The organism is Halococcus agarilyticus, from assembly GCF_000334895.1.
Taxonomy (GTDB): domain Archaea; phylum Halobacteriota; class Halobacteria; order Halobacteriales; family Halococcaceae; genus Halococcus; species Halococcus agarilyticus.
This window is the reverse complement of record NZ_BAFM01000023.1, coordinates 1-42,948: the sequence shown is the minus strand read 5'-3', so window position 1 is coordinate 42,948 and position 42,948 is coordinate 1. Positions and strand designations below refer to the sequence as shown.

The window sequence follows — 42,948 nt, the reverse complement described above, 5'->3', positions numbered from 1 at the left end:
GATTGATTCAGTATAGCATATGAGAAGTTTTATTTGTCAAAATTCGATAGGATGCATAGATGACGAAGACAGATAAAGGGAAGGATACCTGTAGGAGAAAAATTCTGAACTGCGATTTTCTATCATTACTGAGAAGAGTTTGAAATCAAACCATACCATCTCCCCATCTTCGCCCAAAACTCAAATCTCTGGAGTGCAAATACATACCATGTCCGATCAATCGCACCTGGAGTCGGTTGTAGAGGGTAGTAACCAGCCGGACTACTCAGCAGTAGATCTCCCCTCGAAAGACCGGAGGGAGTACAGTTATCTCGAGCGCCGCGCGGAGCTGTTACAACTCATTGAAGAGGCAGGCGAACCAGCGGCGTTGAACCAGACACAGCTCGCCGACGACTACGGTGTCTCCCAACAGCAGATCAGCAAGGACCTCGACCGACTGGCAGGCCACATCCATAACAGAATGATCGATCGCGATCGGCGGGCGTTCATCGTCGAAAGTGTGGTCCGCCGGTCGATCCGAGGACTACTGGATGAAGAGAAGTACCGGAAGGCGGCGCAGACCGCCACCGAGTACGACGAGTGGATCACGGAATTCCACGATATCGATGAGCTACACGCCCGACTCGATCGACTCGAGACAGAAGAGGAGCTTCCGGAGGGAACAGAATGACCCGGAGATCGAAGCGTGAAATAGAACGCCGACTCGAGTCTCTCGAAACTCAACCACAGGATCCCAACGGGTGGCGCGCACAGTTCGGCCTCCCATCGGACGCAGGTTACGTAGAGGGGTGGAGGGCGTACATGCAGGGCAGAGGTGACCGGGAAGCACGTCTTGTCTTCTTCACAGAATTCAATGACGAGGATAGATAGTTGAGGGCAGGGAAATTGCAGGATGATCTATGGATAACGATAGTATTCCGACGACCGTGGTGAGGCGGGTCGTACGCGCAGCCTTGTCGTTGGGATGGCTCCTACGCTGCTCTTGAGGTCAGTACTTCTCAAGCTTCTGTGTACGCGATCGCCTGCTGAGTACATGATCAAGGCTCTACGGATCCAATTGCGACCGCTTCGGGTGCGTTCGTTCTTCTCGACACCTCACTCCTTCGGGGAGCACAAAAACCGGCGGCTGGAGTTGTCCATGTCGGCGGGCCGCGCCGCTGTCTACCGATACCGCAGTCGTCCCTTATGTAACGAGTGGTCATCCGGGGATGCTCGTGTGTTACATAAGGGACGCCGGGGCCACGATTGCCGACTCGCCACCCTGCTGGAGTGCTTGACCGAGACTGAGGTCCGATCCCAACATTGACGTCACCGTCGGGCGCTCGCTCACCTGCTGGGAGCCGGGGACGCCGGACTGGTAGAGAGCCTCGACGCCGTCGACCGGCTGGAACGAACCCGGCGCAGCCTCAACGCTGTAGTCGTCGGGTCCGGCGGCGAACACGTCCCCCACGTGATCGAAGTCGGCAGCCGCCCGATGGGAGACTCATCGGGATACTCGGGGTTGTCCTCGGCGCTAGTGGTCTTGATGTACGCCGTCCACTTGCTATGGGGGTTAGTAATCAAACCCATACCCGGGTTTGTATACTCTCCGGTGGCTGTCAGAAATGCCGTGCAAGATACAGAGCATGTAGTCAGCAGGCCATAGCTGAAGCACCCTTCTATTCTTTGCTAAAGACACGAAACAGAAGGAACCGATTCAATGCCAGGGACGATGTGCCGGAATGGCCGTTTTTGGCTCATCGCACGTACGACTTCAGACAGTAATTACAATTTTCGCCCAGTAATTTGACTATTGTTCACCATACTAGACTCCTTAGGGAATTTGACAGAACCCGGGTTTTGTGCAGTAGATTCGTATTCATAGATTTTCCGTAAATGGCATCCGATACATCAGTGATTCTGATTCGTACCGTTCCTGTTTTGGGTGCGCTCGTCGCTCTCCTCGTCGGGGTCGAGCAAGAACCGTCCCAGCACTTCCGGGAGCGTGGGGTCGTCGGTCCGATCGACGTACCTCTCGACGCGCTCGACAAGGCGCTCGCGCGCGACCACGCTCACCGTGGGTCACCTCCCTGGTCGTCGGCGGCGTCCTCTACGTGCCGGAGCCGCTCGCGGGGATACGTGTAGGTCCGAAGCTCGTGGTCGGCCGCAATCCCGGCGAGCGCCTCGGAGTCGGCCTCGCGCCACTCCGCGGCCTCGTCGGACTCCCCCGCGAACGCAACCGTCGCGATCGGTCCAGAAGCCCCGTACTCGGGATTCAGGTCAGCGACCGACGGCGACCCGTCGAGTTCGTCGAGTACGTTGAGGAGGAGCGGCGGATTCAGTGCCGTCGCCGAGGAGCGTACGCGCGCGCCGGTCTGGCGACGAGCGAAGTGGTGGCTGTTCGGGACGCCGGCGGATGAGACAGACGCGTGAGCGTCGTCCTCTCGCAGCGGCACGCGCCGCCGCCGCGCCGCCCGACCGCCTCATTCTTACCAACAATTCGAACCGGCATTAGTCTGGAAGCGTTGGTAAGAAACGAATCAGCCCCCGTCGGTCCGGCCGAGGAACTCCCAGTCACGATCGGCCCCGGACCCGGTGACGAGCCAGTCGTAGGGGCCGTGCGGACAGCCGTCGCAGTCCTTGCCGCATAGTTGAAGCTTCGAGACGACCACGCCGGTTTCCTCGCTGTCCTCGTCGACGTCGACCACGAGCTCGTCCTCCTCGTCGATCTCGACCGGTTGCGCGTCGCGGTGGTCGGCGAGATCCTCACACCACGCGGCGATCGCGCGGAGCGTCTCGCTGTCCTGTCGGGCGATCGGTTCGTGGACGTACGCCGCGAGATCGGCGGGCGGTGCGGGTTCGGGGGCGTCGGGGTCGAGTGCAGTCCGGTTCATCTCTTACCAACAATCACAACGGCTACCGTCTTAATTGTGTTGGTAAGAACGAAAGCAGGCGTGCGGTCGGCGCGGCCGGCCGATCGCCGCGGTCCGATGTTGCGGGATCGATCCCACAATTACGCGCCGAAGTTGTGGGGCGCGGTCGACAACGAACAGCGGCCGCTGAGCCTTGGAGGGTGCTGCGAGAGGGGGTCGCCCCCGGCGCGGTGATCGCCGGGACCGTAACCTCGATCACTCGCGCACGTTAACGTCTATCGACACGTCGTACTCGACGTCGACCACGTACATCGAGAGGATCTCGGCGAGTTCCTTGGTCATGTCCTCGTGCTCAACGGCCCTCGCGAGCGCCGGCAGCATCGCCTGGGTGAACTCACACGAGGCTTCGACCGCGCCGACGCGCGTGTTCTCACCGAGTGCGTCACGATTCGCGGATGCACCGCTTTGCCGTTTCGAGTGAGTGGCCTGGGTGCGGGAGCTCTCCGGGCGCGAACTCGCTCATGTGCGAACTCACTCGTGTGTCCTCTGCGGCCGACCACAGCAAAGAACTTCCCTACTTCGCGCCGCTCGACACGCCCCACTTTGGCGAGGAGACGGGACCGGCGGTAAGCGGTGTCTCGGTCGCATCCGACTCTTCTCGGCGGTCGTTGCTTCCCTCAGCAGCGTCGAGCGTCCCGGTGGACTCCTCTACCTGGATAGTTCTCCGCGAACCGCTTGGTTTCCTCATCGCGTGTGTCGTTCGCCATTGCTACACTCGAAACGTGGTTGTCGCGCGCCACCTTATCTCCTCAGCGGACCGATCGAGTCCCAAGGCGTAGTGACGATCGCCGCGGCACTCAAGCCCACTGGGACCGTGTTACTCTTGCTTAGAGAGCTAAGCACGAGTAAAATCGCGACGGATCAAGCGGGAGGCCGTTTTGGGTCTGTGCAGCCGCTTATGTTGACCGCTCTCATTCCTTGCTCTCGTAGGAGTTCGCGGGTTCAAATCCTGTCCCTCGCAATCTCTCAGAGATCCTGGCCCGGTTGACCAGTAGATCCATGGAGTCGTTGGAATAGATTTGCGCTCTTGTGAAGGAGATTGTTGGTGGAGTAGCCGCGGCTGAGAAAGCATAGCGGGCAAGGGTGACGCTCCCGCGTCACCCGGCAGGATGTTCCCATTTACTGCACTGAGTACGGAGGAGAGCGCTGCGGACCTGTTGGAGCAGGTCCGCTGGCGCGACGGCCTCCAGTGCCCGCGCTGCCGATCCTCATCAGTGATCAAGTACGGCAGCTACAGAGCCTTTCAGCGGTATCTGTGTAAGGATTGTGACCGCACGTTCAACGACAAGACCCGCACGATCTTCGCGCAAAATTTAGTCATCAAGATAATTTCTGAATATGAGGAGCAAGGAAGTTCTCGATCCACGAGACGGCGAAACTCATTCGATTAGTAAGGCTCTCGAACAGATCTGCGACGAGAGCGCGGAATTCCTCCGCGCTCTCGACGATGAGCGGTGATGCTTCCCATCGTAGACTCTTCCAGACCGGCTCGATCGGGTTCAGATCCGGCGAGCCAACAGGAAGGAACACGAGATCGATTCCAAGCTGATGTGCGCGCCTGCGCGTGTACGGGCAGATGTGCGATGAGAAGTTGTCCAAGACGAGCAGAATCCGCTTGCCCGGATTCTGCTCGCGGACTCGTTCGAGGCAGTCACAGATCTGTTCTTTCTCCTGGTTTTCGGGGAAGCTCACCACGCTCTCACCGTTGAGAGCGTAGAAGCCGACCGTTGGTTCGTCGTGACGAACCAGCGGTCGAGTGATGTGCGGGTCATCGACGTAGTACAGCCGCTGTGAGTTGTCCCAAGGCTGTGGCTGGGATGTATCGAAAAAGCCGAGGACAGTTCCGCCGTCCGTGCAGATATCGTCGTTGACGACCCAGCCTTCCTCGTCATCACCGTCCTGTTTGTTGTGTGGCTCATCGGTGTCTTCGTCGAACGCGTCTCCGACGTGTTCTTCGAGAATCTCCTCGGCGTTCTCGGGACGAGAGGGGCGCTTTGTTCGTGGTATCGCGCGTGAGAGACCGAGCTTTTTGAGGAATTTTCCGAGGTAGACTGGATGGTACTCTACGTCGAACTCTTCATTGAGAAGGTACTGAACCTCCTGTGATTTCCAGGGCTGGCCCTCTCGGAGGAGTTCGAGCAACTCTTCTTGCTCGTCCTCGCCGAGCTTCGGGGGCCTGCCGGCCCCGAAGTTCGGCGTGAGGAGTCCGAGGCCGCCCTCGTTCCAGCGACGTGCCCACCGGCTGCTGGTTGATTGGGACTTGCCGACGCGGTTGGCAGCTTCCTCTAGAATGTCGCCCTCGTAGAGATTTTTGACGAAGGTGAGACGGCGGACGATTTTGTCATCGTCCGCCTCGGAGAGCAATCGGTCAAGGTCTTCCTCGCTCAGGTGCCGCACGATCTCGATACGACGGTCGCCACTCATTGCTCACCGATCCCATCCTACACCCATAACTTCCGCTAGGGACTAACGCGAAGATCGCGCTCGATGAGTGGCTCTTCGCGATCTACGCGTTCGTTCGGTTCAACACCAGTATTCGCCAACTCACGGCTGAACTCGACCTCTCGTACAAGACGCTCCACCGCCGTGTCGAGTGCTTCGCCAAAGCACTCGACGCGCCTTCAATCGAGTTGCGCGGTCCCGTCGAGATCGACGAACTATACGTCTCAGCTGGGATGAAGGGCCGCGAGCGCGACCGTCCGTCGCGCTCGCGAGGCCTTTCCACGCGCGGGCGTGGAACCTACGAGGGTGACAAACCGCCAGTGTTCACCCTTGTTGACCGCGGAACTGGAAGTCGGTACGTCGTGCCGGCGAAGTCAGCGGACGAATCAACGGTTCGACTCCTTCTCGCGAACCGCGAGAAGGAGCCATTATCGGTCTATACCGATGGGTTTCGGGCGTATGATCCGCTGGATGACGACGAGCGGTTTCACCGCGAGTCGGTCATCCACGCGAACAACGAGTACGTCGATGGCGACGTTCATGTAAACACCTGCGAAAGCCACGGATCGCTGGTGCGATCGTGGCTCTCGCCTCATCGAGGCGTTTCAAAGGACAAGCTCACGCACTATCTGAGAGCGTTTCAGCTACGAAGACGAATCTACCGCAAACCTGGCCGCGAAGCCCTAAGACACGTTCTTCGGAAGGTGCTTTGACTCACCAACAATGTGATTCACAAGAGCGTAGATTTGTCTGAGACGAGTCTGTTTTCCAAATGGGTATGGCGTCTTTGCCCTACTGAAAATCACTACAGCAAACATTTATAATGGAACTTTTCGAAGTCGATGTCGCTGGGTGTGGCATCGGTTACTGTACCATGGTACCTTCCATTCCATACCTGGCTTTGGAATCACGATTCCCCGTGTTTCGTATGATGACTGCCCTCCACTACAATTATTCAGAGGAATGATTAGTCGAACCATCGATGGACAATTTTCTCCAATTGATTCTATCACCTTTTGTCTCAGTTCGCCTGACAGCTGAGTGCTCAGTGAACTCCCCCTGTTGATCGCGTTGTGCTGGTGGGTCGTCCCCTGGTCGTTGATCAATGTACGAATGTGGGTGGTGTAGCGGACCATTTCGAGACGTATTGCTGACAGAGGGGCACTCCGGCGTGATACTTGCTTCACCGCTGACTTAGCGTCAATATATTCACCCATGGTTCTCCCCGTAGGCGGTGTCGAATTGAGATGTGAGATTATATTGCTATAGGGATCCACGGAAGTGCTCATATACTCAAAGACAGAGATATTGATACACTCCTGGTGGACTGATCGATTCGAGTGCTGACCAAACTGCTGATCGAATCTTAGCACAAGTACCGAAGTAGCGGTTTCCGAGAACGAGTTTGAGCCGCCGCCAGTATTCTTCAGTCGGATTCAGGTCTGGTGATCCCGTCGGGAAGTACACCAACTCGATCGGTTCCTCGGCTACGAAGTCCTTCACCGCTCTGGCGGTGAAGTACGTCGCCTGATCCAACAACACAACCAGCTTCTCACCGAACTTCGTTTGGAGGTGCTCCAAAAAGCGGATCGTCACCTTGCCGGTGAACGATCCGCCACACTCCAGCACCGTCGTTTCACCGTACTCCGTCACTGCTCCAAGGAAATTTACGCCTTCGCGAGAGACCGACACGCCCACGGTCGGCCTCTCGCCAACTGGGAACCACGCCGCGTAGAGGTCTGCACCAACCGCTTTGCGGGTCTGATCAATCGTGACGACTGTCGCGTCCTCGTCACGGTAGCCTACTTTTTTTCGACTGTCTCTTCGAACTCTTCACGCTCCTCTTCGTCGGCAGACGCTGGTTCTGGCCGGGGTCTCTTCGGTGAGACCCCGGTCTTGTGCATCAATCGGCGGACGTGGCGGCGGGAGAAGCCGATGTCGAATGCTTCGATGAGATAGTGTTGGGCGAGAGCTGTACTCCATGCTGCTGGGGCATCGTATCCGGTTTCTTCAGGCAATTCGTGGAGGACAGCGGTGAATTGCTCGAACTGTTGGTTGCTGAGTTCTGAGGGGCGTCCGGGACGGGAATCATCGTAGAGCGCGGCGTCGAAGCCGCGCTCTTCGAAGCGATCGAGCCAGTTGTAGACGGTCTGGCGATCCCACCTGTACTTCGTTTCGATCTCACCGCCAGAGAGCCCTTCCAGATATTCGCGAGCGGCGGTGAGACGTTTGATCGCCTTCGGATCGGTCTCGTCCGCGAGTTGCTCGCGGACTCGACCCTTCGTCAGGTCGGGGATCTTGGTTCTCTTCTTGCCCATACCAGTATCTGCTTCGCTACTGTGTCAAGACTTCCGGCTTAGGGTATATTCTCTGAACGCCTCTATTTATCCATGACGAAGCGTGGAGACAAGCTGGCGGGGGTGAGCACGGCTCACCTCCACCAGCGGTTCATTGAGGAAACCGACCCAAAGGCGGTCAAGCGTCTGACTGCGGCGTTAGAATACAAATTGGGACTCTCACCGGCAAAGATTGAAGCGAAATACGGAGTGCCCGAACAGACCGTCTACGACTGGCACGATCGGTTCGCGGAGCGCGGCATCGATGCCGCGCTTCATGATACCCCACGCCCCGGTCGACCACGATTGCTGAGCCGTGAGAACCACCAACGCTTCGTGGCTGCGGTGAACGCTGTGCCGACCGAAGTCGGGTACGACGCGCCGGCGTGGTCGCCGGCGCTCGCACGCACGTCTCTGGAGGAGACCTTTGATATCACCTAACCTCAAAGCACTGCCGACGACTGCTCCACGAGGCCGGGCTGTCCGTCCAGACAGCCCGGCCGATCCACTACAAGGCCGATCCCGAGGTACAACGAAGGTGGCGCGCGGAGTTCAAAAAAGTGGCCGACGCTGAAGGCTGAGGGCTATCGCATCGTCGCCATCGATCAGCACATGCAGACGGTTGCCACCGAGCAAAAACGTGGCTGGTTCCCGGTGAACTCACGCCCGAGACCGGCAGTCTCGGGCGTTCGCAAGCGTATGAACATGCTGGGTGCGGTCACCGACGATGGCGACCGATTCGTTGCTCTCACACCGAACCAGTTCAACGCTGAGGTCGCCAAGCACTTTATCGAGCGATACAACAAGATTCGGTGAGAAGCTGGTGATCGTCTTGGACAACGCCCGCTACTTCATCGCGAAGACGCTGAAGAAGCAGGCCGTCCGAGGCGGCCTGCTTCTGGAATTCTTGCCGCCACATTCGCCGGAACTGAATCCGCTCGAAAACTGCTGGCGGCAGCTGAGAGAAGCTCAAGCCAACTGGCTGTTTCGAACGCTCGACGACGTCAAGACATATCTCGCAACGACGCTGCCAGCGCTCAACTCGCCGCAGATCTATGAGTACCTCTGTTGATCCCTATAGAACGCGACTAGCAGCCGCGCGTCGTCGGTCCCGATCGACGTAGCGTACGACGGCGGGAGCGACGCGGTTTCGGTCAAGATGACCGCGAATAGTGGGTAGTGGAACGCGATCAGCTCCTATGACTTCACCGCCGGAACTGGAGAATTGGTCACGATTTGAAACGACGGAACGAGCGGGTACGTCATCGCTGACGCCGTGCGATTCGAGAAGTAATCGCCTCGTCCGCGTCTCTGGTGTTCGCCCATGAACACGACGTGATGCTGACACCGAAAATTTTATTTATGATAGTTGTGTGCCGTGAAGTGGCATGCAAGCTACGGCCTTGCCGGTGCCAGGGATGTAATCATGAACGGTAACGAGAGCGATGCGAGGGGTACCGATACACCGATCGAGCGGCGCAGCCTGCTGAAACTCCTGTCCGCGGGCGCGGTGTACCCGTTCGTTCAAACGGGGGCCGCGGCGACTAACGAGGTAGTTCTGGACAATCCAGATGCGACCACGTCAGGGACGTGGACGAGTTCGACCTTCAGGAGCGGTTACTACGGCAGCGACTACATCTATGCGAACGACGGCAGTGGCGGCAGCACCGCGCGCTACACGCCCGACCTGCCCGCCGACGGCGAGTACGAGATCTACGTGCAGGTTCCCGAAGGGAACGAAGACTCGGGCACTCGAGCGCCCTATACGGTGAGTCACTCAGAAGAAAGCCAGACGATTGACTTCGATCAGAACGTTTCTGGTGGGCAGTGGTACCAACTCAGCAGTTCGGCGTTCCCGTTCGCCGCGGGAACGAACGGGTATGTTGAGGTGTCGAACGACGACGTCGGCGCCAAGTACGTCTTCGCCGACGGGATCAAGTTCGTCCAGCGGGCGGTCACCCTGGACAATCCAGATGCGACCACGTCAGGGACGTGGACGAGTTCGACCTTCAGGAGCGGTTACTACGGCAGCGACTACATCTATGCGAACGACGGTAGTGGCGGCAGCACCGCGCGCTACACGCCCGACTTGCCCGCCGACGGCGAGTACGAGATCTACGTGCAGGTTCCCGAAGGGAACGAAGACTCGGGCACTCGAGCGCCCTATACGGTGAGTTACGACGGAGGGACGCAGACCGTCGACTTCGACCAGAACGTCAAAGGCAGCCAGTGGCATCGACTCGGGAGTTCGTCGTTCACGTTTACGTCGGGAACGAACGGGTATGTTGAGGTGTCGAACGACGACGTCGGCGCCAAGTACGTCTTTGCGGACGGCGTGAAGTTCGAGAAGGTCGTCCCAGCCGAGATCCCGAGGGGGTTGACCGTGCAGGCCGACGACGGGCGCACGTACCTGGAGTGGGACAATGTCGCCGGCGTGACGTACAACCTCAAGCGGGCGACATCGAGCGAGGGACCGTACCAGACCATCGCGTCGAACATATCGAACCCGCTCGGCATCGGCGACGCGCCCGCGTCGATGTACTACGTCGACGAGGGCGTCTCGAACGGCACCACCTACTACTACACCGTGAGCGCCAATACGAGTACTGACGAGAGCGGTAACGCGAGCGAAGCGTCGGCGACACCCACGCAAGCACCGCCGCGAGCCTCACCCAAGGCACTCAGGGCGAGGTCCAGGGACGGCGCGGTTGACCTCTCCTGGCGGTCGGTGAGCGGCGCAACGTCGTACGAGGTTCACCGCTCGACGACGAGTGGCGGGTCGTACTCACAGATCGACACCACGTCATCGACGATCTACACGGACACCGGCGTCTCGAACGGCACGACCTACCACTACGTCGTTTACCCGGTCAACGGCGCCGGCATGGGGTCGCTGTCCTCGTTCCAGGCGAACGCCGCGCCGCGGACGACGGCCGATCTGCTCTACGACGACGGCGACGCGACGCTGAGCGGGACGTGGGATACCAGCGAGTACAATCCGGGCTTCTTCGGACAGGGATATCGAACCGCGAATTCCGGGTCGGGCGGGGCGACCGCCCGCTGGGAACCAACTCTGTCCTCGCAGGGCGACTACAGTGTCTGGGTGTACTTGCCCCATGGCTCCTCGTCGTACGCGAGCGCTGCGCCGTACGCGATCGACCACGCGAACGGGTCTGACACCGTCAGGGTCGATATTCGGGGAGCACAGGAGGACTGGCAGCAACTCGGCTCCAGCACGTACACGTTCTCGCCGGGCAGCGGCCACGGCGTCGAACTGTCGAACGACGCCGACGGCTACGTTGTCGCCGATGCGATCCGGTTTGTCCCGGCGAGCGAGACGCCGAACGTCGAGTTCGGCGTCGACTGGGACGACCCCCGACAGCACATCGAGGGAATGGGCTGTGAGATACAGTTCGACTGCATCGGCGCGAACAACGACATGTCGTCGTGTACCGACGAACGCGTCCCGGAGGCCCTCTCGGATAGTGAAGCGCAACGCTGGTACTCTGAGATGCTGAGCAATTTCCGGCACGTCCGGCTGGCAATGGGGCTCTACCTCCGCGGGACGGACTCGCAGGAGCGGCTGCTGGAGGGACGGTACGCGGGCCAGATCGCCGACATCGCCGAGACGGTCCAGCAGTCGGGGACGAAGGTCATGCCGACCTACTGGTCGCCAACGCCCTACTTCAAGAGCAGCGACGACTACCTCTACGAGGGGCTCGAATCCACATCAACGACAGCGCTGGCGGACATGGCCGACGCCATGGTTACGGACATGCAGATGCTGGACCAGAACGGCATCGACGCCTCCATCTGGTCGCTCCAGAACGAACCCCACGTCAAGGGCGGGGGATACTCGAAGTGCGGGTACGGTAACGGGGAGTACGCCGACGCGCTCCACGTCGTCGGTCAACGCATTCGTTCAGAGTTCCCATCGGTGCGAATCCACGGCCCCGACCACAACACGGGATCCGTCCCGTCGGACGGGTTGAGCGATGCGGTCCGCTCCAACCCGGAGGCGCTCGAACTGATCGATATGTGGTCCTGGCACGCGCTCACCTCGTCGGGCAACCCGGATTCGTTCGTTGGTACGTCGAGCCTCGGCGACGAGGCGCTGGGGCGGCCGGTGATCAACACTGAGTTCGAGTACCTCGGCGGCAACACAAACTTCACCCACACGGCGAAGATGGTCATGAACCACTTCGTCTACATGGATTCGCCGACGTTCTTCTGGCTCCACGCGCTGAAGCCAACGACTGTCGCCAACGACGAATCCGGCTACGGCTACTCGCTCGGCTGGTTCCGCCCGCCAAGCGATTCAGACAGTTCGGACGACGGCATTGACGTCGACGTCGGTGAGTGGACCTATAATGACGTCAATTGGAACGGCATCGTGCCGTTCGTCGAACTGATCCCCCACGACTCGGTGCGCTACTCCGTCCTCGGCGACGACGCCGACGACACCACTCGAGTCGCGATGGCGTGGGAAGCGCCGAACGGCGATCGCGGTCTCGCGCTCCTGAACGACAGCGGCTCAACCAAGTCGTTCGACATCGATCTCGGCGGGTCGATGACGCTCTCCGGCCAGTCGTTCAGCGAGTCCGAGCGGTTCACCGACCTCGGGAGCATGACCACGTCGACGCTCTCCGTCGATGTCGACCCGCACACCCTCGAAGTCTGGACCGAATAACGACTCTCGATTAATTTTTGTTGGAACGCTTTGGCTGAGCGTTGGAATTAATCGTCTGTAAGCAACCGGTAGCGGTGACAAAAACGCCTCGAAAGTCCCGGTACGGGATGCTCGCGCGACACGCCGTGCACCTCGAACTTACTCATTCGCTAAGCGTCACTCGCGGTAGTCCGGGAGGTTGTCGTCCTCGATGACGACGCTCTCGCCAGTGATGAACCCCGCTTCGTCGCTCGCCAGGAACGCGACCGTCGACGCGAGGTCGTCGGGCCGGCCCATCCGGGCGACGGGGTGCTTTGATTCGAGGTCCGCCCTGCGCTCGTCAGCCATGTCGCTCGCCGTCCGTTCGACGTCCATCCATCCCGAGACGACAGTCTCCCCGGCGTCGGTCGCTTTCCCGGTGACGACGACTGACGCGCCCTCGGCCGCCAGCCGTTCGGCGATGGCAGCGCCGATACCCCTGGTCGATCCCGTGACGAGTGCGGTCTGTCCCTCGAAGCGCTCGCGTCCGTCTCCAACCATGATGTGTGTAGTCACTCGGACCAGTCACATAACAATTACCGTTCGGGGGCCGCCTTGACGCGGAAGTGGTCGCTCTGATACCGAGCCAGCGGTGTTCGGCGGGCTCGTCTAACAGCTTCGGAAAGGTGGACTCGCTCCGGTTGAGAACCGCCGCGTGTGCGTCCAGTTCGCCGCGCTCTCCGTAGAGCGCTCGCGACTCGTCAGGGCGGACGTAGATGAACGGTCCTTCCAGCGTTTGGGTGCCGTGCCCGCAAACGACGACCTCGCGGCCATCAAATGACATCCCCCAGAGTGCGGGCGTGAACGGTCGCGCGTCCCAGTCGTTGGGGATCGGGATTTCGAACAGGTCGCAGAGCGTCGCCATGAGATCGAACTGATACACCTCCGGGCAATGGGCGAGAACGAGACGAGCGCGACCCCTCGGTCCTGAGCGTGTTCCACGTAAATCTCTCGGACTCCTAATTCGAATGCCACTTCCGATGCTGTCGAACGGATGTGTGATGGTTCGTCACAGTCGAATATGAGAGACGTCGTGGCGGGCCTTCGGCGGACCGTGAGCAGTCGGCGTCCGGTCCGACGCCGATTCTGGGAATAAACAATGGAACGCTTGTTATCTTCTCCAGTCGCGAACTGGCGTCTCCGGAAACGAGAATCCAGATTCGTAATAACCATGTTTGACACGGGTCTATTGAATCCACAGAGGGCGAGAGAATTCATTGGTTGACGGCCTGTTTGACGTTGTAGACTGCGGCGGTGAGCGAGATCTCACGGAACTGGCGATACCATGCCCGCGCTCGCACGGCCAGCCCAGCGAGCGCTTGAGCGGGGAAAATAAGATTTCGGTCATCGATTATTATGCATAGAGATTCTCGTCGAGATCAGGTTTTTTCCTCTAGCCCTTCAGTTTACGAGCACCAGTAACAGTATTGTACCCGGTATTCAACGGTGAATTCAGATCGAACAACAGTAACAGTTGTATGCACGTTACTTGGAGGCGTGTAGATCAGTTTGAGGAGACGCTGTCTAGTTGAGAACCTCCTCGACGGGTGTTCGTCCGTCGAGCGCTTGATTCGGTCGATCGTGGTTACAATAGTGCCTGAACCGTCGCAGCCAGCGCCGTGCGCTGGCTGGACTCCCACGCCAGAACGAGTGAAAGCGGTCGATCCGCATTACTACGGTTTGGAACCACTTCTCGATGAGATTCCGTTCGCTGTAGTTGAGTCCGCCGCGGAGGTCGAGGCGAGCTAACGCCGTGAGATACCCGCCTGCGTCGGTGAGAAACTCGGTATCTGAGACGTCGTGTTTCTCGGTGAGACGGTGAAGGAACGCCGACGCGGGGTCGGTCCCGCGGCGGCTGAACACTTCTACGTCCAGAATCAGCTTTGAATCCGTATCGACCGCGGCGTAGAGCCATTTTTCTCGCCGTCGACGGTGATCTGTTTCTCGTCGACGGCGACCCGCGACGGCTCCGCCGTCCTCAGAACGCGAAGCGTTCTGATGTGCTGCACGAGAGCGTCGCTCTCGTGAACGTTGGCGGGTCAGCCTGGTTCTCCGCGAGCGCGTGCGTCCAGTTCCAGACCGCTCCGTGGGTACGGTCAACGCCGAGCCACTCGAACACCGCGACGACCTCGCGCAGCGACTGCCCCATCGAATGGAGACGCACTCCGAACACCCTGACGGGTGTCGGGGTGCGCTCGTTCTCCCAAACCTCATCACAGCCCACGTTCAACGTCTCTCCGAGCAGCTCGTCGAGTTTCATGAACAGTTCTCGGTACGACCTACTCGCTTCTCAAGCACCCTCAACTAGACAGTGCGTTGGCGTCGATCTTGTCGGTTTTCTTGTCCGTCTGAGCGATTGCTTTCAGCTTCGGCGGGTGCCCGACAACCCCCTCCAAGTACTCAGACAGCATATCGTAGATGTAGAAGTAGTTCGTCGTGGCTTCCAGCAAGGCTTCGCCGCCAGCGTATCGCTGGGCAATCTCTTCAAGATCCGTGTTGTTGACACGGACCTGCTCGATCACGTCTCCGTCGTCATTGCGGACGGCCACTTGGGCCTCCCACTTGTGAATATCGATTCCTAAGAACATCTGTTCTCACTCCGGGGCACCGGTGCGTTGGATGAGAATCACGTATTCGGGCTTTCCCGGCTGCCACCGCAGGCGACAGCCGGCTGGGATGCTCCACTCTCGGCTTCCTTCGCACCTGGACCCGCCAGTGCCGCGCGGTCGAAGCCGCCGGACTCTACTCGGCCCCCATGCTTTGCCTTGACCCGGCTAAGGTAGCAGATTTTCCCCATCGAGTCAGTGCTATTGATACGAGAAGCAGCCGAAATCATCGATGAGATCCGTGTAGGACAGAAACACCGTAACCGGTATTATCGGTTGCGTAGCGACCGGTTCGCAACGGCCGTTTATAGACGTGAGAGATCAAGTAACAGGAGTACTGTTGTTACTTTTGAGATCGTCAGTTCTGACGCCGACTGCTCACGATCCAGCAAGCGCCCATCCCGACGCGGTTTCTACTCGACTGCGATGAATTATCACACATCCGTTCGACAGCATCGGAAGTGGCATTCGAATTAGGAGTACGAGAGATTTATTTCGATCACGTTCGCGGCGCTAAGAATGATCTCGGGGAGCCATTCCTCGAACCGCTCGCCGCGGAGCCGTCCTTTCGGTCCGGATACGCTAAGCGCGCCGGCGACGGCGCCGCTGGCGGTAACGGGCGCGGCGACGCATCGGAGGCCGTCCAGTTGCTCGCCGTCGTCGAAGGCGATGCCCTGGTCACGAATTTCGCCCAGTTCCTGAAACAGGTCGCTTCGGGTCGCAATCGTCTCGTCTGTCTTCCGTGGGAGGCCGTGCGTCTCGATTATCTCGACCACCTCGTCTTCGGGCAATTGAGCAAGGATGGCTTTCCCGGCGGCGCGACAGTGGATGTCGACCTTCTGGCCGGCTTGGGTGTCGGCGAGGATGGCCTGGTCCCCGCGCGAGCGGTGGATGTACACGCCCTTGCCGTGCTCTGCGATCATCATACTCGCGAGTTCGCCGGTCTCGTTCGCGAGCTTTTCGACCTCCGAGCGACCGAGATTGTAGATCTGCTCGCGATTGCGGGCGCTCTCCCCCAGTTCGAGAAACCCCAAGCCGACATGGTATTTTCCGTCGTTGTTGACGAGATAACCGCTCTGTTCGAGCGTGTTCAGGTGGACATGGGCGGTGCTCTTCGGGATACCGAGCGCCTGTTCGATCTGCGAAACGCCCGCGCCGTTCGTCTTTCGGAGGTACTCGATCAGTTCGAAGGTCGTCTCCACCGACTGGAGCGTCTTAGTCTTCGGCTTTTTCTCCATTTAGAAGCTTACTGCCGGCCCACTCTATTAAATGTTCGTTTGACCAGTTCGGACGCGCCCATGTTCGATGTCTACGCCCATTTTCACTCGCAGACGGCTGCAGTAGCAAGACGGACCCATCGCTCGAACTGTTGAATAGCCGTTTGACAATGGCGGACGCTTGTTTCTCCCATAACCTTTTAGCTAACGTACCCTAATCGTCATACAGATGACCATCAACATCGGATCGATCGGACTGGGGACCTGGCGGAACACCTATCCAGGACGGTGTGAGCAGAGTATCGCTACGGCGATCGACATGGGCTACACCCACGTCGACACGGCGAGAGCGTACGGAAACGAGAGTTACGTGGGCGAGGCCCTGCGCTGTTCGTCGGTGCCGCGCTCGGACGTCACCGTCGCGACGAAGGTTCACCCCGAGAACCTGGGCTACGACGACGTGTACGAGAGTGTCGACCGGAGTCTCTCCGAACTCGGGATCGGGACCATAGACCTACTGTACGTCCACTGGCCCGCGCTGACATACGACCCCGACGAGACCTGGGAAGCCTTCGACGACCTCTGGAAGGACGACCGCATTGAGGCGGCGGGCGTGAGCAACTTCACGCCGGACCTGGTCGACGAAGCGATGGAAATCGCCGAGGTACCGATCGTCGCCAACCAGGTCGAGATGCACCCGCTCTTCCAGCAACACGACCTCGTGGAACACGCTCAGGAACGGGGGATCTCGCTCGTCGCGTTCTCGCCCATCGCCCGCAGTCGGGTCTTTGAGTTCGACCAGTTGATCGACATTGCTGGGAGCCACGACGCCTCGGTGGCGCAGGTGAGTCTCGCCTGGCTCCACGCGATGGACGGCGTCGTGCCTATCCCAATGGCGGACATCGAGATACACCAGCGCGAGAACTATGAGTCGCTTGACCTGAAACTGGACGACGAGGAGATCGAGACGATCGAGTCGATGTCCCTCCAGCGCCGCATCGTCTCGCCGGAGTACGCTCCATGGCGCGAATAGGTCGGGTCAGCGAAGCAAACCGTGTTTGACCACATTGGACGACTGTTCCAGTGACACTCGTTCTGAGTCGGCAGCGGAATGCGATCACCGACGTAGGATTACGAGCCCACGCCCTCAGTCGTCGGTAAAGATTTCAGAAATCCTCGGCTGCAGTCAGTCGTTCACGAGCGACCGGTCTTCCCAGCCGTCTTCGAACGGGTTCACCATGTCGACGCGATCGGCGTGCCTCTCGTAGTCGTGCTCGCGGACGACATCCATGTCGAGTTCGACGCCGAGCCCCGGTTCGGTCGGCAGGACGATCTCTCCGTCCGTGATCTCGAGCGGATTCTCAAGTAACTCCGTCTTCCAGTCGACATCGTAATCTTCGAACGTCTCTTGGAAGAGGAAGTTCGTGGTGGTCGCACAGACGTGGACGCACATGGCCGTACAGACCGGGCCCTGGGAATTGTGCGGCGCGAACGTGACGTGTTCGGCTTCAGCCATCGACGCGATTTTCTTGCCCTCCGTGATCCCGCCCGTGTTGGCGAGGTCGGTCTGGATGAAGTCGACGTTTGTCTCGGTGAGGAGGTCCCGCACGTCGTACTTGGTCATGGCGCGCTCGCCGGTCGCGATGGGTACAGATGACTTCTCGGAAACGCGCCGGAGGCCGGAGAGGGAGTCGGCGGGCGTCGGCTCCTCAAAGAAGGTTGGGTCGTACGGCGCCAGCTTCTCGGCTACATCGATGGCCATCCCCGGCGTGAACCGCCCGTGTCCCTCAATCAAGAGGTCGATGTCGGGGCCGACCGCCTCGCGGACCGCGGCGACCGTGTCGATCGCGTTGTTAAACGCGTCGCGCGTCATGCGTTCCCAAGCCGATCCGAACGGGTCGAATTTCATCGCCTGATAGCCGTCGTCGACGACCTGTTCCGCCGCCTCGGCGAACTCGGCCGGGTTCCCGTTGGAGCCCGTCAACCAGCCGTTGGCGTACCCAAGGAGCGAATCGCCCTGCACCGACCCCCCCAACAGTTCGTAGACGGGCATGTCGAGGTACTTTCCCTTGATATCCCAGCAGGCAGCGTCGATGGCGCTGATGCACGTCGTGTTTACCACGTTCTTCGAGAACCATTCGTCCCGGTACATGCGGAAGAACAGATCTTCCGTGGCGAACGGGTCTTCGCCGATGACGTATCGCTCGCTCATCTCCTCGATAGCCATGGCGACGGTCTGTGGTTTCCGGTGGGCCATCGCCTCACCGATCCCGTGGATTCCTTGGTCTGTCTCGACGCGCACGAACACCCAGGGTCTGGTCGGGCAGGCGACGATATGTGTCGTAACGTCTGTAATGACTAGTTCTGACATCGTCGATGTAGTTGAGTCGTTATCCGTCACTATATTTAGTCTCTTCGCAGGTGGCTTCGTGCGGCCGTGCGGATTTCGTGGGCGGGGTATGATTCGAAGCGAACCTATTTACAGTCCCGCCGGCATCCTGTATCCATGAACGAGGCACAGTGGGAGGCCTTTTGCGAACTGACGAACTTCTCCAAGTCGGTGATCTACATCGACGCGACGCTGTTCGTTGGGTTGCTCGTCTCGTTTCCGTTCGCGAGCGACGACGCGCGTACCTTGCCGATCTGGGTCGCCGCGCTGGTCGTCGTTTTACTCTCGGCCCTTCTCGCCGGGGCGACGGATTACGCGTGTGCGAAACGGAACTGAACCACGCGCTCTTGATCAGTTTTCGGCTGTCAGGTCCGCTCCCGTCCCGGATGGCCTCCAGCGGGACGCAAGATATATACAGTAGGAACTTTGACCTCACAGCGTATGGTAGAGAGTGACTTGAATGCGATCGATACCGTGACGAGGCGAAAGCTACTGACACTGACTGCCTCGGGGAGCGCATTTGCGCTCGCCGGGTGTAGCGGGGGCGGTTCCGGTGGAACGCCCTCGGACGGGGCGAGCAACGAATCGGACACCGCCGCGAGTAACGATACCGATATCGGCGGGTCGAGCGAGATGGTCGATCGGTCGCTCGTCATCGGCGGGCAACGGTCGAGCGACAAGCAACAATTCAATCCGTTCAATCCCAACGCGCAGACGCAGTTTGTCTTCACTGTGTTCTACCAGCCGCTGGCGAAGTACCTGCCCAACCAGGAGTTCGCGCCGATGCTGGCCTCCGAGTGGAACATCGGTAGCGACAAGACGACAATCTCGCTCCGGAAGCAGTCATGGGCGAATGGCGACCCGGTGACCAGTACCGACCTGGTGACGCGACTCAAATTGGGCAAGTACTTCGGCCATCCGGTCTGGGATTCGATCGAGTCGGTTCAGGAGACGGGCGACAGGAGTGTCGAACTCTCGCACGTCTCGGGAAGCATCAACGAGGATGTCTTCAGGATGAACCTCCTAGGCATGCGGATGAGCACACCTGAACGCATGTACGGCGAGTACCTCGAGAGCCTCGAGGACGCGTCGTCGGACAGCGAGGTCGAGTCCGCGAAGGGCGAACTCGTCAGTTGGACGCTGAAGGAACCCCCGTCGTGCGGCCCGGTCAAATTCGAGTCGGCGTCGTCCGCGGGCATCACAACCCCTGTTCGGGAGGGCGGACATCCGGCTGTGGACAAACTCAACTTCCCCACCGTTGAGTGGCAGATGGTGAGTGGCCATCAAGGCGGTGTCGCCGACCTCATCAACCACAAGATCGATGTCTTCCACGGACTAGTGACCGAAAAGATCGAACAGCGGTTCCCGGACTGGGTCACACTGGTTCGCTATCCTGTGTACAACGGGCTGTGTCTGGACTTCAACCACACGAACGAAGTCCTGGCAAAGCGCGAGGTCCGACAGGCCATCGCGCATCTCGTGAACCGGACGAACGGGACACAGAACATGTCTAAGATCATGTATTCGGCGGTTAAAGCCCCGCACGGGCTTCCTGGAACGCTCTCCGGGACGCCCAAACAGTGGCTCGGTGACACCCTCGACCAACTCACCCAATATGGGTACGATAGCTCGAACGAGTCGAAAGCCGAGTCCCTGCTGCAGGAAGCCGGCTTACAGAAACAGAACGGTCGGTGGCGCAAGGAGAACGGCGAGAAATTCACCCTGACGGTGCGCGCGCCCACAGACTGGTCGTGGGTCCGGATGGGCCAGACGATCTCCGATACGCTCGACAGCTTCGGCATCAATGTCGACTACCAGCCCAAGGAGTCGTCCGTCCTGTACGGCCAGTTCCACTCGCAGGGGAAGTGGGACCTCATCACCGGGAACTGGGGTGGGGATCTCCCCCACCCGGCGTCGAGCCTCCCGACCGTCATCGCGAACAACAACGAGGTTCTCCAGAAGAACGCTGCGATTCCGACGTCGGTGGACGTCCCGATGCCGGTCGGGGACACAGAGGGCAGCCTCGAAACCGTCGACATCCAGAAACATCTTTCGACCATCTCGACGAGTACCGGACAGGAAGCGAAGGACGCAGTCAAGAAGGTCACGTGGGCGATTAACCAGGGGCTTCCCGCAATGCCGATGAACGAAAAGCTCGACCAGCGCTCGTACGATTCGACCGAATGGGCGATGCCGAAGAAGGCCGACCCGCGGATGTCGGTCAATTTCCCGGTCGAATTCATGCTAGACCGCGGCATCATCAAGGCCAAAGAGTAATCGCGGCGAACCGCTCGTCTGTCCGTCTGCCACGGGTCCGATTCCTCGCGATCCGACTTTTTCGCACGCTCCCCGCCACCATTTAGCGGCGAAACCGTTTTTTCGCTGCGGACTCCACGCCATGGTATGCAAACGCGAGCAGCTGTTATGAACGCACCCGGTGACGTCGCTGTGCGCACCCTCGATGTCCCGGCAGATGACGCCGATCTGATGATCGATGTCACCGACTGCGGTATCTGCGGGACGGATGTCCACATGTACGACGGTGAACTTGACATCGACTTTCCGGTTATTCCCGGACACGAATTCGTCGGTGTCGTGACCTCCCGTTCGGACGACGGCGTGACCGATGCCCGCGGTCGGTCGGTCCACGAGAGCGACCCGGTGACGGTCGTACCGGGCGTTTCTTGCGGCGAGTGCTGGTACTGCGAGCAGGTCCGCGCGCGCCCGACGACCTGCGTGGACCGGATGCGGTATGGATTCACCAACGTCGACCAGCCTCCGTTCGTTGGTGGACTGAGCCAGCGACTGCCTGTATGTCCCGGCTCTCGCTTCTACCGCCTCCCGGACTCGCTGGACCCCGGTCTCGGACTCCTCGCGGAACCACTGTCCGTCGCGACCCACGCGTTGGAACGCGCGGAGAGTCCCGACGTCTCTTGGGCTAAGGAAGGTCTGGACCTCGGCCAGACGGTCGCGGTCCACGGCGTCGGGCCGATCGGGCTCCTCTGCGTGTTCACGGCCGCGGTTCACGGTGCTGGTCGCGTCGTCGCCATCGACCTCGACAAAGCACGACTCGAACTCGCACAAGCCTTTGGCGCGACGGATATCGTCGCCGCCGCTGGGTTATCGACGGATGCGGTCGTTCGCAAGGTCGAATCGGTCACCGATTCGGGCGTCGGTCCCGACGTCGTCGTCGAGACCGCCGGCGTTCCGGCGACCCTTAAGCAGGACCTTCGGATGGTCCGGCGCGGCGGAACGATCGTCGACCTCGGCACACTCGGAGGCGAGACGGTCGACCTTGACTACCCGCAGATCGTGCGCAAGCAACTCGATGTCCGAGGGAGCTACGCCTACCCGCCGTCACAGTTCGAAACCGCGCTCTCGCTCCTTGACGATTACGCCGATGATTATCCGTTCGCGGACCTGCTATCGGTCCACGTCGACCTGGACGACATCGAAACGGCGTACGATGCGCAGGCATCGGGTGATGCCCTTCGGGCCGTGGTGCATCCAAATCGGTGATTTCCCTCATTAGGGTCTGTACGCCGCTCCAGCACGATAACCTCACATCTCAATTCGACACCGCCCCGCTGCGTTTACAGTAGATATTTATGGGTGGAAAACAATCGACTCAGTAAGATGCACCGATTGCTTACGCGGACAGCGAGGACGCTGCTCACGATATACGCAGTGTTGTCGCTCTCGTTCGTCATCATCCGGTTCATGCCGGGTGGACCAATGGATTACGTCCGGGCCCAATACATTCAGGGGTCGTCGGACATGTCGCAGGAGACATTAAACAACCTGATGGAATCGTACACCGCCGTCAATCCGAACAAACCGCTCTTGCAGCAGTACGTCGACTACTTCGCTAACGTGTTTCAGTTCGAACTCGGGAAGTCTGTGTGGTACGGCGAACCGGTCGCATCGGTGATCGGGAAGGCGCTCCCATGGACGATCCTCCTCGTCGGGACATCGATGCTGCTCATCTACCTCATCGGGATCGTACTGGGTGCAGCCTTCGCGTACATCGAAGGCAGTTCGCTCGACCTCGGTGGGAGCGTGTTCTCGACGGTGCTGAGCGCGACTCCAAACTACGTCATGGCGATCGTACTGATCTACTTCATGGGGTATAGTACCGGGCTCTTTCCGACGAGTGGCCGGGTCAGCCAGGATATCGCGCCGGGGCTGCGGATCCCATATTTACTGAGCGCGCTCCACCACGCCGCGTTGCCAATCGCGGCACTCGTCATCACCGGGTTCGGCAACCGAGCGATGTCAATGCGCGGGAACAGCATCCAAGAACTCGGGAAGGACTATCTCAGGGTTGCTCGACTCCGGGGGCTGTCCTCGCGCCGCATCGCGATGCGGTACGTCGCACGCAACGCCATTCTCCCGATGTACACCGGATTCATGGTCTCGATCGGATTCATGTTCGGCGCGTCGGTCATCGTCGAGGAGATCTTCACCTACCGTGGGATCGGTTTTCTCCTGTACAAGGCCGCCGACACACGCGACGATCCGCTCCTGATGGGGTGTTTCATCGTGATCACGTTCGCCGTCGTCACCGGCATCTACGTCGCGGACATGACGTATGGACTCATTGACCCGCGGGCCGACGGAGGGTCGAACTGACATGCGAGACAACGCGTCCAACACGTTCACGACAGACGGCGAATCGGGCGGACCGAGTCAACTCACACGGCAAGAACGGTTTGTCGCGCTCGCTGACGAGTTCGTCGTCGCGCCGTTCAGGATCATGTGGGACGACTTGCGGGCACGAATCGGGCTGTTCCTCCTAGGCCTGTTCGTCCTGATGGGGACGGTGGGCGTCCTTGTCGTCGAAGTACCCCACCCGAATGAGGGCCCCGCGTACGTCAAGCCGTTCGTCAACCCCGAGTTCATCCTTGGCACCGGAAAGACGGGACAGGATATTTTCGCCCAAATAGTTCACTCGACGCCCGCGATGTTCCAGATGATCCTCGCGGGCGCGCTGTTCTCGACGGTGATGGGAACGACCGTCGGGACCGTCTCGGGGTACGTCGGCGGCTGGGTCGACACGGTCCTCTCGACGATCACCGACATCGTCGTGACGATCCCTGGGTTGCCGCTGATCATTGTCCTCGGCGCGCTCATCAATCCAGAGAACCCATACGTGGTCGGCGTGCTTCTGACAGCCAACGTGTGGGCGGGCGTCGCACGCGCGATCCGCTCACAGGTCCTCACGCTCCGGCACGCGGAGTACGTCGAGGCGTCGCAGGCCATGGGGCTATCGACGCGATACAGTATCTTCTCGGACATTCTCCCGAACATCATGCCCTACGTAACGGTGAAGTTCGCCAACTCCGCACGGTTCGTCATCTACAGCTCGGTCGGGCTTTACTTCCTTGGCGTCCTCCCGTTCTCGACACAGAACTGGGGTGTCATGATGAACCTCGCGTACAATACCGGTGGCATCTACCTCGGGATCGGTCTGCACTGGCTGTTCTTCCCGATGCTGGCCATTGTGTTGCTGATCCTCGCATTCATCTTCGTCGCTCAGGGACTCGACCGGGTGTTCAATCCGCGAGCACGGGCGAGACACGTCGACAAAGTGCCGGGCGACGACGAGAAATCTGGCGGCGACGGGTCATCCGGTCCGCAGGTAATGGAGGAATTCTGATATGGCAACTACCACGACAGCACTCGACGATAGCACCGACGCAGATCCGATCTTCGAGGTCCGGAACGCGACGGTCCAGTTCGACTCCCCACGCGGCGTATCGACCGTCCTCGACAACGTCAGTATCGACATCCAGCGCGGCGAAACGCTCGGTATCGTCGGCGAAAGCGGCTCCGGCAAGTCAATGTTCGCCGACGCGCTACTGGACGCGGTAGTGGAACCCGGCACCCTGAGCGGCGATGTCCGATATCGACCTGAAGACGGCGAACCGGTCGACGTACTCGATCTCTCGGCAAGCGAACTCCGGGGCTACCGCTGGGAGGAGGTGTCGATGGTGTTTCAGGGCGCGATGAGTTCGTTCAACCCGACGATGCGCATCCGCGAGCATTTCGCCGAGACGCTCAGCGCACATGGCTCGGACCGCGAGACGGGGCTGGAGCGTGCCCGCACGCTTTTGACCGACCTCTACCTCGAACCGGATCGCGTTATGGGGTCGTATCCTCACGAACTCAGCGGGGGGATGCGGCAGCGGACGCTCATCGCGCTGAGCCTCGTCCTCAAGCCCGAGGTGCTCGTCATGGACGAACCAACGGCGGCGCTGGATCTGTTGATGCAGCGATCAATCCTCACGCTCCTCGAGGACATCAAGGCCAAGTACGATATCACGCTCGTGTTCATCACGCACGACCTACCGCTGGTCGCCCACCTCGCCGACCGCATGGCCGTGTTGTACGCCTTCGAGTTCGCCGAACTCGGCCGCACAGACGACATCTTGCGACACGCCGCCCATCCCTACACCAGGGCACTACTGAGCGCGACGCCGAATATCGACGCGCCGCTCGACGAGATGCGTCCCATCGGGGGGTCGAGCCCGGATCCGGTAACGAAACCGGACGGCTGTTCGTACCACCCACGCTGTCCGCTGGCGGACCCGGAGTGTCGAGCGGCGCCGCCGCGGCTCGAATCGGCCGAGGAGGCAGATCACGCCGTTGCCTGCTACCACTGGGAGGACGCTGCCGACGACATTCAGCTCCCGTACCAAGGAGGTGACGGCTGATGAGTCACGTCCGGAACCAGTCCCCGGTCATCTCGCTCGACGACGTGACGGTGTCGTTCGAGGAGACGGGCGGCCTCAATCCGTTCGTGCGACCCGATGTCGTGCGCGCCGTCGACGGCGTCGATCTCGACATCGGGGACAACGACGTCCTGGCGCTCGTCGGCGAATCGGGCTGCGGGAAGACAACGCTCGGGAAGACAGCCATTGGACTCCAGAACCCGACATCGGGCTCGGTGCGGTTCAAGGGCCAGGACATCCAGGCGGCGCAGAGCGGCTTCAAGGGCGACGTTGATGTGCCCTACGACCAGATCCGACGGTCGCTCCAGATTATCCACCAAGACCCCGGCGGCGCGCTCAACCCGAATCGGAAAGTAATGACCTCCCTGGGCGCGCCGCTTAAGAAGTGGTCCCCTGGACTGACGCGCGACGAACGCAAGGAGAAGATCCTCTCGATGCTTGAACGTGTCGGGATGATGCCGCCGGAGGCATACGCGCGTCGCTATCCCCACCAGTTGAGCGGTGGTGAGAAACAGCGCGTCGTGCTGATCCGTGCGCTGATGATGAACCCGGACCTCATCCTCGCGGACGAGGCGATCAGCGCGCTGGACGTGAGTCTCCGCGTGGACATGATGGACTTGATGCTAGAACTGCAGGACGAGTTCGACACGTCGTTTCTGTTCATCTCGCATGACCTCTCGAACGCGCGGTACCTCGCGAAACACGGTGACGGCCGTATCGGCGTCATGTACCTAGGACAGATCGTGGAGATCGGGACGGCCGAGGAGATCATCTCGAACCCGTCACACCCATACACGAAGGTCCTCCGCTGGGCAACGCCGAAAATCGATCCCGACGCGGAAACAGCCGACGAAGCGCCGATCCGGAAGATCGACATTCCGGACCCCGTTGACCCGCCGAGCGGCTGTCGGTTCCATACGCGCTGTCCAGAAGCACGACCGGCCTGTCGTGAGACCAAACCGCCGCAGTACGAGGCCAGCGACGGCACCGTCGCCTGCTTCCGCGAAGACGAGACCCACGAGTACTGGGATCAGGAACCGCTCACAGACTGAGTCTCTGGACCGACAGGTCGCCTACTCTCACCAATGAACGTCCTCATCTTCGACATCGACTCGCTTCGGCAGGACCACCTCGGCTGCTACGGCTACGACCGACCGACGTCGCCGACCATCGACGCTATCGCAGACGCCGGCGTCCGCTTCGATGACTGCTACGTCTCGAACTCGCCGTGTCTCCCGAGCAGAACCGCCCTCGTGACGTGCCGGCGCGGGATCAAGACTGGCGTCGTCACGCACGAGGGCGAGGGCCAGTGGTACGAAAGTCCGGGGAGTGGCCACGACCCCGACGACGACCGAATAACCAGCTTTCGCCTGCTCTCCGAGACGGGAATCCGAACCGCGTCGGTGAGTAGCTTCTCGCAGCGCCACCTCGCCCCTCACTTCGCCGGCGCGTTCCGCGAGACGATCCAGCCCACCGCGCAAACCGGACTCGAAGGTGGCGGCGACGTCACTGACGCCGCCGTTCGCTGGCTGCGGTCGACCGTAGATAACGGATCCGACGCCGACGACTGGCTGTTGCACCTCAACTACTGGGACGTTCACCTCCCCTACGAAGACGTCGAGTCGTTCGTCGATAGCGTTCGGGGGGACGGGCCGCCGCCCGGACTTCCAGACGAGGACCTGATCGAGCGCCATCGGTCGATGACTGGGCCGCGAACCGCGAACCTGTGGCCGACGCCGCGAAACCTCTCCGACGAAACGCACGGCCAGTTCCGCGAGGACGCGTGGGAGATGCCGACCGACGAACTCGACCGCGAGACCGTCGAGCACGTCGTGGACGGGTACGACTCCAGCGTCCAGAAGGCCGACGCAGAGATTCGCGCGGTGCTCGACGAACTGGAACGGCTCGGCATCCGCGACGAGACGGTCGTCGTCGTCACCGCCGACCACGGGGAGGCGTTCGGCGAGCACGGCCTCTACGGGACGCACGGGATGGCCCATCCGGCCACTCAGCGGGTCCCGCTGATCGTTTCTTGGCCGGGAACCGACGACGACATGGCCGGCACCGCGACCGACGCGATGGTCTACCAGTTCGACCTCATGGCAACCCTCTGTGACCTGTTCGACATCCCTATCCCCGACGGCTGGGACGCGCGACCGTTCACGCCCGCACTATCGGGGATTGAGTTCGACGGCCGCGAGTTCGTCGTCTGCGGCCACGGCACACAGACACTGTCGCGGGCGCTGTACACCGACGACTGGCTCTATGTGCAACTCGTCCACCCGGGCGTGTTCTCGTTCCCCGGCACGTTCAACGATACCTCGCTCCCCGCCGAGGGGCTTGAACTGCTTCACGCGCGCGACGGCGATCCCCACCACGCCGAGAACCTCGTCGTCGAGAAGCCAGCGGTCGCAAAGCGGCTGCGGCGGACAATGGCGGAGTGGACGGCGGACCAGCTCCGGACGCCGGACGCCGCCGGAACGGATCCCCTCGTCGAGATGGCGACGAACGAGGGGCCGTTCATCTACGTCCGCCCCGACGAACTTCGGGCGCTCTACGCCGAGCGCGGCGAACTGGCCGAGCACGCCGCTATCCTCGACCGCAGCGAGACGGCCTTCCCGCGACCGCTCGCCGACCTCGGGGACGCCCGCCTGCCGCAATAGGCGCTAGCGTCGGAACGAGAACAGCAATTATTAAATACCGGATTGGACAGACCTATACACGCTATGACTGCACACGCGGGCGAACGCTTCGACGGGCGAACGGCACTCGTCACGGGATCAACCAGAGGGATCGGCGCCGCCATCGCCGAACGGCTGGCGGCCGAGGGCGCGTCGGTCGTCGTTACCGGGAGAGCGACCGACGCCGGAGAGGCCGTCGCCGAGGGTATTCGCGACAACGGCGGCGAGGCCCGGTTCGTCCAGGCGAACTTACGCGACCCGGCCGCTATCGAAGCGCTCGTGGAGGCCACGGTCGAGCGGTACGGGTCGATCGCCGTCCTCGTCAACAACGCCGCCGTCCAGACGTACACTGGTGTCGAGGACGCAACGATGGACGACTGGGACCTCGTCGTCGAGACGGCTCTGCGCGCATACTGGCTCTGCGCCAAGCACACGCTCGGCCACATGTCTGACGGGGCGATCGTCAATATCTCGTCGAATCACTCGATGCTCACGCAGCCGAACATCTTCCCCTACAACGCCGTCAAGGCGGCCATCAACGCCATGACGAGGGCGATCGCACTCGAACACGGGCCGTCGGTCCGCGCCAACGCCGTCGTCTCGGGATGGATGGACGTCGAACGGACGGGGAACGACATGGCTGACGAGCGCAAGACGGACCTGGAAGCCAAGCACCCCGTCGCCCGGATGGGCCGCCCCGACGACCTCGCGTCGACGGTCGCGTTCCTGGCGAGTGACGAAGCTGGGTTCATTACGGGCGAAAGCGTCGTCGTCGACGGTGGGAGGTCAGTCGTCATCGAAGATTATAATCTCCCTGATTACCGTGAGCGACGCCTGGCAAACGAGTGATCGACCTGTGAGTCTCGGCTCCAGAATGGTTCCCCCGAACGGCGACAGACGATCAGCGCTGCCGGCTACCTCTCGAACTTCACGGCGTCCGCGATGACGTACCCGCTCGTCCCGTCGTTGCGGACCGTGACCGACTCGCCGGTTCCGGCCGTGAAGTCGTACGAACCGATGACGTTCCACTGGCCGCCGTTCGTGGTCATGTCGACGGTCACCGTATTACTGCCGCCGTCGTACGCGACGTCTATCGGGACCGAAGACGCGCGACTGTCGGTCGTGTTCCAGTAGATCGAGACGTCGTATGTCCCGCCTTCCTGCAGGTCTGGGGTGAACTCGACGCTCTTGCTCCCTTTGCCTGCGTCGCCGTCGTGCAGGTAGTCGCTGCCAACGTAATCATCCGCCCACGTGCTCGTCTGCCAAGTGCCGGTTACGGTAACCCCGCTAGAGTCGGCGTTGTCGACGATCGCTTCTACCGGCCGGTCGAAGTTCGTGCCGACAGCCCAGATCGACTGGTCGCTGTCACTCGTCTCGCCCTCGGCGATCATCGTGGCGAGCTCGTCGAGTCCGTCACGCACGACCGCGATGCGGGCCTGTTCGCGCGCACTCGACTCCGCGACCACTATCGCGTCCGTCCACGAACTCCCGTCGTACGTCGAGACGTGGTAATCGCCGCCTTCGTCGGTGGACCCCGCAATCACGTGGGCTTCGAGGTCGCCCGCGTCGTTGATGCGTGGGCGGCCGTAATTCGCCGGCGTCGCCGTCTGCAGGTTCGGGATCGTCTGCGTGCTCTTGGTCCCGTTCGCGCGGTCGATCGTCGTGATCTCCCACTCCCAGGTCCCGTCGCCGTTCGCGTCGTTCTGGTACTGGACGTGGATCTCGTCCGCCGCGGGGTCGTAGGCGTGGTTGACCGACCACGTCTCGTCCTGCGACGCGATCCGGCACGCATTGAGGTCGCTCCAGGTGATCTGTGAGCCGAGATCGGTGTAATCCCAGGCGTAGACGTTGCCGTCGGCGTCGGGGTCGTCGTCCGGCGCGTCGACGAGCGCGTGATAGATGTCCTGGCGATTCGTGTCGTGTGCATCGCCTTCAGAGACGGTGAAGCTGAAGTGGAGATTGTCCGCGACGACGCTCAGGTCGCCAACGACGTAGAAGTCGTCGTGGTCGTTACCCCCGGTCGTCAGGTCCGCGACGACCCTGTCCGACCAAGTGTCGCCTCTGTCGCTCGATTCGATCAGGACGCCGTACTCGTGATCGCCGTTGCGGTAGATCCCGTAGATGGTGCCGTCGTAGACGCACATCGACGTATACGTCGCGTCGGGGAGTCCGTCAAGATCGAAGTTTTCCCACCCGTTGACGTCGTAGGCGCTCGTCGAGCGAGCATACTGGAGCGTCGTCGTGTGACACCCGTAGAACACATGTAGGGTTCCGTCGTCCCCCACCGCGAGCGACGGCGGCCCGTGTTCGTCATAGTCGGGAAGCGGGTTCGTCCCAATCTGCACGGGCCCGGTCGTCGAATCCGCGCCGTGGTCGTAGCTCATCGCGTAGGGATTCGCTGACGGCCCGCGGAACACCAGGAAGGTGGTGTTCTGCCCGGCGACGTACTGCGCGTGTGGCCCCTGCGGATAGAACGCTGCCTCGCTCCCGTCGTTGGTCAGTTTCCGGAGCCCGTAGTTCCCCGCCGACGCCGCGGCGGCGCGCCCGGTCGCCAATTCGAGTCCGGCTCCGCCGGTCGCGGCGAACCCGCTCGCCGTCGCCAGCGCTTTGAGATACGTTCTGCGCGTCGAATCCCTGGTTGGTTCGCTTGTAGGTTCGTCTTCGATCATGATTGTTCTGTGCCCGACCACGCGGACATCGCTCGAGCACTCCGGGGATCCTCCCGGTATAGTATTAAAACTTGTGTACGGTCTGGAGGCACTATTAACTTAGTGGACTTGGCGGAGATTGGCGACGCAAACAGCTCGAAAGCCCCCGACACGCTCGGCTCCCGCGGCTCGCTGCGGTCCTCGGCCTTCGGCCTGCGGTCCTTGTTTCGCCGGGATTTGCCGAGCGGTCGGCCCCTTTCAGTCCCACCCGTGGCGGTTGTCCGAGTCGAGCACGTGCTGGGCTGGATCGGCGTTGGGCACTCGCACGTCGCGATCTGGACGTGGATCCAGAAATCCGGCTAGCGGTTGAACGAGGCGGGTCGGTGGCCCGCCGCCGAACCTGCCGGTAGTCGTCCTGCTGGACGAAACAGCGGTTACTCAGCGTGGTGAGGAGTTCACATGCGGCGGTCAATCTAGAAACGCGTCACCTGTTGCACGCGTCGGTCGCTCCGTCGCGAAACACACTCACAACTCGAAGAGTTCCATGAGGACTCGCTGAGTTGTACGGGAGAGCGCCGCCAATCGTCGTGACGGACGGCCAGCTACGGTCCCGTCTTCACCAAGCTCGGTATTACACGAATCATACAATGCCACAGCGTGAGAAACCCCATCGAACGCTGGGTTCAGGAACACAAACTCCGTATCGACACCTTCTGCGCTTTGTTTACCGGTGACGACGTTGTCAGCATGAACAACTGGCTGCGCCAATTCGGACGGGTCTGGAACGCGTGCCTAAGTTAACGGTGCCGACGGATCCACCGGTAGAATAAAATACAGGCGGTAGCTCGGCGACCGGGCAGGCCAACCTCATCAGGCGGGACGACTCGCGACAGTGACGTGCGGCGCCGTCGTCTCGTCCCGCCTTTGGACGACATGCCGCGTGGCGATCTCCCTTGCTGAATTCCGATAGCCTACCTGAACTGCGCCGGTACGTCGTAGCCGGCGTCGAACCAGGCGGCGTAGAGGTCCGGCAGCACGCCGAGTTCTTCGGCCAGTTCTGGGCCCGGAAGGAGTGGATCGCCGACCGCCGCGGCGCGTTCGTCGATCAGTTCGTGGAGCTCAGCGCGCAGACCCTCGTACTCGGGTTCGCTGACGAGATTTCGTCGCTGGTACGGGTCATTCTCGTTGTCGTAGAGTAGCCAACTGCTCCCATCGAGCAGTCGGGCGTACGTGAACCGCTTAGTCCGGACCGCGCGCCACTCGTATCGCGGGTAAGTCGTCCGCATCAGATATACCGCCTCCCGGCCGTCATCTTCGGACTCAATGATCGCATCCGATTGGTCCTCGCCATCCATCCCATCGGGTACCGATATCCCGGTCAGCGACAAGAGCGTCGGGGCGACGTCGACAGTCGACAGCAGGCTCTCGTTCGTCGCGCCGGCCGGAACCCGCTCGGGCCACCTGACGAGAAACGGAACATTGACGGATTCTTCCCAGGGAACCAGTTTCGTCGTCGCCCCCTGCGACCAGAGCATGTCGCCGTGATCAGCGGTATAAACCACGACCGTATCGTCGGCCCGGCCTGTCTCGTCCAGATGATCGAGAAGGCGTCCGAGCTGGTCGTCAAGGGCGGTCACCTGTGCATAGTAGTTCGCCAGCGCTTGCCGCACGTCGTTCCCCTGATAATCCGGATACGGAACCGCCTCAGGGATCGGCTCGACGTTCGGCCGCAGGATCAGTTCGTCAGGGTCGTACAGATCGCGATACCGGTCCGGAACTTCGTCGTACGGGTCGTGGGGCGGCCCCCAAGAGAGAAAGAGACAGAACGGATCGTCCCCACACTGATCGACGAACTCCATGGCAAGGTCGGTTTGGATTTCTGGTTCGTACCCTTCCGGTTCGATCAAGGCGGGAATATCGCGGTAGTACTTCGGTTCGAAGTAGTCGTGCGAACAGTCGTAGGCCGCCCAGAAATCGTCGAATCCCTGCCGACGCGGCCCCGGCGGCGTCCACTTGTCTCGTGGGAGACCGTCGAGGTGCCACTTGCCGACGTACCCCGTCTGGTAGCCGCGGTGGTTGAATGGTCGGGCTGCCGACGGGACGTCGGTCGGCAACTGGATATCGTTGAAGATTGATTGGTGAGAGAAAGGGTACTGACCGGTAACGAGACACGCACGACTGGGCCCGCACACAGGGTCGTTCGCGTACGCGTTGCTCATTCTTGTCCCTTCTCGCGCCAGGCGGTCCATGTTCGGCGTCCGCACGTCGTCGTTGCCGGAACACCCCATGGCCGAGGCTCGATGCTGGTCGGAGAACACGAACAGGACGTTCGGCTGCTCGGCTGTGGCCATCGCGTTGTGGTACGTGAACGGTGGTGAAAACGATTTGGGTGAGACGCAGCTCGCCGCTCCTTAGCGATTCGACGGCCGAATATGGATATGTTACAACAATCTGTCCTCAGAAACCCGGATGTGCGTGTTTAACGTATACTCAAGGACAGAGGGTACTTATTTAGCGTAGTTCCGTCATAGATGCCTCTGCTCGCGAATCTGGCCATTCTCCTCCCAGCACTGACGTCAGCTGATCGGGTGGATCGAGTCCCTGGCGTTCCCACGTCGCCACCATCGTTGAGACTGTCTCGTGGATGCGGACTCCGGTTTCCGACCGGAGTCCGCCGAACATCTTCCGCATCACTACTTGCTCGCGTAGAGCCCGCTCTGCGCGATTGTTCGTCGAATCGACGTCTGGCTCCGTCACGAACGTCAGCCAACTTCCCAGCCCGTTCCGGATCTTCTCGGCTAACTGCGTCACTTCCTCGGCCTCGTAGTCCGCTTTGATCAACTCCTCCAGACACAGCGAGGCCTGCGCCCGCCTCCGCTCGCGGGCGGAGGCGGGCGGGTCCTCCACATCGAACGCGGTTAGATCCTCGTGGAGATCGTGCAGTACCTCCGAGATCGGCTCAGCCTCCTCGTGCCGCTCAGCAACGTACTTCGCCTCTCGGAGCAGGTGTGCCCAGCACCGCTGCAACTTCCCGTGATAGCTCGGATACGCCGACCAGCCGTCACAACTCAAGGTGGCGTCCTCGGCGAGTTCGTCGCCGAGGACGTCCTCCAGCACCTGACTCCCGCGGCTCTCGTCGATTGTGTAGAAAACGTCCTCGTCGGTCACGAACGTCCAGACCCAGTGCTGATCGCCGTCGACCGGAAAGCCGGTTTCGTCGCAGTAGATGACGTCGCTGTCACGGACGCTGGCTCGAACGTCTTCGTACGCGGGTCGCAGCCGGTCTGCGACCCGCTCGGTCATGTTGTAGATCGTTCCCGGTGAGACCGGATGGTCGAGCTGCCAGTCGAACAGCTCGGCCTGTTTGCGGTGCGGAAGCCGGCCGTGATAGCGAAGGAGAGCGGTTTGGGCCAGCAAGCGTGGCCCAAACCGCCCGGTTTCCGGGCAATCAGGATGTTCGGCGACAACTTCGTTACCACAGGAGCACTCCTGCTTTCCGAGCTCGTATTTCGTGACCTCGGTCGGGATGGGAAGCGGTATATCGACGATGACGCGGGAGACGTACTCGTCTGGATCGGTGAGAACGCGGTCGCAATCGGGACAGTACGCCTCCCCGACCCGGACGGTCCTGTCCGGGTCGGGTGGTGGCCGGGTCGTTCCGTCGTGGCCGGGGTTGCGTCCGGGTCCGAATGAGGAGTCGCTGGCGGCGTCGGAGTCGCCGCCAGCTTCGTCGTTTTCCTCGTCTTGCTCCGACTCCTCATTCTGTGGCTGTTGTCCGGCACCGTCCTGTTGGCTGGACGGCGTGTGGGCGTTTTCGTACTTCTTGAGGTGGTTTTCAAGCTGCTCGATTCGTTCGTTCTGCTCGGCGTTTTGCTGACGAAGAAACGCGTTCTCAACGAGAAGAGCGAGATCCCGCTGGGGAAAGATCGTCCGACCCGCAGAACGGATCGCCAAGGTCGAACGACCCGGCGATCCGTCAGGCCCGGAAAGCACGATTAGCGGTCGTTTGTCCTACTCTTCCCTGAGAGCTACGATTTCGACTCGACTGTTCCGCTAAACACCTACGAATTCAAAGCCACTCATGCGGACGAGTCGGGACTGACGCTCTATCTTGTCCACAACGTGACCGAGCAGTCGGTGATCTCGTCGGAGATCACCGACGAAACCACCCACGAGAGCACGTTGTTCGAGACGGGTTCGTGGCTGTCTGGGCGGCTCTTCTTGCTAGATCGCGGCTTTTTCAAGTTCCGCCGGTTCGCACTGATCGACGAGAACGACGGCTTCTTCGTGAGCCGTCTCAAGGCGAGTTCGAACCCAGTAGTGACCGAAGAGTTGCAGGAATGGCCCGGTCGGGCCATTCCGCTTGAAGGCGAGCGAATCTACGACGTAGTTGGAGATCTGTACCGGGAGCACATCGATGTTGAAGTCGAAGTTTCCTTCCAGCGACGAGTGTACGATGGGGTGAAATCGTGGGACACCAAGCGGTTGCGAGTCGTCGGCGTCCGCGACGAGGACGCCGACGACGGCTATCGGCTGTACATCACCAATCTACCGCATGATGAGTTCAGTCCTGACGAGATTTCCACGTTGTACCGAGCACGGTGGTTGGTAGAGCTGCTGTTCAGAGAGTTGAAGTCGCGGTACTCTCTGGGTGAGTTCGAAACCGAGAAGGCTCACATCGTGAAGATTCAGGTAGTGGCGGCTCTGCTGACATTGGTCGTCAGCAGAGCCATCCTTCGCGAGTTCGTCGAGTACGCCGAGGAGCAAGGTGACGAGTACGTATTCCCGCTGGAACGCTGGGCGGCGACCTTCCGGTCGCTCGCCCAGCTAATCCTTCAGGAGATCGCCGCTGGCTACGGGTATCCTCGACCAAACCTCGGCGAGATTCTGTATCACGAAGCCAAGCAGCCATCGCCGTCACGACTTACTCTGCTTGAGGAGGTGAATGCCGAGCTGTGTGGCGGTTTTCCATCTTAACCGAATACGAATGCACAAAGGTCATCCGTCTTTAGCTAAGCGAAAAATCGCGTGACAGCGGCGGCTTATCGAGGCATCTTTTCGGCAGGAGTGAGGAGGCGGTGTCTGTGTACGACGATGCCTCCTCACCTCGAATTATGCAGCGGCTCACTACGCTCTTTCCATCGACGATGCTCGAAGAGCACGCCGAGGAACTCGGCGTGGTCGAGCGAGATGGGAAGCTCCAGATCCCAGCGTTGGTCTGGGCGTTCGTGTTCGGCTTCGCCGCAGGCGAGAGCCGAACACTCGCCGGCTTCAGACGTGCTTACAACTCTACAGCCGACGAGACGCTTTCACCTGGCGGTTTCTACCAGCGACTCACGTCGCTGTTCGCGGAGTATCTCTGCGACCTCGTCGAGACTGCGCTCGACGAGGTCGCTGTCCCACACACGGTCAGTGAAGAATTCAGCCGATTCAGAGATGTGATCATCGCTGATGTGACGGTCCTGCGGTTGCATCAGTTCCTTGCTGAGGAGTACGAAGGTCGCAAAGAGGAGCAGGCTGGAGCACGGCTCCACCTGCTCCATAACGCTACCGACCAGATGATCGAGAGGTTCAGCGTCACCGATGAAAAAGCCCACGACAGCACCGCATTCGATACAGGCTCGTGGCTGAAAGGATGGCTGGTACTGTTCGATCGAGCGTACTTCAAGTTCCGCCGGTTTGCACTGATCGATGAGAACGACAGCTACTTCATGAGTCAGCTGAAGACAGTTCAAATCCAGTGATAACGGCAGAGTTGAGGGAATGGCGCGGTCGCGCCATTCCTCTCGAAGGTGAGCACGTCTACGACATCGTGGGGGATCTTCAGCGGAAGTATACCGTGTGCCGGAAGTTTTGATACGCCGGCGAAACAACCACCGATATGGCCAAGGAAGGGAACAAGATTCCCGACCTCACGAAACGTCGAGTCCGTGAGCAACTCGTGGACGAGACCGACCCAAAGGCGATCAAACGGCTCACCGCTGCTCGCGAATATCTGGAAGGACTCTCTCCGGCCGATATTGAAGACAAATACGGATGGGACCGACAGACCGTCTACAACTGGTTGAATCGCTTCGAAGAGCGCGGCTTCGACGCCGCGCTCTACGATAAATCTCGTCCCGGCCGTCCATCCGAACTCAGCGACGACCAGTTCGAGCAGTTCACCGCTGTACTCCATGAGCCACCTGAAGAAGCCGGATACGACGACCCAGCGTGGAGTAGCGTTCTCGCCCAGCACTACCTCATCGAGACGTTTGACGTCGCTTTCTCACGCCGTCACGTTTGTCGGCTCATGCACAAGGCCGGGTCTCACCGAAGAGACCCCGGCCGGAACCGGCCTCTGCCGACGAAGACGAACGTGAGGAGTTCGAGGAGATAGTCGAAAAAAAGTAGGACACCGTGACGAGGACGCGACGGTCGTCACGATCGACCAGACACGGAAAGCGGTTGGAGCGGACCTCTATGCAGCATGGTATCCGGTTGGCGAGAGGCCGACCGTGGGCGTGTCGGCCTCTCGCGAGGGCGTGAACCTTCTGGGAGCAGTCACTGAGTACGGGGAGACGACGGTGCTGGAGTGCGGCGGATCGTTCATCGGCGAGGTGACGATCCGCTTTCTGGAGCATCTTCAGACAGAATTCGGCGAGAAGTTGGTGGTGCTGTTGGACCAGGCGACGTACTTCACCGCAAAGGTGGTGAAGAACTTCGCCGCCGATGAACCGATCGAGCTGGTGTATTTCCCGACTGGATCGCCGGACCTGAATCCAACCGAAGAGTACTGGCGGCGACTCAAACTCATCCTCGGTAACCGCTACTTCGACAGTTGTGCCGAGATCCGATCAGCAGTCTGGACAGCACTCGAATCGATCAGTCCACCAGGAGTGTTTCAATATCTCTGTCTTTGAATATATATCGATGTCGAAGTAGAAGTCTCGTTCCAGCGGCGTGAGTACGCGGGCACGCAGTCGTGGGATACGAAGCGATTCCGCGTCGTCGGCGTCCACGTCGAGGACGCCGACGACTACCAGTTGTACATCACGAACTTGTCGCGAGAGTCGTTTCTACCGGCGGATATAGCGACACTGTATCGGTGCAGGTGGGAAGTAGAGGTACTGTTTCGGGAGCTGAAGACGCAGTACGAACTGGACGAGTTCGATACAAGCAAGAAGCACGTGGTGGAGGTTTTGCTGTACGCAGCGTTGCTGTCGTTGGTGGTGAGTCGAGCGTTGCTAAAGGTAGTGACAGAGGAAGCTGATGACGAGTGCGTCTTTCCGACGGAACGCTGGGCTGCGACCTTCCGGTCGCACGCCCAGCTCATCCTTCACGAACTCGGTGATTACCTCGGCTACTCTCCACCACCGCTGTTGGAACGGCTGATCGAAGATGCTCAGAAGATTCACCAACAGCGACCGATTCTCCAAGAGCGGCTCGCTACCGTCACTCAGCCAACGATCGAGGCTTAGCTAAAGACGGATGGCACAAAGGTTAATTGCTTTCTCAACCTCACTAACTCTCATGAGTCCTGAATGCGTGTTGGATATTCGATGTGAGGTGGGAGAAGGCCCTCTTTGGCACCCTGGTGAGAATGTCATTTACTTCGTAGATATCCCGCAAGGACATCTTCATCGATACGATGCCACTGCAAACGATCATGAACGAGTCCGAGAAGGATCTCGAATTGGCGGATTCACTATACAGAAGGATGGATCGCTACTACTTTTCGAAGATTGTGGTATGGTTACTGTTTGGAATAAAGGCGAAGAGAGCACTATTTTGACCGAGATTCCCGAGGAAGCCGATTCTCGATTCAATGATGTAGTGGCGGATTCGAGAGGACGAGTATACGCCGGAACTCTCCCGCCAAATGGACGTTTATACCGATTTGAGACCGATGGTCGCTTTCGATCACTGATTGAAAACGTAGACATTTCTAATGGTTTGGAATTCATCCCTGACCAGAATGGTATTTACTATACTGAAACAAAGGCTCAAACCATCTGGCAATTCGACTATAATCCCGAAAGTGGAGATCTTGTGAATCGCCAACCGTTCGCCTCAACCATTGGGACACCAGGAAATCCGGATGGTCTCACCGTCGACGCTGAAGGGTATGTCTGGTCAGCACGGTGGAACGGTGGTTGTGTCGTGCGTCACCATCCAGAGAACGGCAGTATCGTTAACCGTGTCGATTTTCCGGCAAGGAAGGTTTCCGCAATCACATTCGGAGGGTCAAACTACTCGGATGCATACGTGACTACCGCTTTGGCTGGCAACGATAGAGATATTGAAGGGAAAGGTGCAGGCGGACTTTTCCGATTCTCGCCTGATGTCGGTGGAACCCCTCCTCTTCGGTCAGCAATTGGTCTTGAACGAGACGTATGACCGGCGATCACAGGCTGAATGAACGATCGGAGCGTGCAACGACTGCAATCTCGGGACGTTTCGCGCCCGAGGCCGCGTTCATGCCCGAACACAGTGCTACCTCGCGCTGTGTCTGCGACTCGTCGTCGCAATCACCAACGATGATCGCGGAGACAACCCTGGGAGCACCGTGATACGGTAAGAGATCGATTCTATCACACCCTCATTTTACTGCTCTGTTGAACAGGGGTAGGGCGGCGGGATAGACCGTCACATCGGTAAGGATGAAGCCGAGGAAGACCGGTATGGCTGAAGTCGATCTCCTCGACTTCCTGAAGGACTGTAAGCGGCTTGCCATACAAGCGTTAGGGACCAACGCGGGCAAGCCCGCCGAAGGTGGGCTTGCCCGCTGGAAGCACCTCGTCATTCACGGATATCGGCTTGAAGACGACCACAGCTACCGTGAAACGGAAAATCGTCTCCGCTGCTTCAGCGAACTGCGCGAGATTCTTGAACTCGACCTCAACGATGTCCCGGACTACTCCACGATCTACAAATCGTTCGACCGATTCAATATGACGATCTGGCGGGCGTTGCTCCGCGTTTCTGCGGAGCAACTCCCGCAGTCCGGGCACGCTGCTCTCGACAGTACCTTCTTCGAACGTGGTCACGCCTCGTCGTATTACCTTCAGCGAGCGGATCGAGACGTACAGACGCTAAAAGTCACAACTCTCACCGATACGGAGTCGCTTGCTGTGCTGGATCTACAGTGCTCGGTCGAGTGGAAGCACGATACGAAACTCGGGCCGCAGGTCGTCCGGCGGAACGCCGACGACCTGCTCTCAGTCGCCGAGACAAGGGATTCCACGACTGGATGGGCAAGTTCGAGTTCTACACGCTCGACGTCGATCCGCTCGTTCTCGAACGGGGATCGTCGCCAGAAACAGTCGGCCACAACGCCTTGATCCGGGAGAAGGGATACTCCCAGCGATGAATGTCCGAGACATCGTACTCGACGACGAAGCGCTCGCTCGGCTCCGCCGTGCGAGCGCAGTTTTGGTATCGTGAGTTCCGCGAGATCGTCCTGATGTTCGCTATCTCGAACATCGAACAACTCTGCGAGTCTCTATGATCCCCGCGCTGTACCCCTATTCAACACAGCAGTACACTGTATCCGCAAGGAAGAAGGCTACACCTTCACCGAACTCATCGACCGCCTGAGCCTCATGCCGGAGGTGTGTGATCTGCTCGGGCTCCATTCAGACGCGCTGCCTGATCCGACCACGTTCTACCACTCACTCGATCGGTACGCGATGTACGTCTGGCGGGCGTTGCTGCGCGTTTCAGCGCAGCAACACCCGCAGTCTGGAGATGTCGCGCTGGATAGCACGTTCTTCGAACGGCGGCAAGCCTCACAGTACTACCCCCAGCGTTGTGGGCGAAGCGTGAAGACAGCCAAAGCGACGACGCTGACCGATACAGAGTCGCTTGCGGTGCTGGACATCCATTGCTGTATCGAGCGCGAACACGACACCAAGGCCGGACCGCGGGTCGTCCGCAGGAACGCGGACGATCTGCGGTCAGTGGCTGCTGACAACGGCTTCCAGGACTGGCACACCGAATACGAAATCGCTGCGTTAGACGTCGAGTACCTCGTTCATCACCAAGGATCGAGACCGATGGCTGTTGCGAATAATGCGCTCATCCGAGCAAAAGGCTACACCCAGCGATGGATGTCCGAGACGTCCTATTCGACGGTCAAGCGAACGCAGGACTCCGCCCTGCGTTCGCGGTTCTGGTATCGTCAGTTCCGTGAGATCGTTCTCCTATTCGCGCTCAACAACATCAAGAAACTCGCCAAGACGCTATGATTGTACTCCTGTACCGCATTTTCAATAGAGCACTAAATCGGGCGCTGAAGCAAAAAGGAGACCTTCGAAGTTATCAGAGCCATGCCGAAGAGCTCTAGCTCGCCGACACGGTCAAACTCAGGGATTCCTTGAGCCTATTTGAGTGTTTATTAATTACACAGTAAACATTTTGTTCTCGGAATCGAATTTGTGTCTATGGCTACCGTGTTGAAGATGCACACTGAACGCCCCTACATCGACGGGGAGTGGGAGAGCGGCGACGGCGTCATCGAAGTGAGCGATCTCGCCGAAGGTGGCGTGTTCGCCCGGATCACCGCCACGAGCCCGCTCCAGGCCGAAGCAGCGCTCGATGCAGCCGAGGGTGCGCAGCCGGCGATGGCTGCGTCGACAATCCCCGAGCGGGTTGCGTGGCTCGAAGCCATCGCCGCAGGCCTGCGCGACCGGAAGGACGAACTCGCGGACGTGATCGTTCGTGAGGCGGGAAAGCCGATCGCGAGCGCGCGCGGCGAAGTCGAATCGGCTGCCGAGCGATTCGAGCGCGCGGTCGAGGAAGCCCGAGGACTAAAGGGCGAGTTCCGGCCGGGAGCGACCGCCGGGCACGAGGGTTGGGAGGCAATCACCAAGCCCGAACCCCGCGGAACCGTGCTCTGCATCACGCCGTACAACTATCCGCTCTCGACGACCGCGCTTCAGGTTGCGCCCGCGCTCGCGGCCGGCAACAGCGTTGTGCTCAAACCCGCGAGCAAGACTCCCGTGAGCGCCGCGATCCTGACCGACGTCATCGCGTCGACCGACGTTCCGGCGGGCGGGTTCAACTTCGTTCCGGGACATGGAAGTTCGATCGGCGACGTGCTCGCCGGTTCGGAGCAGATCGATGCGATCGCGATGACCGGTTCGTCGGGCGCAGGCGAACACGTCGCCCGCCAGAGTGGGATCGTGCACCTCCACATGGAGCTCGGCGGGAACGCCCCCGCGATCATCTTCCCCGACGCCGACCTCGACGAAGCCACCGCGGCGTGTGCGAAGGGCGGTCTCAAGTACGCCGGCCAGCGGTGTTCGGCGATCAGCCGCGTCCTAGTCCACGAGTCGATCCACGACGATCTCGTCGAACGGATCGAGAGCGAGATGGACGGGTATCCGACGGGTGATCTTTTCGACGAGGAAACGGCGCTGGGGCCGCTCATCAGCGACGACCAGGCTGACTGGGTGGAGGAGCTCGTCACCGACGCCACCGATCGGGGTGCCGAGATCGTTCGCGGCGGCGGGCGCAGTGGACAAACGTTCGAGCCGACGTTGCTCGGCGGCGTTCCGGAGAGCGCACGCCTCGTCGCCGAGGAGCAGTTCGGTCCCGTGATCCCGGTGACGACGTTCGCCGACGAGGACCACGCCATCGAGATCGCCAACGGGACCGATCTCGCGCTCGACGGCTGCGTCTTTACTACTGAGTACGACCGTGCGCTCCGGGTCGCCGAGCGGATCGACGCCGGCGCAGTACGAATCAACGGCGCACCCTCCCACGGTCTCGGGGACATCCCGTTCGGCGGAAACGAGGACTCGGGCATCGGCCGCGAGGGTATCGGCACGAGTATCGAAGGGTTCACTCGATACAAGAGTATCGTGCTCTAACAACACGATGACGCTACACAATCGCACGGTTGAGCGGGACGTTCGGGAGCTCGGCGCGCTGGTCGGTGACGTTCTCGAAGCGCAGACCTCGACCGACGCGTTCGAGACGGTCGAGGAGCTCCGCACCACCGCGATCGACTACCGCGACGGCGAGCGCGACTCGCGCGACGCCCTCGATCGCACGCTGCGCGGCCTCGAACCCGAGACCGCGGTCACGGTCGCGCGCGCGTTCACGACGTACTTCGAGATGGTGAACCTCGCCGAGGAGCGCGAACGCGTCCGCGCGATCCGGACCGCCTCCCAGGAGGGATCGCTCGCCGACAGTTTGAGCGCCGCCGTCGAGAGTCTCGCCGACCGCGACCCCGCGGTCGTCGAACGGATCCTCGGGGACGTGCTGATCGAGCCGACCTTCACCGCTCA

Annotated in this window: 31 protein-coding genes and 13 pseudogenes; 28 read left to right on the top strand and 16 right to left on the bottom strand. The window is 60.4% G+C overall.

The window, feature by feature from the left end; genetic code table 11:
• The first annotated feature begins 208 nt into the window (after nucleotides 1-208).
• On the top strand, nucleotides 209-670 hold the full coding sequence (locus TX76_RS17745) for a hypothetical protein (protein WP_154019102.1): 462 nt from the start codon (nucleotides 209-211) through the stop codon (nucleotides 668-670).
• A gap of 549 nt (nucleotides 671-1,219) precedes the next feature.
• Here TX76_RS17745 and TX76_RS15070 read toward each other — a convergent pair.
• The 5 genes and pseudogenes from TX76_RS15070 to TX76_RS18760 all read right to left on the bottom strand — a co-directional run.
• Nucleotides 1,220-1,450 (bottom strand): hypothetical protein, encoded by a 231-nt coding sequence (locus TX76_RS15070; RefSeq protein ID WP_049903562.1) that lies wholly within the window; start codon nucleotides 1,448-1,450, stop codon nucleotides 1,220-1,222.
• A gap of 440 nt (nucleotides 1,451-1,890) precedes the next feature.
• Nucleotides 1,891-2,055, bottom strand: coding sequence for a hypothetical protein (locus TX76_RS17740; RefSeq protein ID WP_154019101.1), 165 nt, complete (start codon nucleotides 2,053-2,055; stop codon nucleotides 1,891-1,893).
• Nucleotides 2,052-2,435, bottom strand: a complete 384-nt coding sequence (locus TX76_RS15065) for a hypothetical protein (protein ID WP_049903561.1) — start codon at nucleotides 2,433-2,435, stop codon at nucleotides 2,052-2,054. Before TX76_RS15065 ends, TX76_RS17740 begins: the two co-directional genes overlap by 4 nt.
• Before the next feature lie 84 nt (nucleotides 2,436-2,519).
• A complete protein-coding gene (locus TX76_RS15060; protein WP_049903559.1) occupies nucleotides 2,520-2,873 on the bottom strand; it encodes a hypothetical protein in 354 nt (117 codons plus the stop codon).
• Nucleotides 2,874-3,107: 234 nt separating this feature from the next.
• Nucleotides 3,108-3,323, bottom strand: a pseudogene (locus TX76_RS18760) (DUF7692 domain-containing protein); the annotation flags it as partial.
• A 698-nt stretch (nucleotides 3,324-4,021) separates the two neighbouring features.
• Here TX76_RS18760 and TX76_RS17255 point away from each other — a divergent pair.
• Nucleotides 4,022-4,219, top strand: a pseudogene (locus TX76_RS17255) (transposase); the annotation flags it as partial.
• Between the two features lie 13 nt (nucleotides 4,220-4,232).
• Here TX76_RS17255 and TX76_RS15050 read toward each other — a convergent pair.
• A complete protein-coding gene (locus TX76_RS15050; protein WP_049903557.1) occupies nucleotides 4,233-5,336 on the bottom strand; it encodes an IS630 family transposase in 1,104 nt (367 codons plus the stop codon).
• 44 nt (nucleotides 5,337-5,380) lie between these two features.
• Here TX76_RS15050 and TX76_RS17250 point away from each other — a divergent pair.
• Nucleotides 5,381-6,067 (top strand): annotated as a pseudogene (locus TX76_RS17250) (IS1595 family transposase); the annotation flags it as partial.
• A 580-nt stretch (nucleotides 6,068-6,647) separates the two neighbouring features.
• Here the strand turns inward: TX76_RS17250 and TX76_RS17245 are convergent.
• Nucleotides 6,648-7,672, bottom strand: a protein-coding gene (locus tag TX76_RS17245; protein WP_154019100.1) for an IS630 family transposase whose coding sequence is annotated in 2 segments (ribosomal slippage) — nucleotides 6,648-7,175 and nucleotides 7,178-7,672 — 1,023 coding nt in all. Because the reading frame shifts where the segments join, the coding sequence is not laid out codon by codon here.
• Between the two features lie 72 nt (nucleotides 7,673-7,744).
• On the opposite strand from TX76_RS17245, the gene TX76_RS15035 reads away from it, so the two are divergent.
• From TX76_RS15035 to TX76_RS15025, 5 genes are all read left to right on the top strand, one after another.
• The gene (locus tag TX76_RS15035) at nucleotides 7,745-8,131 is read left to right on the top strand and encodes a helix-turn-helix domain-containing protein (protein WP_228842400.1); all 387 of its coding nucleotides are present in this window, start codon (nucleotides 7,745-7,747) and stop codon (nucleotides 8,129-8,131) included.
• A gap of 20 nt (nucleotides 8,132-8,151) precedes the next feature.
• Nucleotides 8,152-8,271, top strand: a complete 120-nt coding sequence (locus tag TX76_RS18695) for a winged helix-turn-helix domain-containing protein (RefSeq protein WP_394295445.1) — start codon at nucleotides 8,152-8,154, stop codon at nucleotides 8,269-8,271.
• Nucleotides 8,261-8,506: a transposase gene (locus TX76_RS18540; RefSeq protein ID WP_394295444.1), complete on the top strand. Its 246-nt coding sequence runs from the start codon at nucleotides 8,261-8,263 to the stop codon at nucleotides 8,504-8,506. Before TX76_RS18695 ends, TX76_RS18540 begins: the two co-directional genes overlap by 11 nt.
• A 7-nt stretch (nucleotides 8,507-8,513) precedes the next feature.
• The gene (locus TX76_RS18535; protein ID WP_195156076.1) at nucleotides 8,514-8,762 is read left to right on the top strand and encodes a transposase; all 249 of its coding nucleotides are present in this window, start codon (nucleotides 8,514-8,516) and stop codon (nucleotides 8,760-8,762) included.
• A gap of 354 nt (nucleotides 8,763-9,116) precedes the next feature.
• Nucleotides 9,117-12,380: a golvesin C-terminal-like domain-containing protein gene (locus tag TX76_RS15025; RefSeq protein WP_049903552.1), complete on the top strand. Its 3,264-nt coding sequence runs from the start codon at nucleotides 9,117-9,119 to the stop codon at nucleotides 12,378-12,380.
• Between the two features lie 156 nt (nucleotides 12,381-12,536).
• Here the strand turns inward: TX76_RS15025 and TX76_RS18530 are convergent, their stop codons facing one another.
• The 5 genes and pseudogenes from TX76_RS18530 to TX76_RS15000 all read right to left on the bottom strand — a co-directional run bounded on the left by TX76_RS18530 (nucleotide 12,537) and on the right by TX76_RS15000 (nucleotide 16,242).
• A complete protein-coding gene (locus tag TX76_RS18530; RefSeq protein ID WP_049903550.1) occupies nucleotides 12,537-12,899 on the bottom strand; it encodes an SDR family oxidoreductase in 363 nt (120 codons plus the stop codon).
• Nucleotides 12,900-13,612: 713 nt separating this feature from the next.
• Nucleotides 13,613-13,749, bottom strand: a pseudogene (locus tag TX76_RS18410) (IS5/IS1182 family transposase); the annotation flags it as partial.
• 173 nt (nucleotides 13,750-13,922) lie between these two features.
• A pseudogene (locus TX76_RS17235) lies at nucleotides 13,923-14,658 on the bottom strand (IS6 family transposase).
• A 46-nt stretch (nucleotides 14,659-14,704) separates the two neighbouring features.
• Nucleotides 14,705-14,986, bottom strand: a pseudogene (locus tag TX76_RS15005) (IS110 family transposase); the annotation flags it as partial.
• Nucleotides 14,987-15,477: 491 nt separating this feature from the next.
• Entirely contained in the window at nucleotides 15,478-16,242 is a 765-nt protein-coding gene (locus TX76_RS15000) for an IclR family transcriptional regulator (RefSeq protein WP_049903546.1), read from the bottom strand.
• Nucleotides 16,243-16,450: 208 nt separating this feature from the next.
• Here TX76_RS15000 and TX76_RS14995 point away from each other — a divergent pair, with 208 nt between their 5' ends.
• The gene (locus TX76_RS14995; protein ID WP_049903545.1) at nucleotides 16,451-17,254 is read left to right on the top strand and encodes an aldo/keto reductase; all 804 of its coding nucleotides are present in this window, start codon (nucleotides 16,451-16,453) and stop codon (nucleotides 17,252-17,254) included.
• A 153-nt stretch (nucleotides 17,255-17,407) separates the two neighbouring features.
• On the opposite strand, the gene TX76_RS14990 is transcribed toward TX76_RS14995, so the two are convergent.
• Complete coding sequence (locus tag TX76_RS14990) at nucleotides 17,408-18,592, bottom strand: mandelate racemase/muconate lactonizing enzyme family protein (RefSeq protein ID WP_049903543.1); 1,185 nt, start codon at nucleotides 18,590-18,592, stop codon at nucleotides 17,408-17,410.
• Between the two features lie 135 nt (nucleotides 18,593-18,727).
• Between TX76_RS14990 and TX76_RS14985 the strand changes: the two genes are divergently transcribed.
• The 9 genes from TX76_RS14985 to TX76_RS14945 all read left to right on the top strand — a co-directional run bounded on the left by TX76_RS14985 (nucleotide 18,728) and on the right by TX76_RS14945 (nucleotide 28,874).
• A complete protein-coding gene (locus TX76_RS14985; protein WP_049903541.1) occupies nucleotides 18,728-18,946 on the top strand; it encodes a hypothetical protein in 219 nt (72 codons plus the stop codon).
• 105 nt (nucleotides 18,947-19,051) lie between these two features.
• The gene (locus TX76_RS14980) at nucleotides 19,052-20,887 is read left to right on the top strand and encodes an ABC transporter substrate-binding protein (RefSeq protein ID WP_049903539.1); all 1,836 of its coding nucleotides are present in this window, start codon (nucleotides 19,052-19,054) and stop codon (nucleotides 20,885-20,887) included.
• Nucleotides 20,888-21,013: 126 nt separating this feature from the next.
• Nucleotides 21,014-22,129, top strand: a complete 1,116-nt coding sequence (locus tag TX76_RS14975) for a zinc-dependent alcohol dehydrogenase (protein ID WP_079890855.1) — start codon at nucleotides 21,014-21,016, stop codon at nucleotides 22,127-22,129.
• A 285-nt stretch (nucleotides 22,130-22,414) separates the two neighbouring features.
• Entirely contained in the window at nucleotides 22,415-23,242 is an 828-nt protein-coding gene (locus tag TX76_RS14970; protein WP_228842399.1) for an ABC transporter permease, read from the top strand.
• A 1-nt stretch (nucleotide 23,243) separates the two neighbouring features.
• Nucleotides 23,244-24,269, top strand: coding sequence for an ABC transporter permease (locus TX76_RS14965; protein ID WP_049903534.1), 1,026 nt, complete (start codon nucleotides 23,244-23,246; stop codon nucleotides 24,267-24,269).
• Between the two features lies 1 nt (nucleotide 24,270).
• Nucleotides 24,271-25,326 carry an ABC transporter ATP-binding protein gene (locus TX76_RS14960; protein WP_049903532.1) on the top strand — a complete coding sequence of 352 codons (1,056 nt, stop codon included), beginning with the start codon at nucleotides 24,271-24,273 and terminating at the stop codon, nucleotides 25,324-25,326.
• A gap of 101 nt (nucleotides 25,327-25,427) precedes the next feature.
• Complete coding sequence (locus TX76_RS14955) at nucleotides 25,428-26,396, top strand: ABC transporter ATP-binding protein (protein WP_324185986.1); 969 nt, start codon at nucleotides 25,428-25,430, stop codon at nucleotides 26,394-26,396.
• A 33-nt stretch (nucleotides 26,397-26,429) separates the two neighbouring features.
• Complete coding sequence (locus TX76_RS14950; protein WP_049903529.1) at nucleotides 26,430-28,007, top strand: sulfatase family protein; 1,578 nt, start codon at nucleotides 26,430-26,432, stop codon at nucleotides 28,005-28,007.
• Nucleotides 28,008-28,070: 63 nt separating this feature from the next.
• Entirely contained in the window at nucleotides 28,071-28,874 is an 804-nt protein-coding gene (locus tag TX76_RS14945) for an SDR family NAD(P)-dependent oxidoreductase (RefSeq protein WP_049903527.1), read from the top strand.
• 65 nt (nucleotides 28,875-28,939) lie between these two features.
• Here the strand turns inward: TX76_RS14945 and TX76_RS14940 are convergent, their stop codons facing one another.
• The 3 genes from TX76_RS14940 to tnpC form a co-directional block, all read right to left on the bottom strand.
• Nucleotides 28,940-30,694 (bottom strand): golvesin C-terminal-like domain-containing protein, encoded by a 1,755-nt coding sequence (locus TX76_RS14940; protein ID WP_049903525.1) that lies wholly within the window; start codon nucleotides 30,692-30,694, stop codon nucleotides 28,940-28,942.
• Nucleotides 30,695-31,644: 950 nt separating this feature from the next.
• Nucleotides 31,645-33,024, bottom strand: a complete 1,380-nt coding sequence (locus TX76_RS14930; protein WP_049903522.1) for a sulfatase family protein — start codon at nucleotides 33,022-33,024, stop codon at nucleotides 31,645-31,647.
• Between the two features lie 160 nt (nucleotides 33,025-33,184).
• Entirely contained in the window at nucleotides 33,185-34,627 is a 1,443-nt protein-coding gene (tnpC, locus tag TX76_RS17230; protein ID WP_228842398.1) for an IS66 family transposase, read from the bottom strand.
• Between the two features lie 111 nt (nucleotides 34,628-34,738).
• On the opposite strand from tnpC, the pseudogene TX76_RS14920 reads away from it, so the two are divergent.
• The 10 genes and pseudogenes from TX76_RS14920 to TX76_RS14880 all read left to right on the top strand — a co-directional run.
• Nucleotides 34,739-35,650 (top strand): annotated as a pseudogene (locus tag TX76_RS14920) (IS4 family transposase); the annotation flags it as partial.
• 137 nt (nucleotides 35,651-35,787) lie between these two features.
• Nucleotides 35,788-36,509 (top strand): annotated as a pseudogene (locus tag TX76_RS14915) (IS4 family transposase); the annotation flags it as partial.
• Between the two features lie 45 nt (nucleotides 36,510-36,554).
• Nucleotides 36,555-37,575: pseudogene (locus tag TX76_RS17225) on the top strand (IS630 family transposase).
• Nucleotides 37,576-37,578: 3 nt separating this feature from the next.
• Nucleotides 37,579-38,133: pseudogene (locus TX76_RS14900) on the top strand (transposase); the annotation flags it as partial.
• A gap of 52 nt (nucleotides 38,134-38,185) precedes the next feature.
• Complete coding sequence (locus TX76_RS17220; RefSeq protein WP_079890852.1) at nucleotides 38,186-39,052, top strand: SMP-30/gluconolactonase/LRE family protein; 867 nt, start codon at nucleotides 38,186-38,188, stop codon at nucleotides 39,050-39,052.
• Nucleotides 39,024-39,233, top strand: a pseudogene (locus tag TX76_RS17215) (IS5/IS1182 family transposase); the annotation flags it as partial. The gene TX76_RS17220 and the pseudogene TX76_RS17215, both read left to right, overlap by 29 nt.
• Before the next feature lie 103 nt (nucleotides 39,234-39,336).
• Nucleotides 39,337-40,163: pseudogene (locus TX76_RS14895) on the top strand (transposase).
• Between the two features lie 22 nt (nucleotides 40,164-40,185).
• A pseudogene (locus tag TX76_RS14890) lies at nucleotides 40,186-40,902 on the top strand (transposase); the annotation flags it as partial.
• 195 nt (nucleotides 40,903-41,097) lie between these two features.
• On the top strand, nucleotides 41,098-42,528 hold the full coding sequence (locus TX76_RS14885) for an aldehyde dehydrogenase family protein (RefSeq protein WP_049903514.1): 1,431 nt from the start codon (nucleotides 41,098-41,100) through the stop codon (nucleotides 42,526-42,528).
• 7 nt (nucleotides 42,529-42,535) lie between these two features.
• Nucleotides 42,536-42,948 (top strand): phosphoenolpyruvate carboxylase (locus tag TX76_RS14880; protein ID WP_228842397.1); only part of this gene is annotated, 413 nt, incomplete at its 3' end.

Coding starts and splice junctions, on each gene's coding strand:
- TX76_RS15050 (WP_049903557.1), bottom strand. CDS start 5,336: ATGAGTGGCGACCGTCGTATCGAGATCGTGCGGCACCTGAGCGAGGAA.
- TX76_RS17220 (WP_079890852.1), top strand. CDS start 38,186: ATGAGTCCTGAATGCGTGTTGGATATTCGATGTGAGGTGGGAGAAGGC.
- TX76_RS14940 (WP_049903525.1), bottom strand. CDS start 30,694: ATGATCGAAGACGAACCTACAAGCGAACCAACCAGGGATTCGACGCGC.
- TX76_RS18530 (WP_049903550.1), bottom strand. CDS start 12,899: ATGGTTGGAGACGGACGCGAGCGCTTCGAGGGACAGACCGCACTCGTC.
- TX76_RS14930 (WP_049903522.1), bottom strand. CDS start 33,024: ATGGCCACAGCCGAGCAGCCGAACGTCCTGTTCGTGTTCTCCGACCAG.
- TX76_RS14995 (WP_049903545.1), top strand. CDS start 16,451: ATGACCATCAACATCGGATCGATCGGACTGGGGACCTGGCGGAACACC.
- TX76_RS15060 (WP_049903559.1), bottom strand. CDS start 2,873: ATGAACCGGACTGCACTCGACCCCGACGCCCCCGAACCCGCACCGCCC.
- TX76_RS15000 (WP_049903546.1), bottom strand. CDS start 16,242: ATGGAGAAAAAGCCGAAGACTAAGACGCTCCAGTCGGTGGAGACGACC.
- TX76_RS14990 (WP_049903543.1), bottom strand. CDS start 18,592: ATGTCAGAACTAGTCATTACAGACGTTACGACACATATCGTCGCCTGC.
- TX76_RS14980 (WP_049903539.1), top strand. CDS start 19,052: ATGGTAGAGAGTGACTTGAATGCGATCGATACCGTGACGAGGCGAAAG.
- TX76_RS14970 (WP_228842399.1), top strand. CDS start 22,415: ATGGAATCGTACACCGCCGTCAATCCGAACAAACCGCTCTTGCAGCAG.
- TX76_RS14965 (WP_049903534.1), top strand. CDS start 23,244: ATGCGAGACAACGCGTCCAACACGTTCACGACAGACGGCGAATCGGGC.
- TX76_RS14950 (WP_049903529.1), top strand. CDS start 26,430: ATGAACGTCCTCATCTTCGACATCGACTCGCTTCGGCAGGACCACCTC.
- TX76_RS14960 (WP_049903532.1), top strand. CDS start 24,271: ATGGCAACTACCACGACAGCACTCGACGATAGCACCGACGCAGATCCG.
- TX76_RS14985 (WP_049903541.1), top strand. CDS start 18,728: ATGAACGAGGCACAGTGGGAGGCCTTTTGCGAACTGACGAACTTCTCC.
- TX76_RS14885 (WP_049903514.1), top strand. CDS start 41,098: ATGGCTACCGTGTTGAAGATGCACACTGAACGCCCCTACATCGACGGG.
- TX76_RS15025 (WP_049903552.1), top strand. CDS start 9,117: ATGAACGGTAACGAGAGCGATGCGAGGGGTACCGATACACCGATCGAG.
- TX76_RS14975 (WP_079890855.1), top strand. CDS start 21,014: ATGCAAACGCGAGCAGCTGTTATGAACGCACCCGGTGACGTCGCTGTG.
- TX76_RS14945 (WP_049903527.1), top strand. CDS start 28,071: ATGACTGCACACGCGGGCGAACGCTTCGACGGGCGAACGGCACTCGTC.
- TX76_RS17745 (WP_154019102.1), top strand. CDS start 209: ATGTCCGATCAATCGCACCTGGAGTCGGTTGTAGAGGGTAGTAACCAG.
- TX76_RS15035 (WP_228842400.1), top strand. CDS start 7,745: ATGACGAAGCGTGGAGACAAGCTGGCGGGGGTGAGCACGGCTCACCTC.